This window comes from Kitasatospora sp. NPDC058032 (assembly GCF_042885845.1).
Lineage (GTDB): Bacteria > Actinomycetota > Actinomycetes > Streptomycetales > Streptomycetaceae > Kitasatospora.
This window is the reverse complement of sequence record NZ_JBHVRK010000016.1, coordinates 12171-67826: the sequence shown is the minus strand read 5'-3', so window position 1 is coordinate 67826 and position 55656 is coordinate 12171. Positions and strand designations below refer to the sequence as shown.

At 75.2% G+C, this 55656-nt stretch carries 51 protein-coding genes, 1 pseudogene and 2 riboswitches (1 of these 54 cut by a window edge); of the genes and pseudogenes, 27 read left to right on the top strand and 25 right to left on the bottom strand.

The features are described 5' to 3' along the window. The 9 genes and pseudogenes from ACFVUH_RS24485 to ACFVUH_RS24445 all read left to right on the top strand — a co-directional run. A pseudogene (locus ACFVUH_RS24485) lies at positions 1-587 on the top strand (AMP-binding protein); its annotated part reaches 1012 nt to the left of the window's first position; the annotation flags it as partial. A 60-nt stretch (positions 588-647) separates the two neighbouring features. Continuing rightward, positions 648-1049, top strand: coding sequence for an acyl-CoA thioesterase (locus tag ACFVUH_RS24480; protein ID WP_376085104.1), 402 nt, complete (start codon positions 648-650; stop codon positions 1047-1049). Then, the gene (locus ACFVUH_RS24475; protein ID WP_387915350.1) at positions 1046-3472 is read left to right on the top strand and encodes an FAD-dependent monooxygenase; all 2427 of its coding nucleotides are present in this window, start codon (positions 1046-1048) and stop codon (positions 3470-3472) included. Before ACFVUH_RS24480 ends, ACFVUH_RS24475 begins: the two co-directional genes overlap by 4 nt. Then, complete coding sequence (locus tag ACFVUH_RS24470; protein WP_387915349.1) at positions 3469-4473, top strand: carbon-nitrogen hydrolase family protein; 1005 nt, start codon at positions 3469-3471, stop codon at positions 4471-4473. Before ACFVUH_RS24475 ends, ACFVUH_RS24470 begins: the two co-directional genes overlap by 4 nt. After that, positions 4470-5594, top strand: coding sequence for a cupin domain-containing protein (locus ACFVUH_RS24465; protein WP_387915348.1), 1125 nt, complete (start codon positions 4470-4472; stop codon positions 5592-5594). Before ACFVUH_RS24470 ends, ACFVUH_RS24465 begins: the two co-directional genes overlap by 4 nt. 16 nt (positions 5595-5610) lie before the next feature. Further along, positions 5611-6516: a fumarylacetoacetate hydrolase family protein gene (locus ACFVUH_RS24460; protein ID WP_387915347.1), complete on the top strand. Its 906-nt coding sequence runs from the start codon at positions 5611-5613 to the stop codon at positions 6514-6516. Between the two features lie 51 nt (positions 6517-6567). Beyond that, positions 6568-7344, top strand: coding sequence for an Asp/Glu racemase (locus ACFVUH_RS24455; RefSeq protein WP_355367249.1), 777 nt, complete (start codon positions 6568-6570; stop codon positions 7342-7344). A 63-nt stretch (positions 7345-7407) separates the two neighbouring features. After that, a complete protein-coding gene (locus tag ACFVUH_RS24450) occupies positions 7408-8286 on the top strand; it encodes a PaaX family transcriptional regulator C-terminal domain-containing protein (protein ID WP_387915346.1) in 879 nt (292 codons plus the stop codon). 5 nt (positions 8287-8291) lie between these two features. Then, entirely contained in the window at positions 8292-9908 is a 1617-nt protein-coding gene (locus tag ACFVUH_RS24445; RefSeq protein ID WP_387915345.1) for an amidohydrolase, read from the top strand. Positions 9909-9934: 26 nt separating this feature from the next. On the opposite strand, the gene ACFVUH_RS24440 is transcribed toward ACFVUH_RS24445, so the two are convergent. After that, on the bottom strand, positions 9935-10453 hold the full coding sequence (locus tag ACFVUH_RS24440; RefSeq protein WP_387915445.1) for a hypothetical protein: 519 nt from the start codon (positions 10451-10453) through the stop codon (positions 9935-9937). Positions 10454-10690: 237 nt separating this feature from the next. Between ACFVUH_RS24440 and ACFVUH_RS24435 the strand changes: the two genes are divergently transcribed. Together ACFVUH_RS24435 and prpB are read left to right on the top strand one after the other, a co-directional pair. Then, complete coding sequence (locus ACFVUH_RS24435) at positions 10691-12202, top strand: MmgE/PrpD family protein (protein WP_387915344.1); 1512 nt, start codon at positions 10691-10693, stop codon at positions 12200-12202. Beyond that, positions 12202-13107 carry a methylisocitrate lyase gene (gene prpB / locus ACFVUH_RS24430; protein ID WP_387915343.1) on the top strand — a complete coding sequence of 302 codons (906 nt, stop codon included), beginning with the start codon at positions 12202-12204 and terminating at the stop codon, positions 13105-13107. The genes ACFVUH_RS24435 and prpB overlap by 1 nt, the downstream gene beginning before the upstream one ends. A gap of 113 nt (positions 13108-13220) precedes the next feature. Here prpB and metE read toward each other — a convergent pair whose 3' ends face one another. After that, complete coding sequence (gene metE, locus ACFVUH_RS24425) at positions 13221-15536, bottom strand: 5-methyltetrahydropteroyltriglutamate--homocysteine S-methyltransferase (RefSeq protein WP_387915342.1); 2316 nt, start codon at positions 15534-15536, stop codon at positions 13221-13223. Between the two features lie 154 nt (positions 15537-15690). Next, positions 15691-15929: riboswitch (cobalamin riboswitch) on the bottom strand. A 103-nt stretch (positions 15930-16032) separates the two neighbouring features. On the opposite strand from metE, the gene ACFVUH_RS24420 reads away from it, so the two are divergent. Further along, positions 16033-16734 (top strand): TetR/AcrR family transcriptional regulator, encoded by a 702-nt coding sequence (locus ACFVUH_RS24420; RefSeq protein ID WP_355367268.1) that lies wholly within the window; start codon positions 16033-16035, stop codon positions 16732-16734. 70 nt (positions 16735-16804) lie between these two features. Here the strand turns inward: ACFVUH_RS24420 and ACFVUH_RS24415 are convergent, their stop codons facing one another. Further along, positions 16805-18442, bottom strand: a complete 1638-nt coding sequence (locus ACFVUH_RS24415; protein ID WP_387915341.1) for an amidohydrolase — start codon at positions 18440-18442, stop codon at positions 16805-16807. A 100-nt stretch (positions 18443-18542) separates the two neighbouring features. Beyond that, the gene (locus ACFVUH_RS24410; RefSeq protein WP_355367438.1) at positions 18543-19961 is read right to left on the bottom strand and encodes an APC family permease; all 1419 of its coding nucleotides are present in this window, start codon (positions 19959-19961) and stop codon (positions 18543-18545) included. A 281-nt stretch (positions 19962-20242) separates the two neighbouring features. On the opposite strand from ACFVUH_RS24410, the gene ACFVUH_RS24405 reads away from it, so the two are divergent. Further along, complete coding sequence (locus tag ACFVUH_RS24405; protein ID WP_355367273.1) at positions 20243-21484, top strand: cytochrome P450; 1242 nt, start codon at positions 20243-20245, stop codon at positions 21482-21484. 53 nt (positions 21485-21537) lie between these two features. After that, positions 21538-21720 carry a hypothetical protein gene (locus tag ACFVUH_RS24400; protein WP_387915340.1) on the top strand — a complete coding sequence of 61 codons (183 nt, stop codon included), beginning with the start codon at positions 21538-21540 and terminating at the stop codon, positions 21718-21720. Positions 21721-21799: 79 nt separating this feature from the next. Here ACFVUH_RS24400 and ACFVUH_RS24395 read toward each other — a convergent pair whose 3' ends face one another. The 4 genes from ACFVUH_RS24395 to ACFVUH_RS24380 all read right to left on the bottom strand — a co-directional run bounded on the left by ACFVUH_RS24395 (position 21800) and on the right by ACFVUH_RS24380 (position 24866). Further along, positions 21800-22543: a choice-of-anchor P family protein gene (locus tag ACFVUH_RS24395; protein WP_355367279.1), complete on the bottom strand. Its 744-nt coding sequence runs from the start codon at positions 22541-22543 to the stop codon at positions 21800-21802. Between the two features lie 111 nt (positions 22544-22654). After that, positions 22655-24079 (bottom strand): glycosyltransferase, encoded by a 1425-nt coding sequence (locus ACFVUH_RS24390; protein ID WP_387915339.1) that lies wholly within the window; start codon positions 24077-24079, stop codon positions 22655-22657. After that, on the bottom strand, positions 24076-24681 hold the full coding sequence (locus ACFVUH_RS24385; protein ID WP_387915338.1) for an archaeosortase/exosortase family protein: 606 nt from the start codon (positions 24679-24681) through the stop codon (positions 24076-24078). The genes ACFVUH_RS24390 and ACFVUH_RS24385 overlap by 4 nt, the downstream gene beginning before the upstream one ends. 8 nt (positions 24682-24689) lie before the next feature. Then, complete coding sequence (locus ACFVUH_RS24380; protein WP_355367288.1) at positions 24690-24866, bottom strand: hypothetical protein; 177 nt, start codon at positions 24864-24866, stop codon at positions 24690-24692. 421 nt (positions 24867-25287) lie between these two features. On the opposite strand from ACFVUH_RS24380, the gene wecB reads away from it, so the two are divergent. Next, on the top strand, positions 25288-26412 hold the full coding sequence (wecB, locus tag ACFVUH_RS24375; RefSeq protein WP_355367291.1) for a non-hydrolyzing UDP-N-acetylglucosamine 2-epimerase: 1125 nt from the start codon (positions 25288-25290) through the stop codon (positions 26410-26412). A 12-nt stretch (positions 26413-26424) separates the two neighbouring features. On the opposite strand, the gene ACFVUH_RS24370 is transcribed toward wecB, so the two are convergent. Then, positions 26425-27030: a histidine phosphatase family protein gene (locus ACFVUH_RS24370; protein ID WP_387915337.1), complete on the bottom strand. Its 606-nt coding sequence runs from the start codon at positions 27028-27030 to the stop codon at positions 26425-26427. Between the two features lie 175 nt (positions 27031-27205). Next, a riboswitch (cobalamin riboswitch) is annotated at positions 27206-27292 on the top strand. Positions 27293-27353: 61 nt separating this feature from the next. Here ACFVUH_RS24370 and ACFVUH_RS24365 point away from each other — a divergent pair. The 3 genes from ACFVUH_RS24365 (at position 27354) to ACFVUH_RS24355 (ending at position 29859) form a co-directional block, all read left to right on the top strand. Beyond that, the gene (locus tag ACFVUH_RS24365) at positions 27354-27578 is read left to right on the top strand and encodes a CbtB-domain containing protein (protein WP_355367297.1); all 225 of its coding nucleotides are present in this window, start codon (positions 27354-27356) and stop codon (positions 27576-27578) included. A 35-nt stretch (positions 27579-27613) separates the two neighbouring features. Continuing rightward, complete coding sequence (locus ACFVUH_RS24360) at positions 27614-28468, top strand: CbtA family protein (protein ID WP_387915444.1); 855 nt, start codon at positions 27614-27616, stop codon at positions 28466-28468. 236 nt (positions 28469-28704) lie between these two features. Beyond that, positions 28705-29859, top strand: coding sequence for an AI-2E family transporter (locus ACFVUH_RS24355; RefSeq protein ID WP_387915336.1), 1155 nt, complete (start codon positions 28705-28707; stop codon positions 29857-29859). 80 nt (positions 29860-29939) lie between these two features. Here the strand turns inward: ACFVUH_RS24355 and ACFVUH_RS24350 are convergent, their stop codons facing one another. The 3 genes from ACFVUH_RS24350 to ACFVUH_RS24340 form a co-directional block, all read right to left on the bottom strand. Then, positions 29940-30731: an ABC transporter permease gene (locus ACFVUH_RS24350; protein WP_355367303.1), complete on the bottom strand. Its 792-nt coding sequence runs from the start codon at positions 30729-30731 to the stop codon at positions 29940-29942. After that, positions 30728-31729 (bottom strand): ATP-binding cassette domain-containing protein, encoded by a 1002-nt coding sequence (locus tag ACFVUH_RS24345; RefSeq protein ID WP_387915335.1) that lies wholly within the window; start codon positions 31727-31729, stop codon positions 30728-30730. Before ACFVUH_RS24345 ends, ACFVUH_RS24350 begins: the two co-directional genes overlap by 4 nt. A 196-nt stretch (positions 31730-31925) precedes the next feature. Beyond that, positions 31926-32771, bottom strand: a complete 846-nt coding sequence (locus ACFVUH_RS24340) for a DUF4097 domain-containing protein (protein WP_387915334.1) — start codon at positions 32769-32771, stop codon at positions 31926-31928. A gap of 479 nt (positions 32772-33250) precedes the next feature. On the opposite strand from ACFVUH_RS24340, the gene ACFVUH_RS24335 reads away from it, so the two are divergent. Beyond that, positions 33251-33871 (top strand): L-threonylcarbamoyladenylate synthase, encoded by a 621-nt coding sequence (locus tag ACFVUH_RS24335; RefSeq protein WP_355367312.1) that lies wholly within the window; start codon positions 33251-33253, stop codon positions 33869-33871. A 70-nt stretch (positions 33872-33941) separates the two neighbouring features. On the opposite strand, the gene ACFVUH_RS24330 is transcribed toward ACFVUH_RS24335, so the two are convergent. Beyond that, complete coding sequence (locus ACFVUH_RS24330) at positions 33942-34472, bottom strand: universal stress protein (protein WP_355367316.1); 531 nt, start codon at positions 34470-34472, stop codon at positions 33942-33944. Between the two features lie 277 nt (positions 34473-34749). On the opposite strand from ACFVUH_RS24330, the gene ACFVUH_RS24325 reads away from it, so the two are divergent. The 3 genes from ACFVUH_RS24325 (at position 34750) to ACFVUH_RS24315 (ending at position 35965) form a co-directional block, all read left to right on the top strand. Continuing rightward, positions 34750-34893: a hypothetical protein gene (locus tag ACFVUH_RS24325; protein WP_387915333.1), complete on the top strand. Its 144-nt coding sequence runs from the start codon at positions 34750-34752 to the stop codon at positions 34891-34893. 110 nt (positions 34894-35003) lie between these two features. Then, on the top strand, positions 35004-35291 hold the full coding sequence (locus tag ACFVUH_RS24320) for a hypothetical protein (protein ID WP_355367444.1): 288 nt from the start codon (positions 35004-35006) through the stop codon (positions 35289-35291). Positions 35292-35299: 8 nt separating this feature from the next. Continuing rightward, positions 35300-35965 (top strand): rhomboid-like protein, encoded by a 666-nt coding sequence (locus ACFVUH_RS24315; protein WP_387915332.1) that lies wholly within the window; start codon positions 35300-35302, stop codon positions 35963-35965. Between the two features lie 19 nt (positions 35966-35984). Here ACFVUH_RS24315 and ACFVUH_RS24310 read toward each other — a convergent pair whose 3' ends face one another. The 7 genes from ACFVUH_RS24310 to ACFVUH_RS24280 all read right to left on the bottom strand — a co-directional run bounded on the left by ACFVUH_RS24310 (position 35985) and on the right by ACFVUH_RS24280 (position 46981). Then, complete coding sequence (locus ACFVUH_RS24310) at positions 35985-36635, bottom strand: response regulator transcription factor (RefSeq protein WP_355367325.1); 651 nt, start codon at positions 36633-36635, stop codon at positions 35985-35987. After that, complete coding sequence (locus ACFVUH_RS24305; protein ID WP_387915331.1) at positions 36599-37963, bottom strand: histidine kinase; 1365 nt, start codon at positions 37961-37963, stop codon at positions 36599-36601. The genes ACFVUH_RS24310 and ACFVUH_RS24305 overlap by 37 nt, the downstream gene beginning before the upstream one ends. Before the next feature lie 70 nt (positions 37964-38033). Continuing rightward, positions 38034-40007: a hypothetical protein gene (locus ACFVUH_RS24300; protein ID WP_387915330.1), complete on the bottom strand. Its 1974-nt coding sequence runs from the start codon at positions 40005-40007 to the stop codon at positions 38034-38036. After that, on the bottom strand, positions 39992-40759 hold the full coding sequence (locus ACFVUH_RS24295; protein ID WP_387915329.1) for an ABC transporter ATP-binding protein: 768 nt from the start codon (positions 40757-40759) through the stop codon (positions 39992-39994). Before ACFVUH_RS24295 ends, ACFVUH_RS24300 begins: the two co-directional genes overlap by 16 nt. 324 nt (positions 40760-41083) lie before the next feature. Further along, positions 41084-43819: a DUF6493 family protein gene (locus ACFVUH_RS24290; RefSeq protein ID WP_387915328.1), complete on the bottom strand. Its 2736-nt coding sequence runs from the start codon at positions 43817-43819 to the stop codon at positions 41084-41086. Positions 43820-44051: 232 nt separating this feature from the next. Further along, entirely contained in the window at positions 44052-45464 is a 1413-nt protein-coding gene (locus ACFVUH_RS24285; protein ID WP_355367340.1) for an amino acid permease, read from the bottom strand. Between the two features lie 245 nt (positions 45465-45709). After that, a complete protein-coding gene (locus tag ACFVUH_RS24280) occupies positions 45710-46981 on the bottom strand; it encodes a pyroglutamyl peptidase (protein WP_387915327.1) in 1272 nt (423 codons plus the stop codon). 184 nt (positions 46982-47165) lie between these two features. Here ACFVUH_RS24280 and ACFVUH_RS24275 point away from each other — a divergent pair, with 184 nt between their 5' ends. Then, positions 47166-47777 carry a TIGR03086 family metal-binding protein gene (locus ACFVUH_RS24275; RefSeq protein ID WP_387915326.1) on the top strand — a complete coding sequence of 204 codons (612 nt, stop codon included), beginning with the start codon at positions 47166-47168 and terminating at the stop codon, positions 47775-47777. 37 nt (positions 47778-47814) lie between these two features. Here the strand turns inward: ACFVUH_RS24275 and ACFVUH_RS24270 are convergent, their stop codons facing one another. Then, positions 47815-48306 carry a carboxymuconolactone decarboxylase family protein gene (locus ACFVUH_RS24270; protein ID WP_355367349.1) on the bottom strand — a complete coding sequence of 164 codons (492 nt, stop codon included), beginning with the start codon at positions 48304-48306 and terminating at the stop codon, positions 47815-47817. A gap of 149 nt (positions 48307-48455) precedes the next feature. On the opposite strand from ACFVUH_RS24270, the gene ACFVUH_RS24265 reads away from it, so the two are divergent. Continuing rightward, a complete protein-coding gene (locus tag ACFVUH_RS24265; protein ID WP_387915325.1) occupies positions 48456-49445 on the top strand; it encodes an RNA polymerase sigma-70 factor in 990 nt (329 codons plus the stop codon). Between the two features lie 42 nt (positions 49446-49487). Here the strand turns inward: ACFVUH_RS24265 and ACFVUH_RS24260 are convergent, their stop codons facing one another. Genes ACFVUH_RS24260 through ACFVUH_RS24250 form a run of 3 tightly spaced genes read right to left on the bottom strand, consistent with a single transcriptional unit; the run spans position 49488 to position 51707 of the window. After that, positions 49488-50360 carry an ABC transporter permease gene (locus ACFVUH_RS24260; RefSeq protein ID WP_355367355.1) on the bottom strand — a complete coding sequence of 291 codons (873 nt, stop codon included), beginning with the start codon at positions 50358-50360 and terminating at the stop codon, positions 49488-49490. Continuing rightward, the gene (locus ACFVUH_RS24255; protein ID WP_355367358.1) at positions 50320-51198 is read right to left on the bottom strand and encodes an ATP-binding cassette domain-containing protein; all 879 of its coding nucleotides are present in this window, start codon (positions 51196-51198) and stop codon (positions 50320-50322) included. Before ACFVUH_RS24255 ends, ACFVUH_RS24260 begins: the two co-directional genes overlap by 41 nt. Continuing rightward, on the bottom strand, positions 51195-51707 hold the full coding sequence (locus ACFVUH_RS24250; RefSeq protein ID WP_387915324.1) for a MarR family winged helix-turn-helix transcriptional regulator: 513 nt from the start codon (positions 51705-51707) through the stop codon (positions 51195-51197). The genes ACFVUH_RS24255 and ACFVUH_RS24250 overlap by 4 nt, the downstream gene beginning before the upstream one ends. A gap of 150 nt (positions 51708-51857) precedes the next feature. Here ACFVUH_RS24250 and ACFVUH_RS24245 point away from each other — a divergent pair, with 150 nt between their 5' ends. Next, entirely contained in the window at positions 51858-53066 is a 1209-nt protein-coding gene (locus ACFVUH_RS24245; RefSeq protein WP_387915323.1) for an MFS transporter, read from the top strand. On the opposite strand, the gene ACFVUH_RS24240 is transcribed toward ACFVUH_RS24245, so the two are convergent. Then, positions 53050-53385, bottom strand: a complete 336-nt coding sequence (locus ACFVUH_RS24240) for a hypothetical protein (protein WP_387915322.1) — start codon at positions 53383-53385, stop codon at positions 53050-53052. The two genes, ACFVUH_RS24245 and ACFVUH_RS24240, sit on opposite strands and share 17 nt — an antisense overlap. Positions 53386-53557: 172 nt before the next feature. Here ACFVUH_RS24240 and ACFVUH_RS24235 point away from each other — a divergent pair, with 172 nt between their 5' ends. Together ACFVUH_RS24235 and ACFVUH_RS24230 are read left to right on the top strand one after the other, a co-directional pair. Then, on the top strand, positions 53558-54253 hold the full coding sequence (locus tag ACFVUH_RS24235) for a hypothetical protein (RefSeq protein WP_387915321.1): 696 nt from the start codon (positions 53558-53560) through the stop codon (positions 54251-54253). Next, positions 54250-55656, top strand: a 1407-nt coding sequence (locus tag ACFVUH_RS24230) for a nucleotidyl transferase AbiEii/AbiGii toxin family protein (RefSeq protein WP_387915320.1), incomplete at its 3' end; no start/stop codon positions are given. The genes ACFVUH_RS24235 and ACFVUH_RS24230, both read left to right, overlap by 4 nt.

Genomic DNA, 55656 nt, shown 5'->3' with positions numbered 1-55656 from the left:
AGCTGCTGCACGTCTTCATCTCCGCCGCCGACGCCGACATCCGCCCCGGCGCGACCGGACGGCCGGTGCCGGGCTACCGGGCGGCGATACTGGACGACCGGGGCCGGCCGGTGCCCGACGGGCAGCCCGGGCGGCTCGCCGTCAAGGGCCCGACCGGCTGCCGCTACCTGCACGACCGGCGCCAGCGCGACTACGTCCGGGGCGGCTGGAACCTCACCGGCGACACCTATGTGCGCGACGCCGACGGCTACTTCTGGTACCAGGCGCGCGATGACGACATGATCGTCTCGGCCGGCTACAACATCGCCGGACCCGAGGTCGAGCAGGTGCTCGCCGAGCACCCGGACGTCGCCGACTGCGCGGTGGTCGGGGTGCCCGACGAGCGGCGCGGCAGCGTCGTCAAGGCGTACGTGGTGCTGCGCGCGGGGGCGGCGACGGCGGGCCCGGGAACGGTCCGCGCGCTCCAGGAGCACGTCAAGCGCGCCATCGCGCCGTACAAGTACCCGCGCGTGGTGGAGTTCGTCGACGCGCTGCCGCGCACCGCGACCGGGAAGCTGGCCCGTGCCGAGCTGCGCCGCCGGGCGGCGGCACCCACCCCCGCCCCGGTACCCACCCCCGCTCCGGCGCCGGCCCTGGCTCCGGCCAGCGTGAGCACCGAACGGCGGGTCGAGTGGTCGGACACCGACGCGGCCGGGCACTACCACTTCTCGGCCGTCCAGCGCTGGGCCGAGGCGGCCGAGGCGACGCTGCTGCGCCGGCTCGGCCTGGACGGGCTGTTCGGGCGGATCCCCCGGGTGCACTTCGAGGCGGACTACCGCGAGCGGCTCTGGTTCGGCGACGTGGTCCGCACCGAGCTGCGGGTCGAGCGGGTCGGCGGCTCCTCGCTGCACTACGCCTTCGAGGTGCACGGGCCGCACGGCCTGGCCGCCAGCGGGCGGATGTCGGTGGTGCACGCCGCGCCGCACGCCAAGGGCGCCGAACCGTGGCCGGAGCAGGTCCGCCGCACGCTGGCCGCCGCCGGGCGCCAGGAGCCGGAGGTGATCCGGTGACGGCCGGCGCCGGCCGGATCGCGGTGATCGGCGCCGGACCGGGCGGACTCTACTTCGCCGCGCTGGCCCGGCAGTCGGCGCCCGAACGGGAGATCACCGTCTTCGAACGGGACGGCCGCGACGACGAGTTCGGCTTCGGGGTGGTGTTCTCCGACGAGACGCTCGACGGCATCGCGCAGGCCGACCCCCGGGTGTTCGCCGCGCTGAGCGCCGAGTTCGCCCGCTGGAGCGACATCGACGTCCGCTACGCCGGCCGGGTCCGCACCTGCGGCGGCCACGGCTTCGCCGCGCTGGACCGCAACCGGCTGCGCGCGATCCTGCAACGCCGCTGCGCCGAACTGGCGGTGGACGTGCGCTACCGCACGCCGGCCCCGCCCGTCGAGCGGCTCGCCGCGGAGTACGACCTGGTGGTCGCCGCCGACGGCGTCAACTCCGGCACCAGGGCCGCGTACGCCGAGGCCTTCCGGCCCGAGCCGGACGAGCGCGGCGCCCGCTACATGTGGCTCGCCACCGACCGGGTCTTCGACGCCTTCACCTTCATCGTCGAACGCTTCGACTTCGGCGTGCTGCAGGTGCACGCCTACCCGTACAGCGCCGAGCGGTCGACGTTCGTCGTGGAGCTGGCCGAGGAGCCCTGGCGGCGGGCGGGCTTCGAGGCCCTGGCCGCACGGGAGTTCGCGCGCGGCGAGAGCGACGCGGCGAGCGTGCGGCGCATCGCGGAACTGCTCGCCGGGCACCTGGAGGGACACCGGCTGATCCCCAACGCCTCCCGCTGGATCCGGTTCACCACGGTGCGCAACGCCACCTGGCGGCACCGCAACGTGGTGCTGCTCGGCGACGCGGCGCACTCGGCGCACTTCTCGATCGGCTCGGGCACCAAACTGGCCCTGGAGGACGCCCTGGCGCTCGCCGCCGGCCTGAACGAACAGCCCACGCTGGAGGGCGCGCTGGCGGCGTACGAGGCGGAGCGTCGGCCGGTCGTGGAGTCCACCCAGCGGGCCGCGCAGGCGAGTCTGGAGTGGTTCGAGACGATCGGACGGCGGACCGGGCAGGGCCCGGACCAGTTCGCGTTCAACCTGCTCACTCGCAGCCGCCGGGTCACCTACGGGAACCTGCGGGCACGCGATCCCGGGTTCGTCGCGGCGGTCGACCGGGCGTTCGCGGGCGCGGACGAGACACCGGGCCTCCCGCCGATGTTCCGGCCGCTGAAGCTGGGCGCGCTGGAGCTGCGCAACCGGGTGGTGGTGCCGCCGCTGGCCACCTTCACGGCCGTCGACGCGCTGCCGAGCGCGTTCGACCGGGCGCAGCTGACCGTGCACGCGCTCGGCGGCGCGGGGCTGGTGCTCGCCGGGATGACGGCCGTCGCCCCGGAGGGCCGGGTCGTCGACTGCCCGGGCCTGTGGAACGACCGGCAGGAGGCGGCCTGGCGCGAACTCGTCGACGCCGTCCGGGCGGTGAGCGACACGCCGCTCGGGATCCAGCTGACCCACGCCGGCCGCCGGGCCGCGACCGCCGGGCCGGCCGAGAGCGGCCTGCCGCTGCTGGCCGCCTCGCCGCTGCCGCGGCAGCCCGGTGGCCCGCTGCCGCACGAGCCGAACACCATCCAACTCGCCGCCGTCACCGCCGACTTCGCGGCGTCGGCGGAGCGCGCGGCGCGGGCCGGGTTCGATGCGCTGGAGCTGCAGTTCGGCCACGGCCATCTGGTCTCCGGCTTCCTGTCGCCGCTCACCAACCGGCGCACCGACCGGTACGGCGGCCCGCTCGCCCACCGGCTGCGGCTGCCGCTGGAGGTGCTGGCGGCGGTGCGCGCGGTGTGGCCGGCCGGACGGCCGCTGCTGGTGCGGATCTCGGCGAGCGACTGGGCGCCGGGCGGCACCAGCGAGGCGGAGGCCGTCGCGATCTGCCGCGCGCTCGCGGACGGCGGCGCGGACGCGGTGGACGTCTCCACCGGCGAGGTGGTGGCCGGGGAGCGGCCGCCGTTCGGGCGCGGCTACCAGACGCCGTTCGCCGAACTGGTGCGCCTGGCCACCGGTCTGCCGACCGTCGCGGTCGGCGCGATCTCCCACCACGACGACGTCAACTCGGTGCTGCTGGCCGGGCGGGCGGACCTGGTGGCGGTCGGCCGGGCCCAGCTGTACGACCCGCTGTGGACGCTGCACGCCGCCGCCGAGCAGGGCTACGCGGGCCCCGGCGCCCGCTGGCCCGAGCCGTGGGCGCCGGGCAGCCGCCGCCCGCCGACGCCGGGGGCCGACCGGGTGGCGCCGCGACTGCGGCTGGTGCGCGAGCCGGCCCCGCCGGTGCACCGCCGCTGGCGCCCCGGCACCGGCGACCGTCCCGGACCGACCGAGCACCACGAGCACCACGAGCATCCCGGACACCCCGCACGTCCTGAACGTCCCGCACGTCCCGGGGAGGAGCGATGACCGGGCCCGTGTCCGCCGCGCTGCGGCTGCCCCGCTTCACCGCGGCCGCCGTCCAGGCCGCGCCCGTCTTCCTGGACACCGCCGCCACCGTCGACAAGGCGGTCGCGCTGATCCACGAGGCGGCCGGCCACGGCGCCTCCCTCGTCGTCCTCCCCGAGGCGTTCGTCCCCGGTTATCCCTACTGGAACTGGACGATGACCCCGGTGCAGGGCTCGCCCTGGTACGAGCGGCTCTACCGCGCCGCGGTGGACGTGCCCGGGCCGCACGTGGACACGCTGCGCGCCGCCGCCCGCCGGGCCGGCGTGGTGCTGGTGATCGGTGTCAACGAGCGCGGCCCGCACAGCCTCGGGGTGCTCCACAACACCCTGCTGGTCATCGACGCCGACGGCGAACTCCTGAACGTGCACCGCAAGTTGGTGCCGACCTGGGCCGAAAAGCTGACCTGGACGCCCGGCGACGGCAGCACCCTGCGCGTCCACCGCACGGCCGTCGGCCCGCTCGGCGCGCTCGCCTGCGGCGAGAACACCAACCCGCTCGCCCGCTTCACCCTCCTCGCGCAGGGCGAACTCGTCCACGCCGCGAGCTACATCGCGCTTCCGGTCGCCCCCGAGGACTACGACATGGCGGAGGCGATCGCGCTGCGGGCCGCCGCGCACTGCTTCGAGGGCAAGGTGTTCACCGTGGTCTCGTGCTCCACCCTCTCACCGGAGATCACCGCTGCGGTGGCCGGCGAGGACCACGAGCTGCGCGGGCGACTCTCGCGCCCGCACAGCGCGCTGTCCGGCGTCTTCGGCCCGGACGGACGCCCGGTGACCGAACCGCTGGTCGACGAGGAGGGCATCGTCTACGCCGAGATCGACCTCGGCCGCTGCGTGCAGCCGAAGCAGATGCACGACATCGTCGGCCACTACAACCGCTTCGACGTCTTCCGGCTGCACGTCGACAACCGCCCGCTGCGGCCGCTCACGCTCGACCAGCCCCCTCCGAAGGAGGAGCCATGACCGAGAACCCCGCCCACGACGACAACCGGATCGGCCGCTCCCGGGTCACCGAAAGCCACGAACTCACCGAATACTACGAGGAGTTGGCCAAGGTCGACGCAGGCGCGCTGTGGACCGTGGCCAATGAGATCGAACCCTGGTACCCCCAGCCGAGGTCGGTGCCGGTGCTCTGGCGCTACGCCGACCTGCGCCCGCTGGTCCGCAAGGCGCTCCCGCTCGTCACGGCGGACGACGCCGGGCGCCGGGTGGTCATGCTGGTCAACCCCGGCCGCCGCGAACTCAGCGCGGCCGTCGGACTGTTGTACACCGGCCTGCAGATCATGGGCCCCGGCGAGTCGATGACCGCGCACCGCCACCAGGCCTCCGCACTGCGCTTCGTCCACGAGGGCACCGGCGCCTGGACGATCGTCGACGGCCAGAAGCTCAGGGTCGGCCCGCGCGACTTCGCCATCACCCCCAACAGCACCTGGCACGAGCACGGCAACGAGTCCGACGAGGCCCCGGTGATCTGGCAGGACGGCCTGGACATCCCGCTGGTCAACATGCTCGACGCCAACTTCTACGAGGTGCACCCCGAGCTGTACCAGCGGCCCGGCGAGGTGGTGAACTCCTCGCTGCTGACCTACGGCGGCAACCTGCTGCCGTACGGCGTCGAGCAGTGGAGCCGCCCGTACTCCCCGCTGCTCGGCTGGCCCTGGGAGCCCAGCTACCACGCGCTCTCGCAACTCGCCCGCGCCGCCGAGGGATCGCCCTACGACGGGGTGATCATGGAGTACACCAACCCGGTCACCGGCGGATCGGTGATGCCCACCCTGGGCGCCCACCTCCAGCTGCTGCGTCCGGGCCAGGCCACCCGCGCCCACCGGCACACCGGCTCCGTGGTCTACACGGCGGCCAAGGGACGCGGCGTCTCGGTGATCGCCGGGCGGAGCTTCGCCTGGCAGCAGGGCGACATCTTCGTCGTGCCCTCCTGGGCCTGGCACGAGCACGCGAACCTCGACCCCGGCGAGGACGCCTGCCTGTTCTCCTTCAACGACTTCCCGGTGATGCACTCGCTCGGCCTGTACCGCGAGGAGGCCTACCCGGAGCACGACGGGCACCAGCCCACCGCCACCCCGTGACCAGGAGCCCGCAGCCATGCGCCTGTTGACCTTCCGCACCCCCGGCACCGACGACCCGCGCCTCGGCGCCCTGCTCGCCGGGGACCGCGTCGCCGACCTGTCCGCGCTCGCCGCGGCCACCGGCGCGGACCTGCCCGGTGACCTGCTGGGGCTGATCCGCGCCGGGGAGCGGGCCCTCGCCACCGCCCGCGCGCTGGCCGACGACGCGGCCCGGGACCCGTCGGCCCTGCCCACCCTCGCGGAGGTGACGCTCAGCGCACCGCTGCGCCCCGGAAAGATCGTCGGCGTCGGCCTCAACTACGTCGAGCACGTCGCCGAATCGCACCGCACCCTGGACACCGACCGCGAACTGCCGGACCGCCCGGTGCTGTTCAGCAAGCCCTCGACCGCCGTCACCGGCCCCGGCCAGCCGATCCGGCACAACGCCGACCTCACCGAGCAGCTCGACTGGGAGTGCGAACTCGCCGTCGTCATCGGCGCACCGGCCTTCCGGGTGGCCGAGGCCGACGCCCGGCGGCACGTCTTCGGCTACAGCATCGTCAACGATGTCAGCGCCCGCGACCAGCGCCGCTCCGGCCAGTGGTTCTTCTCCAAGGGCCAGGACAGCTACGCGCCGTTCGGCCCGGTCGTGGTGACCGCCGACGAGATCCCCGACCCGCAGCGGCTGGACCTCTCGCTGCGCGTCAACGGCGAGCTGCGGCAGGACTCCAACACCCGCCACATGCTGTTCGGCATCGCCCGGCTGATCGCCGACATCTCCTCCGGTGTCACCCTGGAGCCCGGCGACGTCATCGCCACCGGCTCGCCGTCCGGCGTCGGCGCCGGGATGGTGCCCCCGCGGTTCCTCCGGCCCGGCGACCTCGTCGAGGCGACCATCGAGGGCATCGGCACCCTCGCCAACCCGGTGATCGACGCCCGCTGACCGGCCGCCCCGCCCCGCGGAGTCGCCCGTCCCGCAGAGGAGCCCACCTCGATGACCAGCCCGAACGCCACCACCACCTACCGGATCGGCCAGATCGTCCCGAGCTCCAACGTCACCATGGAGACCGAGGTCCCGGCCCTGCTGCGGGCCCGCGAGCGGGTCGCGCCGGAGCGGTTCACCTTCCACTCCAGCCGGATGCGGATGACCAGGGTCACCCCCGAGCAACTGCGCGCCATGGACGCCGAGTCCGACCGGTGCGCCGCCGAACTCTCCGACGCCCGGGTCGACGTGCTCGGCTACGCCTGCCTGGTCGCCGTGATGGCCACCGGCCCCGGCTACCACCGGGAGGCCGAACAGCGGCTGCACCGGCGCACCGCCGAGAACGGCGCCGCCGCGCCCGTGGTCACCAGCGCCGGCGCGCTGGTGACCGGCCTGCACACGATCGGCGCCGCGAAGGTCGCCGTCGTCACCCCCTACCTGCGGCCGCTGGCCCGCACCGTCGTCGACTACCTCGGGCACGAGGGCATCGAGGTGGTCGACTTCGCGGCCCTGGAGATCGCCGACAACCTCGACGTCGCCGCCCACGACCCGGCGAAGCTCCCGGCGATCGCCGCCGGGCTCGCGCACAGCCGGGCCGACGCGGTGGTGCTGTCCGCCTGCGTGCAGATGCCCTCGCTGCCGGTGATCGAGGAGGCCGAGCGGCGGCTCGGCAAACCGGTCGTCTCCGCCTCGATCTGCACCACCCACCAACTGCTGCGGGCCCTCGGCCTGCCGGCCTTCGCCCCCGGCGCGGGGCACCTGCTCTCCGGCGCCTTCGCGGAGTCCTGACCGCCTCCCGCCGGCTCGGGCACCACCACTATGATCACCACCAGCCGACGGGAGGAGATCCGGATGACCGAGAACACCTCCCGGCCGAGTTCGCTGATCCACACCGTCTACGGCGAGTTCGTCCGCCGCCTCGGCGGCTGGATATCCATCGCCGACCTGATCGGCCTGCTGGCCGAGCTGGACGTCGACGCACCCGCCGTCCGCTCGGCCATCTCGCGCATGAAGAAGGCCGGCACCCTCCTCCAGGAACGCCGCGCCGGTGACCGGAGCGGCACCGGCTACCGGCTCTCCCCCGCGATGGACCCGGTGTTCGACGAGGGCGACCGCCGGATCTTCCGCAGCCTGGAGCCCGCCGGACTCGCCGACGGCTGGGTGGTGGCCGTCTTCTCCGTCCCCGAGTCCGAGCGCGCCCACCGCCACACCCTGCGCTCCCGGCTCAGCTGGCTCGGCTTCGGCAACGCGGCCCCCGGCGTCTGGCTGGCCCCCGCCCGGGTGCTGCCCGACGCCCGGCGGCTGCTCGAACGCCTCGGCCTGGACGCCTACGTGCACCTCTTCCTGTCCGCCGAGTACGCGGGCTTCACCGACCTGCGCACGGCGGTCGCCGACTGGTGGGACTTCCCCGCCATCGAGGCCCAGTACGCGGCCTTCACCGACGCCTGGCGGCCCGCCGTCACCACCCTGCGCGAACGGACCGACCTCGACCCGGCCGAGGCGTTCCGCGCCTACGTCCCGATGCTCGACCAGTGGCGCCGCCTGCCCTACCTGGACCCGGGCCTGCCCGAGCCGCTGCTGCCCGCCGACTGGAACGCCGTCGCGGCGCGGGCCGTCTTCACCGAACTGCACACCCGGCTCGCCGGACCCGGCCTGGAGTACGTCGAGAAGGTCACCGGCCTGTCGGCCGCCACCCGCCACCAGGAACCGTTCCACCACCAGGAGCCGTGACGACGATGACCCGTCCGCCCGCCGACCTGCTGGTGCGCGCCGGCCGCGTGCACACCCTCGTCCCCGGCGAGCCGCCGCGGCGCGCGCTCGCCGTCACCGGCGGCCGGATCACCGCGCTCGCCACCGACCCGCACGGCCTGGACGCGCTGGCCGGACCGGCCACCGAGGTGGTCGACGCCCCGCACGCCACCGTGCTGCCCGCCTTCGACGACACCCACACCCATCTGGTCCTGGCCGGCCACAGCGTGCACGGCGTGCCCGTCCACCGGGCCGCCGACCTGCCCGGGTTCCTCGCCCTGATCCGCGAGCGCGCCGCCCGCACCCCCGCCGGGGAGTGGATCCGCACCACCGTCAACTGGCAGGAGGTGAACCTCGCCGAGCAGCGGCTGCCCACCACCGGGGAACTGGACGGCGCCACCGCCGACCACCCGGTACTGGTCCGCCGCGGCGCCTACAACATGGTGCTCAACTCGGCGGCGCTGCGGCTCGCCGGGATCACCGCCGCCACCCCCGACCCGCCCGGCGGCGTGATCGAACGCGACGCGGACGGCCGGCTCACCGGCCGGCTGATCGACAAGGCGACCGAACTCGCCGACCGGGTGCTGCCCCGGCCCGGGCTCGCCGAGCGGATCGACGGCCTGCGCGCCGCCTCCGCCGGGTACGCCGCCACCGGGATCGGCACCGTCCGCGACTGCCTGGTCCCGGTCGAGGACCTCGAGGTGCTGCGGGCCGCCCGCGACGAGGGCGCGCTCGCCGTCCGGGTCCGGGCCCTGGTCTCCGGCTTCGCCGTCCGCACGCCGGAGCAGGTGGACGCGCTGCTGGACCGGGTCCTCGCCTGGCGCGCCGCCGGCCACGAGGACGACCGGCTCTCCGTCTGGGGCGTCAAGTTCGGCATCGACGGCGGCTTCGAGGCGGGCGCGCTGGAGGAGCCCTACCAGGGGCGGCCCTGTTACCACGGACGGCTGCTCTGGGAGCCGAAGGAGCTGGCCGACGCCGTCGAGCGGGTCGTCGGACGCGGCCTGCGGGTCGGCGTGCACGCCTGGGGCGACCGCGGGCTGCGCACCCTGCTGGACGTCTACGAGGACGTGCTCGCCCGCTGCCCCGGCCTGCCGCCCGGCACGCTGGTCGTCGAGCACGGCGGCCTCGCCCGGGCGGACCAGCGGGCCCGGGCGATCACGCTCGGCATCCCGGTGACCGTCCAGCACCCGCTGCTGCACGACGGCGCGCCCGCCCAGCGGCGCGCCTGGGGCGAGGAACGCACCGGCGCGCTGTTCCCGCTGCGCGAGTGGCTCGACGAGGGGGCGCAGCTCTCCGCCGGCTCGGACTTCCCGGTCGGCCCGTACGGCGCGATGCTCTCGGTGTGGGGCATGACCACCCGCGCCACGGTCGCCGGGGTGCTCGGCGCCGAGCACGCGATCGAGCGCGCCGAGGCGATCGCCCTGCACACCGTGGCCGCGGCCCGGCTGACCGGCGAGAGCGCCGAGCGCGGCTCGCTGCGCCCGGGCACGCTCGCCGATCTGACGCTGTGGCCCGCCGACCCACTGAGCTGCCCGGTCGACGAGCTGCGCGCGCTGCTGCCGGAACGCACCGTGGTCGGCGGACGCACGGTGCACCGCCACTGAGACACCCCCCTGGGACGCCCGCCCGCTCAGGCGGGGCGCACCTCCTGGAGCAGCCCCCAGGTGAAGTCCGCCGTGCAGGCCCGGGGTCGGCCCTCGGCGTCCGGGGCGGTGAAGTCCAGCCGGAACCTGGTCGGCGCGCTGCCCTCCCGCGGCACGGCGGGCGGGAAGGCGGCGCCGACGTCGGCCACCACGCAGCTCCACGGCGTCAGCTCCTCGAGCGTGCGCGGCACCGGCGCCGGGGTGCCGGGCGCCCGCACCAGCCAGGCGTTGAGCTCCGCCCCGCCCGGGCCGACCAGCACCTCGAAGCGCAGCCCGGGCCAGAGCGGCAGCGCCCACTGCCGCGCGGTGCAGGCGAGGTCCCCGATCCGCCGCGCCGGCTCCGCCTCCGGCGGGCCGAGCACGGCCGCATAGCGCCGCGCGCCGGACGGGAACCCCGGCGCGCGTTGCATCGCCTGCCACCGCTTGTTCGCCTCGCGCATCCCGGCCCGGCTCGCCCCCAGCCGGCGCACGGCGTCCTCGACCAGCTCCGGCCGGAAGTCCGCCATCCGCCGCAGCAGCACCAGCTGGAACTCCGTCACCCCGAATCCATGGACCACCCGGGCAGGCTACCCGCCCGGACGACGGGTGTGGCCTGCTCGCCACGGGCGCCGTCGTCGGGAAGGCTCGTCGTGCAGTCGCCGTGCAGTCGCCGCTGCGCAGTCGCCGCTGCGCGCGTGACGCGTCGTCGCCACGCGTGCGACGGCGGTTGCGACCGTTCCGCCGAAGCCCCCGCGAGGAGCCCCGTGATCGAGTACCGCGTCCGCGTCCACCCCAGTGCCGACCGCCTGCCGCGCGAGGAGCAGCTCGCCTGGCGGCTCGCCGCCGTGGCCACCGCCACCGAGGAGCTGGAGCCCGACAGCGCCGGGATGGCCGTCAACCGGGTGATCGACAACGCCGCGGTGGCCGTCGCCGCGCTGCTGCACCGGCCGGTCGCGGTCGCCCGCGCCCAGGCGCACGCCCAGGCCCACCACGCCGCGCCCGGCGCCCGGGTGTTCGGCAGCCTCACCCGGGTCTCCCCCGAGTGGGCGGCCTGGGCCAACGCCACGGCGGTGCGCGAGCTGGACTTCCACGACACCTACCTCGCCGCCGACTACGCCCACCCCGGCGACAACATCCCGCCGCTGCTGGCCGCCGCCCAGCACACCGGCCGCACCGGCGCCGACCTGCTGCGCGCCGTCGTCGCCGCCTACGAGGTGCACGTCGCCCTGGTGAAGAGCATGTCCCTGCACACCCACCGGATCGACCACGTCGCCCATCTGGGCGCGGCCACCGCCTGCGGCATCGGCGCGCTGCTGCGGCTGCCGACGGAGACGGTGTACCAGGCCGTCCAGCAGACGGTGCACACCACCACCGCCACCCGGCAGTCCCGCAAGGGCGGGATCTCCAGCTGGAAGGCGTTCGCCCCGGCCTTCGCCGGCAAGGCGGCGATCGAGGCGGTGGACCGGGCGATGCGCGGCGAGAAGTCCCCCTCCCCGATCTACGAGGGCGAGGACGGCTTCCTGGCCTGGATGCTGGACGGCCCGCGGTCGGACTACCGGGTCCCGCTGCCGGAGGACGGCGAGCCGCGCCGGGCGATCCTGGACACCTACACCAAGGAGCACGCCGCCGAGTACCAGGCCCAGGCGGTCATCGACCTGGCCCGGCGGCTGCGCGAGCGGACCGGGCCGCCGGCCGCCGTGCGCTCGATCGTGCTGCACACCAGCCACCACACCCACCACGTCATCGGCTCCGGCTCGGGCGACCCGCAGAAGTACGACCCGAAGGCCGGCCGGGAGACCCTCGACCACTCGGCCCCGTACGTCCTCGCCGTCGCCCTGGAGGACGGCACCTGGCACCACGAGCGCTCCTACGCCCCGGAACGGGCCACCCGCCCGGAGACCGTGGCGCTCTGGCGGAGGATCAGCACCGTCGAGGACCCGGAGTGGACCCGCCGCTACCACGACCCCGACCCGGAGCGGCGGGCCTTCGGCGGCCGGGCGGTCGTCACCCTGGAGGACGGCACCGTGATCGAGGAGGAGCTCGCGGTCGCCGACGCCCACCCGGCCGGCGCCCGCCCCTTCGACCGGCCCGCCTACGGGCGCAAGTTCCGCACCCTCACCGAGGGCCTCGTCACCCCCGCCGCCCAGGACCGCTTCCTGGACGCCGCCGACAACCTCGCCGAACTGCGCGCCACCGACCTCGACGAGCTGTTCCCCGCCGTCGACACCCCGGCCGTGCGCGAGTACGACGAGACCCTGCCGAAGGGCCTGTTCTGATGCTGCACACCCGCACCACGCCCGCCCAGCGCCGCCGCGCCCTGCGTGAACGGCTCTCCACCGGACGGCTGCTGACCGTGCCGGGCGCGCTCAACCCGCTCACCGCCCGGCTGGTCCAGGACCTCGGCTTCGAGGCCGCCTACCTCTCCGGCGCCGTGCTCGCCGCCGACCTCGGCCTGCCCGACATCGGCCTGACCACCGCCACCGAGGTCGCCGCCCGCGCCCAGCAGACCACCCGGGTCACCGACCTGCCCGTGCTCGTCGACGCCGACACCGGCTTCGGCGGACCGCTGAACGCCGCCCGCACCGTCCAGCTGATGGAGGACGCGGGCCTGGCCGGGCTGCACCTGGAGGACCAGGTCGCCCCCAAGCGCTGCGGCCACCTCGACGGCAAGACGGTCGTACCGCGCGAGGAGATGGCCCGCCGGCTGCGGGCCGCCGTCGACGCCCGGCGCGACCCCGGCTTCCTGCTGATGGCCCGCACCGACGCCCGCGCGGTCGAGGGCCTGGCCGCGGCGATCGACCGGGCCAAGGCCTACGTGGACGCCGGGGCCGACGCGGTCTTCCCCGAAGCCCTCGCCGGTGAGGCCGAGTTCGAGGCGTTCCGCAAGGCCGTGGACGTCCCGCTGCTCGCCAACATGACCGAGTTCGGCAAGGGCCCGCTGCTGGACGCCCGCACCCTGCAGGACCTCGGCTACGACATCGCGCTCTACCCCGTCACCCTGCTGCGCCTGGCCATGGGCGCCATGGAGGACGGACTGCGCACCCTCGCCGCCGACGGCACCCAGGCCGCCCTGCTCCCCCGGATGCAGACCCGCTCCCGGCCCTACGAACTCCTCGGCTACGCCGACTACACGGCCTTCGACACGGCCGTCCTCGACGCCACCCTGCCACCGGGCTCCTGACGGGCGGCAGCACCCCCGAGCGCACCTCGACGTCACCGGCACCGGTACGGGCGACCCGGACCACGACGGCCGGGAGGGCGGGCACGCCGGGCGCCCGCCCTCCCGGCGGTGCGTCAGCCGGCGAGTTCCTCGCGCAGGCGGCGGGCCGCGGTGACCAGGCTCTCCAGGGAGGCGCGGGTCTCGGTCCAGCCGCGGGTCTTCAGGCCGCAGTCGGGGTTGACCCAGAGCCGTTCGGCGGGGATCGCCGCCAGCCCGGCACGCAGCAGCCGCTCGGCCTCCTCCGTGCTCGGCACGCGCGGGGAGTGGATGTCCCAGACGCCGGGGCCGACCTCGCGCGGGTAGCCGGCGGCGGCCAGCTCTCCGGCCACCTCCATGTGGGAGCGGGTGGCCTCCAGGGAGATGACGTCGGCGTCGAGGTCGTCGATCGCGGTCATGATCGCGCCGAACTCGGCGTAGCACATGTGGGTGTGGATCTGGGTGTCGGCGCGCACGCCCGAGGTGGCGAGCCGGAAGGCCTCGGTGGCCCACGCCAGGTAGGCCGGGCGGTCGGCGGTGCGCAGCGGCAGGGTCTCGCGCAGCGCGGGTTCGTCGACCTGGACGACGGCGGCGCCGGCGGCCTCCAGGTCGGTCACCTCGTCGCGCAGGGCCAGCGCCACCTGGCGGGCGGTGTCGGCGAGCGGCTGGTCGTCGCGGACGAAGGACCAGGCGAGCATGGTGACCGGGCCGGTGAGCATGCCCTTGACCGGGCGGTCGGTGAGGTCCTGGGCGTAGCGGTACCAGTCGACGGTCATCGGGTGCGGGCGGGAGATGTCGCCGGCGAGGACCGGGGGCCGCACGTAGCGGGTTCCGTAGGACTGCACCCAGCCGTGCCGGGTGGCGAGGTAGCCGGTGAGCTGTTCGGCGAAGTACTGGACCATGTCGTTGCGCTCGGGCTCGCCGTGCACGAGGACGTCCAGGCCCGCCTTCTCCTGGTAGGCGATCACCTCGCGCACCTCGGCCTCGATGCGCTCGCGGTAGGCGGCGGCCTCGATCCGCCCGGCGGTGAGGTCGGCGCGGGCGGCGCGCAGCTCGGCGGTCTGCGGGAAGGAGCCGATGGTGGTGGTGGGCAGCAGCGGCAGGCCGAGGCGGGCGTGCTGGGCCTCGGCGCGCCGCGGGTAGGCCTGGGTGCGGCGGGCGTCGGCCCCGGTGACGGCGGCGGTGCGGGCGCGCACGGCGGGGTCGCGGGTGATCGGTGAGGTGGCGCGGGAGGCCAGGTCGGCGCGGTTGGCGGCGAGTTCGGCGGTGATCGCGCCGGTGCCCTCGCGCAGGCCGCGGGCGAGCAGGGCGACCTCCTCGGCCTTCTGCCGGGCGAAGGCGAGCCAGCGGGCGATCTGCGGGTCGAGGTCGCGCTCGGCGGTCGCGTCGATCGGCACGTGCAGCAGGGAGCAGGACGGCGCCACGTCCACGTGGCCGGCCAGGCCGAGCAGGGTGGCCAGGGTGGCCAGCGACCGCTCCAGGTCGTTGATCCAGATGTTGCGGCCGTCGACGACACCGGCGACCAGACGCTTGCCGGGCAGTCCGCCGACGGCCGCGAGCTCGTCCAGGTTGGCGGCGGCCGGTCCGGTGAAGTCCAGGGCCAGGCCCTCGACGGGGGCCTTGGCGAGCACCGGCAGGGCCTCGCCCAGGCGGTCGAAGTAGCTCGCGACCAGCAGCTTGGGCCGGTCGGTGAGGGCGCCGAGGTCGCGGTAGGCCCGGGCGGCGGCGTTCAGCTCGGCCGGGGTGCGGTCCTGGACGAGCGCCGGCTCGTCGAGCTGGACCCACTCGGCGCCGGCCGCGAACAGGTCCGCCAGCAGCTCGGCGTAGACCGGGAGCAGCCGGTCCAGCAGGGTGAGCGGCTGGAAGTCCCCGGCCACGCCGGGGGCGGGCTTGGCCAGCAGCAGGTAGCTGACCGGGCCGACCAGCACCGGGCGGGCCCGGTGGCCCGCCGCCAGGGCCTCGGCCAGTTCGGCGACCGGCTTGCCGGAGTTCGCGGTGAAGGCGGTGCCGGGGCCGAGTTCGGGCACCAGGTAGTGGTAGTTGGTGTCGAACCACTTGGTCATCTCCAGCGGCGCGGCCTCCTGGGTGCCGCGCGCCATGGCGAAGTAGCCGTCGAGCGGGTCGGCCTCGACGGCGGCCCGGTGGCGGGCGGGGATCGCGCCGACGGCGACGGTGGTGTCGAGCACGTGGTCGTAGAGCGAGAAGTCGCCGGTGGGGACCTCGTGGACGCCGGCCTCGGCGAGCCTGCGCCAGCTCTCCCGGCGCAGTCCGGCGGCGGCGGTGTGGAGGGCGTCGGCGGTGACCGTGCCCTTCCAGTAGCCCTCGATCGCCTTCTTGAGTTCCCGGTTACGGCCCTGCCTGGGGTAGCCGTGGACGGTGGCCGTGGTCGCCGCGGCCGCGGACTTCGTGGTCAAGGGACTCTCCTTCGCGAGCCTGTCTCCTGGACCCGGCGACGACACGGGGGCACGAAGGGGTGACGGACCGGACGGGCACCCGCGCCTGCGCACGGCTCCGCCTGGTCTGCACGCCGACCCGCCCACGAGGTCACCGGGATGGCCGCGCGCGATCGGTCGCGCACGGGCAGCGGGCAGGTCTTCGGACTCGCGGGCACGCCCGCCCTCGTCGAGGGCGGACACCTACTGGCCGTCGCTTCCCAGACCCGTCCCGGGTCCAGTGCGTATGACGGCGTTCGTTCCCACTCACCGCTGCGGGGCAGTCCCGGACTGGCCAGTCGAAAGGCGTCACCGGGTTCCCTCTTACGACGTCCTGTCTGGCGGACAGGACGAACCAGCTGCCCGGCCAGCCTAGAGGCTGGGCGGCCGCCCCGTCACCCGGATATCCCCGAACGTCCGTCCAGCGGTACCGTCGCGCCCCTGTGCTACGTCAAGCATGTTGTCGTAGCCTGCCGGGATGAGCGAACGCGTAGTGCCCGAACCCCAGCGGCGGCGCCGACGGCCCACCAAGCAGGGGGTGGTGCTCTCCCACGAGCTGATCGTCGGCACGGCCCTGCGGCTGATCGGGCAGCACGGAGCGGAGGCGCTGACCGTACGCCGGCTCGGCACCGCGCTGGGGGCCGATCCCAGCGCCGTCTACCGCTACTTCCACAGCGCCGACGACCTGCTGCTCGCCGTCGCGGACGAGCTGATCGGCCGCGCCCAGGAGGGCTGGCGGGCCACCGGGGACTGGCGGGCGGACCTGCGGGCGATCGGTCTGCGCATCCACGCCAGCTACCAGGCCCACCCGCAGGCCGCCCTGCTCGCCGCCCACCGCACCACCGGGCGCACCCACGAGATCGCCGCCGTCGAGGCGATCCTCGGCGTGCTGCGCACCGCGGGCTTCCCCGACCCGGAGGCCGTGCGGATCTACCACGCGTTCGTCGACCAGAGCCTCGGCTTCGCCGCGCTGGACGCCGCCGCGCTCGCCCTGCCCGCCGCCGCGCAGACGGCGGACCTGCGGGTCTGGCAGGCCTCGTACGCGCGGGTCGACCCCGCGGCCAACCCGCACATCGCCGCCACCGCGCACCTGCTCGCCGCCGACATGCGGCGCAGCGGCTACCCGTTCGCACTGGACCTGCTGCTGGACGCCGTCGAGGCCCGGCTGGCGGCGCGCTGAGCGCGACCGCCGGCCGGGCGGGCGGGTGATACGGACCGCTGACGCTCGGGCGACGGGCGGCCGGGCCCGGTCAGTCGGCCGTGTGGACCAACTCGCCGCCGACGTAGGTCCGCAGGACCCGGGCCCCGGCGATCCCGTCGGCCGGGCCGGTGAGGATGTCGCGGTCCAGCACGACCAGGTCGGCCCACCGGCCCGGGGCGAGCACCCCGGCGTCGTCGACGCCGTTCACATGCGCGGAGCCGGCCGTGTAGGCGGCGATCGCGGAGGCGAGGTCGAGCCGCTGCTCGGGCAGGAACACCCGGTCGTCGGTGGCGTCCGGCTCCCTCCGGTTGACGGCCACGTGCAGTCCGGCCAGCGGGTCCGGGCTGCTCACCGGCCAGTCGCTGCCCGCCGCCAGGGTGGCGCCCGCCCGCTGGAGCGCGCCGAACGGGTACTGCCACGCGGCGCGCTCCGGGCCGAGGAAGGGAATGGTCAGCTCGTCCATCTGCGGCTCGTGCGCCGCCCACAGCGGCTGGATGTTGGCGACGGCGCCGAGCCGGGCGAAGCGCGGCACGTCGTCCGGGTGGACCACCTGGAGGTGCGCCAGGTGGTGCCGGGTGCCGCGCCGGCCGTTGGCGGAGCGGGCGGCCTCGACCGCGTCCAGCGCCTCGCGCACCGCCCGGTCGCCCAGCGCGTGGAAGTGCACCTGGAAGTCCAGTGCGTCCAGGTCGGTGACGTACCCGCGCAGGGCGAGCGGATCGACGAAGCTGAGGCCGGAGTTGGCGGTCGCGCAGCCGCAGCCGTCGAGGTAGGGGCTGGTCATGGCGGCGGTGAAGTTCTCCGCGATGCCGTCCTGCATGATCTTCACCGAGCCGGCCCGGAACCGTCCGTGCGCCAACGCGGCGCGCCGCTCGACGAGTTCGGGGATCTGCTCGGCGCCCCGGTCGCGGTCCCACCAGAGCGCTCCGGTCACCCGGGCGGTCAGCGCGCCCGAGCGCGCGGCGGCCAGGTAGGCGTCGGACGGGTCGGGCTGGCCGTTGAACTCCCCGAGCAGGGCGTCCTGCCAGCCGGTGACGCCGAGCGAGTGCAGCAGCCGCTGCGCGCGCAGCAGCCCGTCCAGCCGGTCGGCGGCGGTGGCCGGCGGCAGCAGCCGGGCCACCAGGGCGGTGGCGCCTTCCTGGAGGGTGCCGCTCGGGGTGCCGTCGGGCTCCCGCTCGATCCGTCCGTCGGCCGGGTCGGGGGTGTCGCGGTCCAGGCCGGCCAGCTCCAGGGCCCGGGTGTTGGCCCAGGCGCCGTGGTGGTCGCGGTTGGTCAGGTAGACCGGGCGGTCCGCGACGACGCTGTCGAGCAGTTGGCGGGACGGCAGTCCGCCGTCGAAGCTCTCCATCGACCAGCCGCTGCCGGTGATCCACTCCTGCTCGGGGTGGGCCTCGGCGTAGTCGCGGATCCGCGTCAGGTAGTCGGTGACGCCGACCGTGCCGGTGAGGTCGCAGGCGGCCAGCTCGGCGCCGCCGAAGACCGCGTGGACGTGCGCGTCCTGGAAGCCGGGAAGCAGCAACTTTCCGGCAAGGTCGACGACTTCGGTCCCGGGACCGATCAGCTCGCGGACCTCGTCGTGGCCCACGGCGGTGATCCGTCCACCGGTCACGGCCAGGCTGGTCGCCCGGGTCCGGGCGGCGTCGCCGGTGTGCACGGGGCCGCGGGTGAAGACCAGATCGGCCTTGGTCATGGGTGGTGCTCCGTTCTCGGGTGGTACGGGGTCGTGCGGGGTCGTGCGCGGTGGTACGGAGTCCTGCGGGGTGGTGCGAGGCGGTTCAGGTGGTACGAGGTCAGCGGGTGCCGCCGAGGAAGTACGGCGAGCGCCGCCGCCAGCGGGCCCAGGCCGCCGCGGGCAGGCCGCTGACGATCATCAGTACCACCACCGAGAGCTCGAACCAGCCGTTGTCGGCGGAGAGTTCGAAATGGTCGGTGGAGTCGTAGAAGGTCCAGGCCAGATAGCCGCCGACGACGAGCAGTGTCGCCGCGCCGAGCAGCGGGCCGACGACCGCCCGCAGGCCCTCCAGCAGGTCGGTGCGCAGCAGGTGGCGGAAGCGGACGGCGGCCGCGACGGCGGTGAGCGCGTAGTAGAGGGCGACGATGATGCCGATCGCGTTGACGGCCGCCGCGATGAGGTCGTTGACGGTCGGGACGGCGACCGAGCAGAGCGCCAGCAGCACCGCGACCCCGGTGATCAGCAGGGTGCCGGTGGCGGGCGTCGAGTGCCGGGGGTGCAGCCGGGTCCACACCGGGCCGAGCACGCCGTCGCGCCCCATCGCGTAGAGCCCGCGGGCGGTCGGGATCACCGAGGACTGCAGCGAGGCCACCGCGGAGAGCATCAGCGCGATCAACGGCAGCGCGGCCAGCGGCTGGTCGGCCAGCCGGGCTCCGAAGTACGCCAGACCGTGCGCGCCGTTGTCCGCCAACTCGCCGAGCGGGAGCACCCGCTGGAAGGCCGTTCCGGCGAGCAGGAAGAGCAGCAGCATCACCACCAGGGCGAGCGTGCCGCCCCGGGAGGCGTCCCGCGGGTCGCGGACCTCCTCCCCCACGCTGAACACCGACTCGAATCCCCAGTAGCAGAACACCGCCAGCACCATGCCCTGCGCCAGGGCCTCGAAGGACGGGATCGCGAAGGGGTTGAACCACTGGAGCGAGAACGGCTGGTCGCCGGCGAACAGCCCGTACCCGCAGAAGCCGAGCAGCACCGCGTACTCGAAGACCAGCAGCGCCTTCTGCAGCCGGGCGGCCAGGTCGAGCCCGCGCACCGCGACCAGCGCGGCGCCGATCAGGACGACCAGGCCGATCAGGGTGCACTGGACGGTCGAGTCCGCGTCGAGCCGCAGGCCCGCGATGCTGCGCAGGTGGGCCAGGTCGAGGAGCTGGACGATCGAGGAGCCGGTGACGGTCGTGGTGTAGGCCATGAACACCACGGTGCCGACGGTGTTCACCCAGCCGGTGAGGAAGCCGAGCCAGGGGTTGAGCGTGCGGCCCACCCAGCGGTAGCTGCTGCCGGCGTCCGGCTCCGAGGCGTTCAGCCGTCCGTAGCCGCCCGCGATGGCGAGGACCGGGAGGAAGGCCAGCAGCATGATCGCGGGGAGGTGCAGCCCGACGACCCCGGCCATCAGGCCCAGGCCGATGCCGATGCTGCTGGTCGCGGCGGTGCTGGAGGCGGCGATGGCCGCCCCGTCGAGGAGGCCGAGCGAGCGGCGCATGGAGAGGTGGGAGCTGTCGGCGCCCGTTCTCGGACCGCCGCCCGTGGCCTTCACCGTCGATGCCAAGGGATCACCGCCTTGAGGGTGGGGTGGGGGTGGGGGAAGTGCGAGCCATGAAACCGGGGGCGCCGGGACACGTCAATGCTGTTGTCATAAGGGAGGGGGCGCCGCCCCCCGGCGCGCGGAACAATGGTGAGCGCCCTTACGCCACCGCCCCGGCCGGTCGTACGGTCGCCATCGGCCGACCGTTTCCGACCGCCGCTCCCGGTCCAGGAGGGCCCATGGAACCCCGCTGCCCCATCACCCACGTGCTCGACACCCTCGGCACCGACCTGCACGCCGAAGCCGCCCATCTGCGCACCCACGGCCCGGCCGTCCGGGTCGAACTCCCCGGCCGGGTACTGGCCTGGTCGGTGACCCGCGCCGACGTCGCCAAGCGCCTCCTCACCGACCCCCGGCTCGCCAAGAACGCCCGCCGCCACTGGCCCGACTGGATCGACGGCCGGGTCGGCCCGGACTGGCCGCTGGCCAGCTGGGTCGCGGTGGAGTCGATGTTCACCAGCGACGGCGAGGACCACCACCGGCTGCGCACGCTCACCTCGCCCTCGTTCGGCCCGCGCCGGGTGGAGGCGCTGCGGCCCCGGGTGCGGGCGATCACCGCCGCCCTGGTCGACGGGCTGCGCACGGCGGCGCCCGGCGAGCGCGTCGACCTGCACACCCGGCTGTCCTATCCGCTGCCGACCACGCTGATCTGCGACCTGTTCGGAGTCCCGGAGGAGCAGCGGCCCGAGGTGCGGCGGGTGGTGGACGGCGCCCTGGAGACCGACGCCGCCCCCGAGCACGCCAAGGCCCTGCTCGACGACCTGTTCGCCGCGATGGCCCGGCTGGCCGCCACCAAACGGGCGACGCCGGGCGACGACATGACCAGCGACCTGATCGCCACCCGCGACGCCCAGGGGTCCCGGCTGAGCGAGCCGGAGCTGGTCTCCACCCTGATCCTGATGATCGGCGCCGGGTCGGAGACCACCGTCAACCTCATCGACCACGCGGTGGCGCTGCTGCTCGCCCACCCCGGGCAGCTGGCGCTGATCCGCTCCGGCGAGGCGACCTGGCGCGACGCCATCGAGGAGACGCTGCGCCTGGAGGCACCGGTGATGCACCTGCCGATGTACTTCGCGGCCGAGGACGTCGACCTCGGCGAGGGCGTGCTGATCCGCGCCGGCGAGCCGATCCTGTTCGCCTTCGGCGCGCCCGGGCGCGACCCGGCGCTGCACCCCGACCGGCCGGAGGAGTTCGACCTCACCCGGCCCGACAAGACCCACCTGGCCTTCGGCCACGGCCGCCACTACTGCCTGGGCGCGCTGCTCGGCACGATGGAGGCCGAGGAGGCGCTGAGTGCCCTGTTCGGCGCCTTCCCAGACGTCGAACTCGCGGTTCCGGTGGAGGAGTTGCTCCCGCAGGAGTCCTTCATCGTGAACGCCCTGCAGGCCCTGCCGGTCCGGCTCACGCCCACCACCGGGTGACCGCCGCGCGGACGCCGGCACCGACTGTCGGTGGCACCGCCTACCGTACGCCCATGGACGATCGTCCCACCGTGGTGCGCCTGGAGCCCTGGTCCGAGCAGGAGGTGGACAACCCCGCGTCCAACGCGGTGTGCCGGGGCGCGGGCTTCGAGCTGCTGGGCGCCCGGGACTTCGCGTATCCGCCGGGCCGCCCGATGCGCTGCAACGACTGGCGCTTCGACCTCCGGCGGCCGTGACGCCGGGGAGACCCGGCCGCCCCGGGCCCGGTGAACGGGCCCGGGGCGAGCCGGCGGGGCGGGGTCGGACAGGGCGGGATCAGGCGGCGCTGTTGCGGCGGCGCAGCAGGAAGACGCCGGCGGCGGTGGCGAGGGCCGCCGCTCCGCCGACGGCCGCGACCTGGGGGTTGATCATCGGCACGGCCTCGGCGGGCGCGGCGCCGCCGCACTCGGCGTGGCCGATGGTCAGGTTCGCGCCGTTGAGGATCGGCAGCAGGGCGATCCGGACGGCGTTGACGGTGAGCACGCCGTTGGCGTCGGTGGTCTGCTCGTTGAGGACGATGGTGGCGACCCCGGGCACGTTGACCTGGGTGTTGGGGGCCGCACCGGCCTGCAGGGTGATCGCCGGGAGCAGCGGGACGCGGACGGTACCGCCAGCTATGAGGCCGGAGCCGGTGGCGCCGGTCGGGGTGGCGGTGCAGGTCGAGTTGACGCCGGTGAGCGAGACGGTCGCGAGGGTCAGGTCGACGCCGAGCGAGTCGACCGTGGCGGAGGCCCCCGAGGTGCCGGCCTGCGGGTCGCCGGAGGTGGTGGCGGTGAGCACCGAGTCGGTGGCGAACGGCCCGAGGTGGACGCCGGCCAGGGTGTTGGTCCCGCCCGAGGGGTAGGTGGAGGACGGCATCGGGGAGACGGAGACCAGGCTGCCGACGGCGTCCGCGGCCACCACGTAGGCCTTGGCCTGGGGCGCGGCGAGCGCGGCCCAGGCCGGTGCGGCGGTGCAGACCAGCGTGGCGGTCAGAGCGGCACCGGCGAGCAGGCGGGTGCGGTTACGACGAGAGGTCATGGTGGTGGTGCCTTTCGTGGGGACGGGAGGAGGACGACGGTCGGTGACGGTCGGGGGGACGGCGGGACCGCGCGCGGCCGTCGGGCGGGGCGCGGGCCGGGGCGCGGGCGCTCATCGCACCGGCTCGCCGAGGACGGCCGCGGGCGGCGGGGCGCTCGCGACGGTGGCAGGTGCGATGAGCGCGGGGGCGACGGGCGCGGGGGCGACGGCGACCCGGGCGGTCTTGTGCCAGGAACTGCGCCGGCACAGCATCCGCCAGGCCGCCCGGACGGCGACCAGGTAGGTCGTGGCGGCGTACAGGGCCAGCGCGAGCCCGTACCCGAGCGCGGCCCGCCGCCCGGTGCCCGGCTCGCAGCGCCGCCGGTAGAGCGGACCCCAGATCGCGAACTCGCCGACCCCCAGCAGCAGGTAGAGCGTCAGCAGCAGCGCGCCGCCCTGCCGCAGGAAGGCGAGCACGAACTCCGGGTAGACCACGAGGTTGTAGCCGAACGCCGCGATCGGCACGGTGTACACCAGCAGGCCGACGAGTTGGAGCCACGGCTGGCTCATGAAGTAGAGCACCTCCAGGAAGCCGGCCGTGCCGAACGCCCGCGAGCCCCAGATCTCCCGCAGGTAGCGGGTGCACTGCATCGAGCCCTGCGCCCAGCGCACCCGCTGGGTGATCAGCTGCCGCACGCTCCACAGCGCCTCCTGGTCGACCCAGGCGTCGGTGGTGTAGCCGTTGCGCCAGCCGGCCAGCATCAGGCGCAGGCCCAGCTCGTAGTCCTCCAGCAGGGCCTTGCCCCACGGCCGCCCGCCGCCGCGGTCCACCGAGCGCAGCGCCGAGAGCCGGGTGAACTGGCCGTTGCCGCCGACGTTGACGGTGCCGGTGCGGCGGCGGGTGATCTGCATGGCGGAGATCGGCCCGCGGAACTCGATGTCCTGGAGGCGGGCGAGCAGCCGGGCCCGCCGGTTGGCGAGCGCGCCGCGGCCGGGCAGCGGCCGGGGCACGTCGCGGTTGGACATCCGCACCTCGACCTGCACGGCCCCGATCCCGGGATCGCCGAAGAGGGCCGGTCCGGCGCACACGGCGAGCGCTCCGGGAGAGGGGCGGCCGTCGGCGTCGAGCACGCAGAGCACCACCCGTTCGGGGTCGGTGCCGGCGGGCAGCGCGGCCTCCACGGCCCGGTAGCCGGCGTTCAGCGCGTCGCCCTTGCCGGTCCGGGCCTCGGGCAGCCGCCGGGACACCAGGTGCACGGTGAGGCGGTCGCAGGTGGCGGGCCAGGTGCGGACGAGTTCGGCCGTCCGGTCCGCGGAGGCGTCGTCGACGACCCAGACGGTGGCGCCGGCGAAGTGCTCGGCGAGGTAGTCCAGGGTCGTGGCGATGACGGCCTCCTCGTCCCGGCAGGGGATCAGGAAGTGCCAGCCGAAGCCGTCCGGGTCGCCGGGCGGGGCGGGCCGGTCCCGCAGGTAGCCGCGCACGATCACCACGACGTAGGCGAGGAAGCCGATGCCCAGGACGAAGGAGAGCGAGACGGAGGTGTCCAGCAGGGTCACGGTCCGTCCTCCCCGTTCGTGCGGAGGGGTGCGGCGGCGGTGCCGCCGCTGGGCAGCAGCCATAGGTAGAGCAGGGCGGCGGCGAGGGCGGCGGCCATCATCAGCACCGAGCCGAACAGGACGTGCGTCCAGCCGAAGCCCTCGGCGCCGTACCGGTGTTGCATCACCAGCACGAGGGTCAGCCGGGCCAGGTTGGTGGCCACGACCAGTGCGGCGGCGAGCGCGAAGGCCAGCAGGACGCGGCCGGGCCGGCGGTTGCCGAAGAGCAGCAGCAGGGCGGTCACCAGGGCGAGCGGGGCGATCAGCAGCGCGCTGCTGCAGCCGGTGCTCAGGGCCACTCCGCGGTCCAGGCCGGTGTGGTCGCCCGCGTACAGCACGGGGGCGCTCGGACCTTCGAGCAGCAGGGTGCGCATGCCCAGGAGGTGCTCGACGAGCCACGCCGTGCCGCGGCTCTCCTGGGAGCGGTAGGCGCGTTCGCCGGCCACCAGGGAGCCGCACACGCCGAGCAGCGCGGCGCCGCAGAGCATCCCGACCGGGGAGCGCCCGGTGCGGGTCGCCGCGCGCGGGCGGGGTGCGAGCGGGTGCGGCAGGGATTCGGTCATGGCGCGGCTCAGTCCTCGCCCGGGCCCTCGCCGCGGCGCAGTCGGCTGCGGCGGAGCAGTCCGAGCCCGAGCAGCACCATGGCCACCGCGGCCGTCGCCGTGACGCCGAGGCCCACCGATCCGGTCGCCGCCAGGGCGCCGCCGCCGGCTGCCGGCGGCAGTCCGCCGGCCACAGGTCCGTACATGGGGGAATTCCTCTCGTCGGAGAACCGGGGTCATACGAGGGGGGTTGCCGCGCAGCGGAAGGGATGCGGGCGAATTCGGTGAGCACCCGGACACAGGGGGGGCAGCACCGGGCACATCGGAACGGCCCAGGCGGGGAGGAACGTTACCGCGATGCCACCGCGGATCGAACTCCCTTTCTGGTGGCACATCATGGAACGAAAATCAGACTTCTGATGGTCCGTATTCGCACGATGCTTCCCGCGAAAGAGCCGAACGGCGTGTCGACGGCATGTCAACGGAGTGTCGCGGCGACCCGCCGTACCGCCATTCGGGGGACATTGATCACCAACGGTTGCCGCGGCTCAGCGCCGATGGCCATGTTGTGACACGTAGTCCGAGCACTCCGAGCGTTCGATCGGATGCACCGTCAAGGGAGCCCGAATGCCCTCAGCCGACATAGCCGTGGTCCTCGGCACCCGACCGGAAATCGTCAAACTCGCCGGTGTGGTGCGGCTCCTGGAGGACGCCGCCCGCATCGTGTGGACCGGTCAGCACTGGGATCCCGGCCTCACCACCGCCTTCTTCCGGCAGTACGCGCTCCCCCGCCCGCACATCACGCTCAGCGGCGTCGCCGGCGAGGCCCGGGGCCGACAGATCGGCCGGATGGTCAGCGCGCTCAGCGACCACTTCACCGAGCACCCGCCCGCCGCCGTCGTCGTCCAGGGCGACACCAACTCCGCCGCCGCCGGCGCACTGGCCGCCCACTGCGCGGGCGTGCCCGTCGTCCACGTCGAGGCCGGACTGCGCTCCTTCGACCCCGACATGCCCGAGGAGGCCAACCGCCGGCTCATCGCCCCGCTCGCCGACCTGCACTGCGCCCCGACCGCGACCGCCGCCGCCCACCTGCTGCGCGAGGGCATCGAGGCGGAGCAGGTGGTGGTCACCGGCAACACCGTCGTCGAGGCCACCCTGGAATCACTGCCCGGACCGGTCGAGGCCCGCGCCGTCCTGGACGGATTCGGGCTGCGCCCCAACCGCTATCTGCTGGCCACCCTGCACCGGCCGGAGAACACCGACGACCCCGCCCGGCTCGGCCGGATCCTCGGCCAACTCGCCGCGCTGGACCTGCCGGTGGTGCTGCCGCTGCATCCGCGCACCCGGGCGGCGATCGAACGGTTCGGGCTCTCCGGCGCGCTCGCCGGGCTGCGCCCGGTGCCCCCGGTCGACCACCGCACCTTCCTCGCCCTGGCCGCCGGCTGCCGGCTGCTGGTCTCGGACTCCGGCGGGGTCCAGGAGGAGTGCACGGTCCTCAAGCGGCCGCTGATCGTGGTCCGCAACTCCACCGAACGGCCCGAGGCGGTCCGCTCCGGCTTCGCCCGGCTGGTCCGGCCCGGTGCCGAACTCGACGTCGCGCTCCGGGAGTTGCTCGCCGATCCGGAGGCCGTCGGGGCGCTCGCCGGGCGGCCCTCCCCGTACGGCAACGGCACCGCCAGCGCGGAGATCGTCGCCGCCGTCCGCTCCCGCTACCTCGCCGAGGACCGCGCGCGGCTGCTCTGCGCCGGGTGAGCCGGTTCGCCTCTAGGGCCGACCGCTGCCGGACCCGGGCCCGCCGAGGCGAAGGTTCCAGCGGCCCACCCACCCGGTCAGTTCGACGCCGGCCAGCGGGGGCACGTCGAGCCGCCGGAAGGCCTGGTCCGTGACGCCGAGGGCGTGCACCGCGGCGGCCCGCACCACGTCCGGCTCGGCGACCACCAGCACCCGGCCGCCCAGCACCGCCGCCGTGCCGTCCAGCCAGCCGCCCACCCGGGCGCACAGCTCCCGCACCGATTCGCCGCCGTGCGGCGCCGCCGCCGGGTCGGACAGCCACGCCCGCACCACCTGCGGCTCCTCGGCCACCACCTCGTCGAGGGTCCGCCCGCTCCAGCGGCCCGTCGCACAGCCGCGCAGCTCGGGCTCGTCCACGGCGTCGGACAGCCCCAGCTCCTCGGCGGTGCGGCGGCAGCGGGCGGAGGGCGAGACGAACCGCAGGGCCGCCGCCGGCAGGCCCGGCCCGGCGGCGCGGGCGGCGCGCACCCCGGCGGCGTCGAGCGGATCGCCCCCGTCCACGGACCCTTCGCCGCCGAACCGGGCCTGCCGCAGCTCCGGCCCGATCGCCGGAGCGACGAAGATCACCCGTACCGTCATGCCCTTCCCCCTTCGTACACCTGTGACCCTTGGCAGTCCCCCGGACCAGCGGCTTCCGGGCCCTGCGGCGGACGATTGCGCAGCTCGCGGCGCGGCAACGATTCGGCGTACGCCCTTGGCTCCGCCGTCACCGGGCGCTACGGTCTCACCCGACAACTGAAGACGACGGCGAGACGGAAGCCCGGTGGAAATCCGGCACGGTCGCGCCACTGTAAGCCGGAACCGGCCGCCTCACGCAACGGCGGGGTCCGGCGAGTCAGACCCGACCGCCGTCGTCAGAGCTCCACCGAACGGGACGCGTGTTTCCCCCAGGAGGTCCTGCCATGGCCCAGTCCGTCCTCTCCCCCAGCCTGCCCGCGGGCGGTTCCGCCCCGGCCACGCTGCCGATCCGCGCCATCCTTCCCTGGGCGCTGTTCCTCGGCACCCTGATGCTGGTCCTGCTCTACTTCGTCGGTGCCGAACAGGGCGCCACCTCCGTGTTCTCCGGGGCCACCGTGCACGAGTGGGTGCACGACGGCCGCCACCTGCTCGGCTTCCCGTGCCACTGAGCGGAGACCACGCACCGATGAACGACTCCGCATCCATGCCCTCGGGCACCGTCGGAAAGCTGCTGCTGCGCGGTCTGCTGGCCGGCCTGGTCGCCGGGCTGGTGGCCTTCGTCTTCGCCTACACCGTCGGCGAGGGCCCCGTCTCGGACGCCATCGCCCAGGAGCAGTCGCAGTCCGCCCCGGCCGGGCACCACCACGACCACGGCGGCGGGGCCGGTTCCGCCGCCGGCCCGGCGGACTCCCACGAGGCCGCCGACGCCGCCCCGGCCAAGTCCACCGGCGAGGAGGAGGAACTGGTCAGCCGGGACCTCCAGTCCACCGCCGGCCTCGCCACCGGCGTGCTCGTCTACGGCGTCGCCGTCGGCGGCATCGCGGCGCTGGCGTTCTGCTTCGCCCTCGGCCGGGTCGGCCGGTTCGGCCCCCGGGCCACCGCCGCACTCGTCGCGGGCGCCGCGTTCACCACCGTCTACCTGGTGCCGTTCCTCAAGTACCCGGCGATGCCGCCGGCGGTCGGCAATCCGGACACCATCGGGAAGCGCACCGCGCTGTTCTTCCTGATGATCGCGCTCAGCGTGCTGATCGGCACGGCCGCGGTGATCACCGGCCGGCGGCTGGCACCGCGCCTGGGCACCTGGAACGCCGTCCTCGCGGCCGGCCTCGGCTACGTCGCGGTGATGGCCGTGCTCTCCTTCGTGCTGCCGGACAACGACGACGCCATCCCGGACGGCTTCCCGGCCGGGCTGCTGTGGGACTTCCGGCTCGCCTCGATCGGCCTGCAGGCCGTGCTGTGGACCGGTTTCGCCCTGGTCTTCGGCGCCCTGGCGCAGCGGATGCTCGCCCCGGCGGCACCCGCCGCGGAAAAGACAGCCGTCCCCGCTCCGGCGGTCTGACCCACTCCCCCGGTCCCCACTCCCCGTCCCTCCTCCCCAGCACACGACTCGACCCTGCCGATGGCGCGCCGGCGGGGTCGAGTCGCACGTGCGCCCCCCGTGCGGGTTTGGCAGCATCGGACTCGGACGGACGCCGGGCTCCGGGGCGTCCCCGAGCGGAGGAGGGAACGGCCGATGCGCGGCAGGAACGGCCCGACCTCGGGCCATGGCGCCGGTCCGGCCCGGCGCGCCCCGCCATGACCGCAGGACGCGGGCGCTCGCGGCGCCCCGGCAGGCCCGGGACCGCCCTTCGCACCGGGCCGGACCGGGCCGCCCGCCGCGCGGCCACCCGCAACGCCGACCGAACGGGCGAACGAGTGCCGCCCGGACTGCGGACCGCCGCCGGCTACGCCTGGCGGCTGGTCGCCCTCGGTGTTTCCGCCTACCTGGCCGTCACCGTCCTCAGCCGGCTCCAACTGCCGGTGATCGCGGTGTTCCTCGCCCTGGTCATCACCTCGGTCCTGCGCCCGCCGGTCGATCTGCTGGCCCGGGCGCTGCCCCGTTCGCTGGCCGTGCTTTTCACCCTGGTGGGCTCCGCCGTGCTGGTGGGCGGGATCCTCGCCCTGGTCGGCACGACCGTCGCCGTGGAGTGGGGCCGGCTCGGCGACGAGTTGCACGGCGGGTTCGGCCGGATCGACCGCTGGCTCAGCGGGGCCCCCTTCCATCTGCGCCCCGGCGCGGCCGGCGACCTCAGGTCCCGGATCGGCGACTACCTCTCCGCCCACCGTTCCGCGCTGCTCAGCACCGCGCTCAGCGGCGCCGGGCGGGCCGTCGAGCTGCTCACCGGGCTGGCGCTCGCGGTGTTCTGCGCGATCTTCTTCCTGCACTCCGGCGACCGGATGTGGAGCTGGGGAGTGCACCAGCTCCCCACCCGCACCCGCCCGGTGTGGCAGCGGGCGGGCCAGGCCGCGTGGCACACCTTCGCCGGTTACACCCGCGGCGTGCTGATCGTCGCGGCGACCAACGCCGTCCTGGTCGGCATCGCGCTCGCCGTCCTCCGGGTGCCGCTGGTACTGCCCCTGGTGGTCCTGGAGTTCGTCGCCACCCTCATCCCGCTGATCGGCTCCCCGATCGCACTGGCGATCGCCGCCCTGGTCGCCCTGGCCGCCCGCGGCCCGGTGGTGGCCCTGCTGGTCCTCGGCCTGATCGTGGTGATCGGCCAGATCGAGGGCCACCTCCTCCACCCCCTGGTCCTCGGCTGGTCGGTGCGCATCCACCCGGTCGCCATCGCCCTGTCCGTCGCCGGCGGCGCCGTCCTCGGCGGGGTCCTGGGCGCCCTGGTGGCCGTCCCGGTGGTGTCCGTCGCCTGGGCGGTGACCGGCGCCCTGCGCCACGACTCCCCCGACGGCTGAGCAACGCACCGGCCACCAGGGACCGTCCTCGGTCACCCGGTGGCCGGTGCGTTCGGGCGTACCGGTCACTTGCGGCAAGGTCACTTGGCGGCCCGGTCGAACACCGCCTTCGACCAGCGGTAGCCGAGTACGGCCAGCCCCAGGCACCAGGCCACGGCGATCCACCCGCTGTTGCCGATGCCGGTGCCGAGCAGCAGCCCGCGCAGGGTCTCGATGGCCGGGGTGAACGGCTGGTACTGGGCGATCGGCTGGAACCACCCCGGCATCGCGTCCACCGGGACGAAGGCGCTGGAGACCAGCGGCAGGAAGATCAGCGGCAGGGCGTTGTTGCTCGCCGCCTCGGCGTTCGGGCTGACCATGCCCATCCCGACCGCGATCCAGGTGAGCGCCAGGGCGAACAGCGTGAGCAGCCCGAAGGCGGCGAGCCATTCCAGCACCGTCGCGTCGGTGGAACGGAAGCCGATGGCCACGCCGACGGCGCCGACGACGACCGCGCTGGCGACCGCCTGCAGCACACTGCCGACCACGTGACCGATCAGCACGGACCCCCGGTGGATCGCCATCGTGCGGAACCGGTCGATGATGCCCTCGGTCATGTCGTTCGCGATGGAGACCGCCGCGCCGACCGTGGTGCCGCTGATGGTCATCAGCACGATGCCCGGAACGAGGTACGCGATGTACTCGGCGCGGTCGGCGCCACCGCCGCCGATGCCCGCGCTCATCACGTCGCCGAAGATGTAGACGAACAGCAGCAGCAGGACGACCGGCGTCAGCAGCAGGTTGAGGGTCAGCGAGGGGTAGCGGCGGGCGTGCAGCAGATTGCGCCGCAGCATCGTCGCCGAGTCGCGCAGAGCGAGCGGGACGGAGCTCATCGGACAGCCTCCTCGGGCTGGTTCGGAGGGGTGGACCCGCCGGTCAGGGCGAAGAACACGTCGTCGAGGTCGGGTGTGTGCACGGTGAGTTCGTCGGCCTCGATGCCGGCGGCGTCCAGGCGGTCGAGGATCGCGCGCAGTTCGCGCTGACTGCCGTCGTTGGGGATCCGCAGCGCGAGCGCCTCGTCGTCCCGGACGGCGTCGGCCAGCACGGCGGCGGCCGAGCGATGGGCCGCCGCGTCGGAGAAGCGGAGCCGGACGTATCCGCCGGGGATCGGCCGCTTTAGCTCGTCGGCGGTGCCGTCGGCCACGATCCTGCCGCCGTGGAGCACCGCGATGCGGTCGGCGAGTTCGTCGGCCTCCTCCAGGTACTGGGTGGTGAGGAGGACGGTGACGCCGCCGGCGACCAGTTCCCGGACGACCTGCCACATGGCGTGCCGGGAACGCGGGTCGAGGCCGGTGGTCGGCTCGTCGAGGAAGATGATCCGCGGGTTGCCGACCAGGGTCATGGCGATGTCGAGCCGCCGCCTCATGCCGCCCGAGTAGGTGGAGGCGGGCTTCCCGGCGGCCTCGGCGAGGTCGAACCGCTCCAGCAGCTCGGCCGTGACCCGCCGTCCCTCCTGCCTGGACAGGTGGTGCAGGTCCGCCATCAGGCGCATGTTCTCCTCGCCGGTGATCAGGCCGTCCACGGCGGAGAACTGCCCGGTGACGCCGATCGCGGCGCGCACGCCGTCCGGGGCGGCGGCGATGTCGTGGCCCGCGACCCGGGCCTGCCCGCCGTCGGGCTTGATCAGGGTGGAGAGGATCTTCACGACGGTGGTCTTTCCGGCGCCGTTGGGTCCGAGCAGCGCGAACACGGTGCCGGCCGGGATGCTCAGATCGACGCCGTCGAGGACGATCTTGTCGCCGTAGGACTTGCGCAGGCCGACGGCGGTGACCGCGGCGGGCGCCTGCGGGCCGGGCGACCGCCTCGGCGCGGGCATGGCAGAAGACGGCATGGGGTCCTCCCGTTCGAGGGCTGGCTGGCGGAGAGCGCGGGCGAGTCGGGACGCTACGGGATCGACGGGCGATGTGCGGCCCGAAGGCGCCACGAGGCCTGAAGGTGCCAAAGGGTCTGAGGGTGCCGGCGGGCCTGAGGCTGCGGCGGGATCGGGGGCACCACGGGACCGGGGGCGCCCCGGGGCTGAACGGCGGTCAGGCCTTGGCGCGGACGATGTCGATGTTGCCGTAGCGGGTGCGGGCGTGGAGCTTGACGGCGTCCTCGGTCTCCGCCGGGGCGTCGGAGGCGGCGAGCAGGTTGCGGACCTGCCCGGACACCGAGCTGACGTCGAGCCAGGCGGCCGTGCCCTCGCGGATGCCGACCTCGATGGCGCCGTAGGAGGTCTCCAGCTGGACGGTGCCGCGGGCGACCTCCCCGACCCGCAGGGTGCCGTGGGCCGTGGTGGCGGTGACCGAGGCCTCGGCGCGCCGGATCTCGATGTCGCCGTTGGCGCCGCTCACCCGCAGGTCGCCGGTCGCGGCGCCGACGGTCGTGGTGCCGTGCGAGTTCTTCAGCACGGCCGGGCCGTCGGCGAGGCCGACGCGCAGGCTGCCGGAACTGGTGGTGATCTCGGCCCGGCCCTCGACGCGGTCCACGGTGATCGACCCGTGCGAGGCCGTCAGCGTGAGCGGACCGGTCGCATCGAGGCGGACGTCACCGGCGGAGGTCTTCACCCGGACCTCGCCGAGCCGCCCCTCGCCCAGTACCTGGGCCCAGGCGCCGGTCAGGTCGACGCGCGAACCCGCCGGCAGCTCCACCGTCACGTCGACGGTACCGGTGCGCCCGACGAGGTAGCGCGGCCTGGGCGTCCTGACGGTCAGCGCCCCGTTGGCGTACCCGACCTCGGTCTGCTCGGCGGCCCGCACGTCCAGGTCCTTCTTCGGGTCGCGCGGCCGCACCTCCACGGCGGTGTCGGTGCGGTCCTCCGCGACGAAGCGGATCGAACCGGCCTCCACGTGCGCGGTCACCGAGATCGGTTCCGGGGTGTCGAAAGAAGGCATGGTGTGCCCCGTTCTCCGGGCGTTCGGCCCAGGTTGCTCTGATGCTCTGGCTGACCTCCGGAACGAGGTCCATGACGCTATGGTGGCATCACTTTGGCACCATCGCAAGCCATTCTGGCTGCGGGATGGCGGCAAGAGCTCCCGAGGCGTGGATCCGAAGGCGCCGCCGGCGCCGCAATCGGCGGGGACCGCCCACGGATCCGGCTCACTCAGCACCCACCGTGGCGCCCTTCGACGCCTGGCGACGCCACCGTGGCGTCACTGCGATGCCGTCGAGCTGTCCGCCGGACCTACCGGCGGCGGAGCACCTGGGCCCTCAGCCCGTTCCGGAAGTCGGAGACCAGCCGCCACGGCGGAGCCTCCGGCACGAGTTCGAGGCCGGGGAGCTCCGCGAGACGATGCGCTCGCGCAGGGGGCGGTGGTGCGGCGGGCGGACGCGGCTGCGCCCGACGGCCGCCGGGATCCCGTAGGGTCGGCCAATGGCGAAGTACTTCGATGTGCATCCAGAGTCCCCCCAGCCGCGCACCATCGGCACCGTGGCCGACACTCTCAGGTCCGGGGGTCTTGTCGCCTACCCGACCGACTCCTGCTTCGCCCTGGGCTGTCAGCTGGACAACCGCGACGGCCTGGAGCGGATCCGATCGATCCGGCGCCTCGACGAGCGCCACCACTTCACCCTGATGTGCGTGGACTTCGCACAGCTGGGGCAGTTCGTCCAGCTCGACAACAACGTCTTCCGCGCCGTCAAGGCGGCCACCCCGGGCAGCTACACCTTCATCCTCCCCGCCACCAAGGAGGTCCCCCGCCGTCTGATGCACCCGAAGAAGAAGACGGTCGGCGTCCGGATCCCCGACCACGCCGTCACCCGGGCCCTGCTCGCCGAACTCGGCGAGCCGCTGGTCTCCAGCACCCTGCTCCTCCCCGGCGACGACGAGCCGATGACCCAGGGGTGGGAGATCAAGGAGCGCCTCGACCACGTGCTGGACGCCGTGGTGGACTCGGGCGACTGCGGCACGGTGCCGACGACGGTGGTCGACTTCTCCGGTGGCGGGCCGGAGATCGTCCGGCGGGGAGCCGGCGACGTCACCCGCTTCGAGTGACGGGCCGCGTGAGTCGCCCGGGCACCCGGGCGGCTCACGCGAGTCGGGCGGCACGGGCGGCTCGGGCGGCTCAGGCCGCGACGAGGTCCGTGAGCTCGCGCAGGTCGACGCCGCGGCGCAGGGCGCGCAGGTCGTCCTGGAGGTCGGACGGCGGGACGGCGAGCACGGTGCAGCGGGCGTGGGTGAGGCAGTAGCGGCTCACCGATCCGCCCTGGAACAGGCGGCGCACCGTGGTGCGCAGGGTGCCGTGCCGGCCCGCGCCGACCACCAGCAGGTCGTCCGGCCGGTCGGCCAGCGAGGTCAGCACCGGGCCGACCTCGCCGCGCACCACCTGGGGCTCCACCCGGACCCCGGCCGGGAGCCCGCCGAACGCCTCGTCCAGGGCCTGCTCCAGGCGCGCGTCGGCCATGCCCTGCCAGGCGCGGAGCAGCGGCGGGCAGGGGCGCAGCCGGTAGTTGTACTCGCCGCCGGCCGGCGTCCAGGCCAGCACCGGCACCAGGACGGCGCCCCGGTCGCGCGCCTCGTCCGCTGCCCGGTGCAGGGCGGTGAGGCTGTGCAACGATCCGCTGACTCCGACGATGACGCGCGCGCCGTCCGACATGATCCTTCGCTTTCCGGTGTTCGATCCGCTGAATGCTTATGGATTATGGTTCCATAGGGCGCAAGGGCCTGCAAATCGAAGGCTTTCACTGTATATGACCTTGCATCGCGCCGACTCGTCCGGCCGCCGGGCCGAATTCGGTGGCGCCGCCCGGCCGAGCGGTCCACGCTGGCGGCGTGACAGCACCGAACAGCACTGCTCCAGAGCCTGCGGACCGGGTGGACCGGGTGGCCCCTGTGGAGCCGAAGCGCCGGATCCGCGCCCTCCACACCGGACGGTGCCCGTCACCGACGTCACGCCGCTCGTGCGGCGGGTCCACGGCCATCTGCGCCACGGCGAGCCGGAGGCCGCACGGCTGCTGCTGCCCGACGAGCGGCCGTACCCGGTGGCGGACGGCCTGCCGGCCCACGTCGGCGGGTGACCGGCAGCGGGGCGGCATACGATCAGGGCGTGTCCAAGTCTCGTGATTGCTCGTCAACGACCGCCACGGCCGCCTGCGCGCCCGGGTGGGCGGCGTGTTCCAAGGACTCCCTGCTGTCCATCGGGTCGGTGGGATCGGTCCTGTCGATCGGGTCGGTCGGGTCGGTGCTCTCGATCGGATCGGCCGGCAGCTTCCTGTCCATCGGCTCGGCCGGATCGGCGGCCTCCGTGCTGTCGGCCGGATCATGGCTGAGCGTCGGCTCGCTGCTCTCCGCGAACTCGCGCTGGTCGGTGCTGTCCTGGCGCTCCCGGGGCGGGGTGCTGGCCGCCGGTGCGGTGGCGCTCACCGTGGGCGCGGTGCTCACCCGCGGGGCGCGGACGCCGCGCCGCGGCCGGTAGGACCCGGCGTGGGTGCGCGGCTGCTGCGCAATCCGGCGTTCTGGTACGTGAGCGCGCTGGCCGCGATGTGGCCGGTGCTGCGGCTGCTGCCGGCCGAGCGGGTGCTGGCGCTGCGCGAGTGGGCGTCGACCGACCTGGACAATCTGCGCCCCTGGCCGGACGGCCACCCGGTCGGCTCGCTGACGGTGTCGGCGTTCGTCCCGCAGGACACCGTCTGGATCTGGCCGGTGTTCGCGCTGTCCGTCTTCGCGGTGGTCGGGGCGCTCGGCGGCCGGCGGGCGGTGGCGGTACTGGCCCTGGTGCACGTGGTGGCGACCGCGCTGACCGAGGGTCTGGTCCGGTGGCGGATCGACCACGGCGCGCTGCCGCCCGAGGCGGCGCACGCCCTGGACACCGGCCCTTCCTACGTGGTGGTCGCGGCACTGGCGGTGGCGGCCTGCCGGGCCCGCCCGGTGTGGTCGCGGGTGCTCTGGCTGCTCATGCTCGCGGTCGCGGCGCCCACCCTGCTCGGCGGCGTCACGGACGGCGAGGTCGCCGCCGTGGGACACCTGGTCTCGCTGCTCGCGGGGCTCGCCGTCGCGGTCGCGCACCGACTGGGCCTGCGCCCGGTGGCCCGCCGGAGCGCCACCCCGTCGGCGCCGCGCCAGGCCTCGGACCGCGTGCCGTCGAACTGAGGGCGCGAGCCGGCGCGTGCTACCGCGTGCCGTCGAGGTAGGCGAGGACGGCGAGCACCCTGCGGTTGTCGTCGTCGGAGGCGCCGAGGCCGAGCTTCGCGAAGATGCTGGAGGTGTGCTTGCTGACCGCGCCCTCGCTGAAGTGCAGCCGCTGGGCGATGGCGGCGTTCGAGCGCCCCTCGGCCATCATCGCCAGCACCTCCCGCTCGCGCGGGGTGAGCAGCGCCAGCGGCCGGTCGTCGGCGTTGCGGGCGAGCAGCCGGGTGATCACCTGCGGGTCCATCACGGTGCCGCCGGAGGCGACGGTGCGCAGCGCGTCCATGAACTGCGCGGCGTTGGCGACCCGGTCCTTGAGCAGGTAGCCGACCGCCCCGGCGCCGTCGGCGATCAGTTCCCGCGCGTACAGCTGCTCGACGTGCTGGGAGAGCACCAGGACCGGCAGGCCCGGCCGGGCGCGGCGGGCGGCCAGGGCGACCTGGAGGCCCTCGTCGGTGAAGGTGGGCGGCAGCCGGACGTCGACCACCGCGACGTCCGGGCGGTGCTCGGCCAGCGCGGCGGCGAGCTCGGGGCCGCTGCCCACCGCCGCGACGATCTCGTGCCCGTGGGCGGTGAGCAGGAGGGACAGACCGTCCCTCAGGAGGTAGAGGTCCTCGGCGAGGACAACGCGCACGGTAGCTCCATGGTCAGCCGGGTCGGCCCGCCCGGGGGGCTGATCAGCGTGAGCGTACCGTCGAACGCGGCGAGCCTGCGCTGGATGCCCCGCAGGCCGGAGCCCCGGCCCGGGTCGGCGCCGCCCCGGCCGTCGTCGGTGACCTCGGCGCGCAGCAGGCCGCCCACGTGGACCAGCTCCACCGCGGCGTGCCGCGCGCGGGCGTGCTTGACCGCGTTGGTCAGGGCCTCGCTGACCGCGTAGTAGACCGCGGACTCGACCGGGGACTCGGCCCGGCCGGGCAGCTCGGCCCGCACCTCGACGCGCAGCGGCACGTCCAGGGCCAGGGCGCGCAGCCCCTCGGCGAGGCCGCGCTCGGCGAGTACCGGCGGGTGGATGCCGCGGACCAGGTCGCGCAGTTCCTGGAGGGCCTGGGTGACGTTCTCCTGTGCCTCCGTCACCACCGTCTTCGCCTGCGCCGGGTCGCGGTCGATCAGCGCGGCGACCGCGCCCAGCCGCAGGCTCACCGCGACCAGCCGGGCCTGGGCGCCGTCGTGCAGGTCGCGCTCGATCCGGCGCAGCTCGGCGGCCTGCGCCTCGGTGGCGTCCAGCCGGGTCTCGGTCAGCTGCTCGACCCGCAGGGCGAGGCGGGAGCGCTCGGTGGGGCCGAGCAGCGCGTGCGTCCAGCGGCCGTGCAGGCGCAGCGCCGGCCGGGCCAGCGCCGGGCCCGCGGCGGTACTCGCGAGGCCGAGGGCGAGGGTGAGCGCGGGGGTGAGGGCGGGGGCGGGCCGGCCGCCGAGCAGGGCCCGGAGCGGGCCGAGGTCCGGGCCGGGCAGCGGCAGGACGGTGCCCGCGAGGGCGTACAGGCCGACGCCGAGCAGCAGCGGCGGGGTGGCGGCGAGCACCCCGCCGACCAGCGGGTTCAGCACCACCCAGAGCACGTCGCGCCAGGTCGCCGGGTCCTTCCAGAGCCAGCGGATGTTGCGGGCGACGCTCGCGAACCAGCGGTTCTTGTGGTAGTCGTGGCCGGTCCAGAACCAGCCGTGCAGGGTGCGTTCGAGCCCCGGGCGCGGCAGGTACGGCGGTGGCACCGGCACCCCCGACCAGCGGCCGGCGTAGGCCCGGGCGAGGCCGGCGGCCGCGCGGGCGAGCCGGGTGGTGGAGGGGAACAGGACGAAGATCCCGAGGCCGAACCAGAGCACGAAGCTGCCGATGACGACCACCAGCAGCACCAGTTCGGCGGGGACGACCGCCGTCAGCACCAGCAGCCGGCCGAGGGCGGCGACGCGGCCGGGCCGGTCGGAGTGGCCGGGCCGGTCGGCGCGGGCGGCGGGTAGCGGGCGGTTCACCGGGCCTCCGGTCGCTGGTCGATCGTCCTGTGCGGGAGCGGCCCCGCCCGGGTGGCGGTCCGTCGCCCCGTCATGATCCCAGCTCCGTCGACGGGGCCCGGCGGTCGGGGCGGTCGGGGCCGTCCGGCTGCTCGGGCTGGTTCAGCCGGTGCGCCGTCCGCAGGCAGAACGCGCCGAGCAGGACGAACGCCACCGCCACCGGTATCCCGAGCGCCCGGGGCAGGTAGAGCACCAGGAACCAGCTGCGCACGGAGGGCGTGAACAGCGACAGGGCGAGCGCCACCAGTCCCTGCGGCGCGATCAGCAGGATGCCGCCGGTGGTGAGCAGGCCGACCGCCGCCGAACGTCCGTGCGAGAGTCCGGCCGCCGCCGCCGGAGCAGCATCCCCCGTGTCCGCCGACCTGGCAGGCTTCGCGGACTCCGGGGTGCGGCGCAGTCCCTTGCGCAGCACGTCCAGCAGCTCCGGTCCGCGCGCCTCCAGCCGACGCCCGGCCGCGCGGCCCAGCCCCCACGTGTACAGCGCGCCGGTGAGCAGGCCCGCCGGCACCCCGGCCCAGCGCAGCGGGGCGCTGGACAGCAGGGTGCCGGCCAGCACCACGCCGGCCGCGGGCAGCGCCGCGAGCAGTTGCAGCCAGAATGCCGCCAGGCCCTGGGCCCGGACGTGTTCGGCGCTCTCGTCGGCGAGGTCGTCCAGCGGGCCGCCGCCGGGGCGGTCGGGCGACGGGGCGGCGCCGAGCACCGCCATCAGCGGGATCAGCCCGGCCGCCGCGCCGAGCACGGCCGGCAGCACCGCGAACACCCACGGCCGGACGGCACCCGGGGCGACCGGGAGCGCGGCAAGCGTCAGCAGCAGCGCCACCGGGGTGGTGACCAGCAGCCAGGCGGCCTGCCGGGCCCGGACGTCGGCCCGTTCCGCGCCCGGCACCACCAGCGTCAGCCAGAGCGCGCCCGCGTCCAGACCGTACAGGTTGACGCAGAACGCGCCGGCGAACACCGCGGCGACCACCCCCGTCCATGGCAGCAGCTGGCCGAAGCCGTCGAGCAGCGGGAGCAGACCGGTGAACACGCCCGTCCAGAGCGCGGTCCGCAGGAACCGGGCCCGGCGCGGGTCGCGCCGCCAGAGCAGCAGTTCCTTGGCCAGGACCGCCCCCGCCGGGGTGTCGGGGAGCAGCCGGTTCCGCGCCCGGGGGCGGGCGGCGGCCCGGTGGGGGCGGGCGGTGCCGCCGCGCACCAGCTGCCGGGAGAGCAGCGCCGCCCAGGCCGCCAGCAGCAGCCCGCACACGGCGGCCAGGGCGCCGAGCGCGGCGAGGGCCGTCGGCCAGTCCGAGCGGCGGGCCGCGTCCACCGCGACCACCGCCCAGCCCGAGGGCAGCACCCGCACCGCGGTCTGCGCGCCGGCCGCCCAGTCACCGGTCCCGAGCCGGACCAGGAAGCCGATCGCGAACCAGCCGGAGTTCAGACAGGCCATCACCAGGCCGACCAGCAGCGCGGACAGCTCCCAGCCGAGGCGGAAGCGCAGCACGCCGCCCAGCACCTGCGGGGTGAACTTCGCCAGCACCACCACGAAGAGCAGCTGGAGCAGTACGGCGGGCACCGCGACCACCGCCGCCGCCGGCCCCTGGCGGACGCCGTAGGCGAGCAGCCCGCCGAAGGCGACCAGCGCGAGCACCGGGGTGACGCCGACGAAGGCGGCACCGAGCAGCCCGACGGCCAGGCTGCGCGGGCGCATCGGCACCATCGCGAACCAGGCCGGCCGCAGGGTGGAGTCGCCGCCGGTGACCAGCGGCCCGAGCGCCCACCCCAGGCTCCACAGCAGCTGGGCCAGCGCCAGGACGCCGAACCCGGCCTCCGGGGTCGCGTAGTCCGCGAAGCCGAGCAGCGCGGTGCCGACCGCGCCCGCCCCGCCGCACACCGTGCCGACGACCAGCCCGGCGGCACGCGGGCCGGACATCGACCGCCGAAGGACGGTCGCCTTCATGCCGGTGAGCACGGTGATCGCCACACGGCCGCCCGCTGCCGGCGGAACCGTCAGGAGGCCAGCCATTCCAGCCCCTCCGTTCCCCCGGTCCGGGCGCCGACCAACTCGACGAACACGTCCTCCAGAGCCCGCCCGCCCCGCACCTCGGCCACCGGCCCGGCGGCCGCCACCCGGCCCCGGGCGATCACCGCGACGTGGTCGCAGAGGCTCTCGACCAGGGCCATCACATGGCTGGAGAGCACCACCGAACCGCCGGCCGCGACGAACCGCTGCAGGATCGTGCGGACCGTCGCCGCCGACACCGGGTCGACCGCCTCGAAGGGCTCGTCCAGGACCAGCAGCCACGGTGCGTGCAGCAGGGCGGTGGCCAGGCCGATCTTCTTGCGCATCCCGGTGGAGTAGTCGATCACCGCCGTCCGGGCCGCGTCCGCCAGCTCCAGCACGACCAGCAGCTCCTCCGTCCGGTTGTCCACCGTCCGCCCGTCCAGACCGCGCAACCGGCCCAGGTACCGCAGCAGCTCCCGGCCGGTCAGCCGCTCCGGCAGCGCCAGGCCGTCGGGCAGCACGCCGACCAGCGCCTTGGCCCGCAGCGGATCGGCCCACACGTCGACGCCGAACACCTCCGCCCGGCCCGCGTCCGGCCGCAGCAGCCCCACCGCCATCGACAGCGACGTCGTCTTGCCCGCGCCGTTCGGCCCGACCAGCCCGTAGAACGAGCCGCTCGGCACGGTCAACTCCACCCCGTCCACCGCCCGGTGGGACCCGAACCGCTTGCTCAGCCCCGCCAGCCGCAGGGCCGGCGCACCCTCGCCCTCCACCCGCACCGCTCCTCGCACCGCACCCTCCCACCCGCACCCGGCCCACCCCCTCCGGGCGACCCAAGGCAACGCTAGGACGGACACGATCGAGGCGGAATCCACCCCGCCTCACTCTTCGGGGTGGGGCTGGACCCACCCCTGCCCTGCACCTGGCATCCGGCCCCCGACCTGCGCCACCGCACCCCGCCGCCGGCCATACCCACGGCCCGCTCGGCCCGGAGGGGACGGGCAGCGGTCACGGGCAGCGGCCTGCCCAACACACCACCAACACACCCACCGGCAATCCGAACCGCGACGAATCCCGGGCGGCCCCGCCCGGCGCGGTCAGCGGGCGAGGACCCTGGCCAGCCGAGCCGCCTCCGCCCGGACCCGGCGGGGCGCCGTGGGGGCGGTCAGGGCATCGAGGGCGGGGACGGTGGTGCGGATGCCCTCGGCGGCTGCGCAGTCGGCGGCGAGGGTGAGGACGGCCGGCAGTCCGCGGCGCGCGGGGTCGGGGGCGAGTTCGGTGAGCATCGCGGTGAGCACGGCGAACACCTGCCGGCTCGCGCCGCCGCGGGCGGCGTCGGCGAGCACGGGCATGATCCGGTTCGGCTTGACGACGGACAGCCGCCACAGCGCCGCGAGCCACTCGCCGAGCGCCTCCGCCCGCAGCCGGCCGCGGGCGACAAGCATCAGCAGGGCGTCCAGGGCCGCAGTGCGGTGCTCGGCCCGGGCGGCGGTCATCCCGTAGGCGAGCAGGAGATGGCTCACCGGACCCGGCTCGCCCGGGAGTTCCGCGAGCCGGGGCAGCAGGGGGTTGGGTTCGCGGGGGCCGGGTTCGGACACCTGGAGCGCCAGAGTGGGCAGGCCGTGCGCGGCGACGGTCTCCGGGTCCCAGGGCGCCAGCCAGGGCAGCTGGGCGAGCTGGCCGGCCGACGTCCGGAACACGGCCGCGAACCATCCGGTCCGGGTGGGGTCGGGCAGTGCGTGGAGCAGCCCGATCACCCCCTCCGACACGGCCGGGGCGGGGGCGAGCGGGGCGATGCGCGGGGCCGTCGGTGGGGTCCAGTCGTTCGGGTCGACCCGCTCGGGCCGGTCCGGGGGTTGGACGTGGAAGCCCTCGGGTGCGGGCGGCGGTGTGTCGGGCGGCAGGTCGCAGCCGAGTCCGGCCGCCGCCGCACGGACCGCCGACAGCGCGGACGGCGGCACCCGGAGAAGCGCCTGGGCCAGATCGGCGGGCCAGGGGCGGGCACCGGCCGCCCGGTGGGCCGCGAGCCGTTCGGTCAGCACCGACGGATCGAGGGTGCCGTCCGCTGCGGTGGGGGTGGCGAGGAGCACCGGTACCGGCGCGTCGGCGACGCCGCAGGCCACTTCGAAGACGCGGAGCGCGGGGATCAGGGCGGGGCCGCGGAGCGGGTCCCGGAGGGCGAGCAGTTCGGCGCCGAGCGCGGCGGACCGGTGCTCGCGGCCGGTCAGGGCGTCGAGCAGGCAGCCCAGCGCTCCCCCGACGCTGCCGATGCCCGCGAGGAGGACCGGATCCTCGCCGCGGCCCCGGACGAGCGGAGCGAGCGCGTCGGCGAGGGCGGCCCGGTCGCGGTGGTGCTCGGCGACCAGGGCCGCCAGCACCACCTCGAACTCCCCGGGGTCGGGCGTCCGGTCGGCCAGCACCGCGGACAGCCGCTCGGCGAGCTCGAACGGCCCGCCCGGCGCGGGCGGAAGGGCGGCGGGCCGCCCGGGCCCCACCACCGCGGAGCGTTCGGCCGGCGCGGGCGGGGCGGCCAGCAGCTCGTACGCGTCCGACCGCAGGGCGGGGCCGAGGGCGGTGGCGGCGGTGCGCACGGCCTCCGCCGTCGCCGGATCGGCGGTGTCGGGCAGGTGGCGGGCGACGAGGCGCAGGGCGCGTTCCTGGACCGCGGGCGCCGGGTGGGCGAAGGCCACGGCGAGGGCGGGCAGCAGCTCGTCGGCCCCGGCCGGGTCGCGGCGCAGCGCCGCGTCGGCCCAGCTCAGCTGGACGGTGGCGAGCGTCTTCTCCGGCCGGGCCAGGATCCCGGCCGTCAGCTCGGTGAACAGCTCGGCGGCGAGCCGGGTGCCCACCGACCGCAGCGCCGCCTGGGCGGCCTTGGCGGCGGTCGGCGCGCCGTCGACGGCCAGCCGGATGTGGTCGCGGGCCCGCGCGGCGACCTCCTCCGGGTCGGGAGCCAGCTCCGCGTACAGCCGGAGGAAGCCGCGCAGGTTGCCGGGCCGGTCGCCGCGCAGCAGGCTGCCGAGGCAGCGGTCGATCAGCTCGGCGCGGTCGAGCACCCCCTCGCCCGCCAGGGCCGCGAGCACCTTGGGCCACTCGTTGTCCGGCCCGAAGCGGGCGGCGTAGGGATCGGTGAACTCGGCGCCGACGTCCGGGAACTCGAACAGTCGGCGGACGAACTCGGGGAGCCTGGGCTGGGCGCGCAGCCAGGAGAGCAGCGTGTCGTGGTGCGGCGCCGGCGGGCGCAGGCCCTGATCGGCGAACCACTCGCCGATCTCCTGGTGGTCGTAGCGCATCAGGGTGCCTTCGCGCACCCAGCCGATCAGATAGCCGTCGGTGGCGGGGACCTCGGCGCCGGACCAGACGGCGAGTCCGTGGGTGATCAGCCAGCGGAAGGCGTCGCCGCCCGCGGGCAGCCACTCGGCGAGCCGGACCGCGAGTTCACGCTGGAACGCCGCGTCGCGGTGCGGCAGCAGCAGGACCGACAGGAGGTCCCGGGCGTCGGTGTTGGCGGAGCCGCCGCCGGGCAGCGGCCGGGTGAGGGAGAGCAGCCGGCGCGCGGTGAGCCAGTCCAGGGCCTCCGCCGGGGTGGCGGCGGAGAGCACCCCGGCGAACTGCAGGGCGGCGAGCTCGTCGTACGCGGCGGAGTAGCGCCGCGGGTCGCCCGAGGACAGCTCGCGCAGCAGCTCGGTGCGGAGCCGGCGCAGCGGGGCGCGCAGATGGTGCAGCTCGCGGGCGGGCACGGGCGACAGCCGGTCGACCACCGCCTCCGGCAGCCGGGCGGCGATGAGCGCGCGCACCTCGTCCCACGCGATCGTCCCGCTCGTGCGACCGGTCATGACACCCTCCTCCGCCCGCTCCGGTTGGTGATCGCGAAGCTAGCGGATGCCACTGACATTGATGCGGCCCCGCCGAGGCGGTCGCGCCCGGCCGCGAGACGCCGGCCGGGAGACGCCGGCCGGCGCGGGGGCGCTCGCCGCGGCCCCGGACGCCCCCCGCCCGACGCGCGCCCCGGGAATGCCGCCGAGGCCCGCACCGGACGGTGCGGGCCTCGGCGGCGTGCCGTTGTCGTCAGGCCCGGCGGCGGCGGGCGGTGCGGACGGTGTGAACGAGGACGCCGACGAGCAGGAAGAGGACGCCCTGGTAGACGGCCTGGTAGCCGGCGCCGGCGACGAGCCAGGCGGAGAAGGCGAAGGCGCCGAGGGCGAGGGTGAGGTCGCGGGCCAGGCGGGTCGGGGCGACCCGGTCGCGGTCGCCGGCCAGCAGCCAGCGGAGCTGGGCGGCGCTCGAGAGCAGGTAGGGGACGGTCGCGGTGAAGGTGGTGACCAGCACCAGGGTGTCGAAGGCGGCCTTGGCGCCGGAGGCGAAGTCGAGGACGGTGAGCAGCGAGGCGAGGGTGACGCCGGTCAGCACGCCGACGACCGGCACGCCGCGGCGCTCCTTGGCGAAGACGGCGGGGAACAGGCCGTCCTTGGCGGCGGCGTACGGGGCCTGGGCCGAGAGCAGGGTCCAGCCGTTGAGCGCGCCGGTCATCGAGACCAGGGCGGCGACGGCGACGGCCGTTCCGCCCCAGGAGCCGCCGAAGACGGCGTTCACGGAGTCGGAGAACGGAGCGGTGGAGTGGATCAGCCGCTCGTGGGCGACGGTGCCGAACACGGCGAGCGTGCCGAGCAGGTAGACGACGGCGGCGCCCGCGGTGCCGAGCACGCTGGCCCGGCCGACGTTGCGCTCCGGGTCGCGGACCTGGCCCGCGCTCATCGCGGCCGACTCCACGCCGAGGTAGCTGAAGAGCAGGAGCCCGGCGGAGGCCGTCGTCCCGCCGAGCCAGCCTTCGCCGGTCGCGTCGAAGGGGCCGAGGTTCGCCGGATCGAAGGAGCAGAGGCCGGCCACCGCGACGATCGCCAGCGGGATGAACTTGAGGACGGTGGCGACGAGCTGGACGGCGCCCACGTACCGGGTGCCGGCCAGGTTGGCGAGCGCGGGCAGCCACTGGACGGCCAGCGCGCAGCCGAGGGCGAGCGCGGTGGAGTGGCCGACGGCCGGCCACAGCACGGCGAGGTAGCCGACGGCCGCGACGGCGAGCGCGGCGTTGCTGACCCAGGTGGTGATCCAGTAGGACCAGGCGGCCACGAAACCGGCGAAGTCGCCGAAGGCCTCCCGCGCGTAGACGTAGGGACCGCCGGTGCGCGGGTCGCGGCGCGCCAGCCGTCCGAAGACCAGGGCCAGCGTGATGGCGCCGACGGTGAGCACGGCGAAGGCGAGCAGACTGACCGTCCCGTACGGGGCGACCGCGGCGGGGATCATGAAGATACCGCCGCCGATGATGTTGCCCATCACCAGGGCGGTCGCGGTCGGCAGACCGAAGCGGCGGACGGCGGACCGGGGTGACGGCGCCGGGGGCGGGGACGACGGCCCGGGGGACGGCTGCGCAGGGGATGGCTGCGCCGTGGGTGCCTGCCGGGTCACGGCCGGGCTGGTCTGCATGAGGGTGTGGTGCCTTTCTGGTCCTGCTCGCTCGGTGGAGCGCAGGCCCATGCTCACGCAGTGGACACCTTGTACCAAATCGGTGGTATTTGTCCTCCCGGTTGCCCCGCGGACCGAAAAACCTCCGGTCGCGCGACGGCCGGGCGGGCACTCGTCCGGCACCCGTCAGCGGGGAACACCGGGGATGCCGGGGATGGCGGGGTGGCGCCGGGGCGCGAACCCTCGCCCCCCGCCTCACCCCCTCCTCAGCGCACCGAGTGCCGCAGGATCTCCAGGACCTCGCCGCCGATGGCGGCCTCGTTCTGCTCGAAGACCGGCCCGGTGAGCTCGTCCGTCCGCTCCGGCAGGCCGGTCAGCACGGGGGTGTGCAGATGGCCGCCGGGCAGTTGCGGGGCGAGCTCCAGGCGCAGCCGGTTGCTGCGGTAGGCGACCTCGTTGGAGAGGTAGCCCCCGCCGCCGCCCGCGACCGCGCGGGAGCCGGGGGTCGGGCCGTCCGCCCGGTCGACGGGAGCGGTCGCCCCGGCGGGGATCTCGGTGACGGTGGTGTTCAGCTTGACCGGGAACGGCTGCTGAACGGCCGTCATCGGCCCGGCGGGCAGGCTGGTGGCGATGAACTCCGCGCCGGGGCCGAGCCCGGGGGCCGTGACGGGGTGTTCGCGGGTGCCGCCGGAGAGCACGCCGGCGTTGTCGGGGTAGGGGTCGGCGGAGCGGGCACGGCCGGCCCAGGCCTCCAGGGTGAAGAGTCCGGGGTAGCCCTGGCTGATGGTGGTGATCTGGTCGGCCGAGCGGTGGCCGGGGGCGAGCCGGGGGCCGAAGGCGCGCTCGACGATGCCCCGGTCGAAGTCGCCGTAGCGGACCGGGAACACCACCGCCTGGATCTCGGCGGGGGTGCCGTCGGCGAGCGTGATCCGCCGTCCGTCGAGCTGCAGGACCGCCGAGCCCGAGGGGTTGGCACGGCGCGGCTCGGCGTCCAGGCCGAAGGGGTCGAAGCCGCTCACGAGGATCCGGCGCACCCCGGGGCGGGCGCTGAAGCCGCTGTCGGCCAGGCCGCGCGAGGCGTCCTCGAAGCGCTGCCGCAGGGCCGCCGCGTCAACCGCGAAGTCCGGCTGCCAGCGGGCGAGTTGGATGGTCATGGCAACCCTGGCCCAGTACAGCGGGCGGTCGTCGGCGGCCGGCAGGTCGCCGCCGGGTCGGCGGCCCTGGGCGCGGTCGGCACCGGCCCGCCAGAGCGCCTCGCCCCAGGCGTCGACGATCCGACCGGCCCCCGCGGCGCCGCGCGCGCCGCAGAGCGCGGCGGGGAAGCGGCGGACGAAGTCGCCGAGGCCCCCGCGCTCGGTGAGGGCGGCGGTCCGCGGGTCCGCGGTGCGCGCCTGCTCCCGGTCGAGCGGCGCGGAGTCGACGGTCCGACAGGACGGGCGGGCCGGCTGCGCGCTGGCGGCGGTGGCGGGGAGGACGGTGGCGGCGAGAGCGCCGATGAGGGTCGCGGCGAGGGCGACCCGGCGCCGGGCGGTCGTCATGGCGTGGACACTACAGTCGTGCCCCCGCGCTTCACCAGAGCGCCTCGTCGACGCCACGTTCGGTGACGGCGGGCGGCGCCGACGGACGGAGATCCCCAGCGGAACGGGCTCCCCCTCCCCCTGGCGGGTCACGCGCCGTAGCGGTTTACTGGGAGTGAGCAGGGCAGGAGACGGAGGCCCGGCGATGGAATGTCCCCACCCACCCGGATTCCACGCTGAGGTCCGCGCACAGTACGCGGCCGCCGGAGCCGAAACGGCCCGGCTGCTGCGCTCGGTGTCCGAGGACCTCTGGACAGCGCCCACCCCGTGCCGCGACTGGGACGTGCGCACGCTGGTCAACCATCTGGCGGCCCAGCGCCTGCGGGTGTGCCAGGCGGTCGCCGGCTACACCCCGGAGCAGCTCGGCCACCGCTTCGAGGGCGATGTGCTCGGCCGCAACCCGCTGGGCGTGTGGACGATGGCCGTGCAGAGCGCCCTGCGCGCGCTCAACCGCCCCGGCGCGCCCGACTTCCTGGTGCGCCTGCCGTACGGCCTGCGGGACGCCGGCGGGTACGCCCGGGAGCTGACCGCCGAGACCGTCGTGCACGGCTGGGACCTCTCCCGGGCGCTGGGCGAGCGCGGGCGGATGCCGCCCGGCGCCGCCCGGTACGCGCTCGCCGAGTTCCGCGGCTACCGCGACCTGGCCGGCTCGGGCCGGTTCGACCCGCCGCGCGCCGCACCCCCGGGCGCCGACGCGGAGGACCTGCTGCTGGCCCTCACCGGCCGCGACCCGGCCTGGTCGGCCGACCGGATCTGATCCGCCGGACCCGGTCGCCGACCGCGTTTCCCGCCGGTCAGCCCGCCTGCTGCTGCGCCATCGCGGCGAGCGCGCCGGGCTCGTAGGAGCCGCCCGCCCGGTGGACGATGACGTTCATCCGGGTCGCCGCGTTGATCAGCGCGATCAGGCAGACGAGCGCGCCGAGCCGGTCGTCGTCGAAGTGCTCGCGCGCCTCGGCCCAGGTCGTGTCGGTCACGCCGTGCCGGTCCAGCACGGTGGCCTCCTCGGCGAGCGCCAGCGCGGCCCGTTCGGCCTCGGTGAACACGGTGCTGTGCCGCCAGACGGCGACCAGGTTGAGCCGCAGCGCGCTCTCCCCGGCCGCCGCGGCCTCCTTGGTGTGGATGTCGACGCAGAGGCCGCAGCCGTTGAGCTGGCCGACCCGCAACTGCACCAGCTCGCGCAGGGTCTTCGGCAGCGTCGACTGCTCCAGGACCAGCGCCGTGTTGAAGAAGCGCTTGGCCAGCTTCGCGGCGGTCGGGCTGTCGAACAGGTCGAAACGGGGTTCCATGGTGGGGTCCTCACTCGTGGGAGGTCGTGTGCTCGCGCACCGGACGAGCACAAGATGCCGCCGGGCCGCGTGCTGTGACGGCCCGTCGGTGTGAGCTGGAACACCGCGCCCGGATGTCACAGAACGGCGCCCCGCGACGTCCCGTGACCATGGGCAAGCAAACACCGGACCGCCGGCGCTTCCAGGACCGTCGAGACCCCCAGGGCCGTCAGGGCCACCAGGGCAGTCAGGGCCACCAGGGCCTTCGGGAGACCGACCCCACCGGCCTCGCCACCGAGGCCTTCCTCACCCACCGCAACCTGCTCTTCACCGTCGCCTACGAGATGCTCGGCTCGGCCGCCGACGCCGAGGACGTCCTCCAGGAGACCTGGCTGCGCTGGACCGGCGTCGACCAGGACACCGTGCGCGACCGGCGCGCGTACCTGGTCCGCATCACCACCCGGCAGGCACTGAGCCACCTGCGCACGCTCGGCCGGCGCCGCGAGTCGTACGTCGGCCCGTGGCTGCCCGAGCCGCTGCTGACCGCACCGGACGTCGCGGAGGACGTCGAGCTGGCCGACAGCGTCTCGACGGCGATGCTGCTGGTACTGGAGACCCTCGCCCCGACCGAGCGGGCGGTGTTCGTGCTGCGCGAGGTCTTCCGCCTGGAGTACGGCGAGATCGCCGTGGCCGTCGGCAAGACCCTGACGGCCGTGCGCCAGATCGCCCACCGCGCCCGCGGCCGGGTCGGCGAGCGCCGGCCGCGCGGGGCGGTGTCGGCCGCCGAGAACCGCCGTGCGATCGAGGCGTTCCGCCGGGCCGTGGAGACCGGCGAACTGCAGGGCCTGCTCGACCTGCTCGCCCCCGACGTCGTCCTGCTCGGCGACGGCGGCGGCGTGCGCCGGGCCGTCCCGCACCCCGTCGTCGGCGCCGAGCGGGTGGCCCGGCTGCTCACCGAGGGGCTGCCCCGCCTCGCCGGCACCGCAGCCGTGCGGCCCGCCCTGGTCAACGGCGGCCCGGCCCTGCTGGTCGGCCTGCCCGGGGAGACCGACAGCGTCGTCACCCTGCGCCTGGACGACGGGCTCATCACCGCCCTCTACGTCGTGCGCAACCCCGAGAAGCTCTCCCGCCTCACCCGCGCGACCCCGATCACCCGCTGACCCACGGCGGCCACCCGGTGACCCGCGACGGTCACCCGGTGGTCACCGCGCGAGGCGGCCGAGCAGCGCGGAGGAGGCCGCGATGCCGAGGACCGTCGCCAGGACGAGCACGCCGAAGTCCAGCAGCAGGTGCGAGGGCGTGCCGATCAGCAGCCCGCGCAGCGCGTCCACCTGGTAGCTCAGCGGGTTGGCCCGGCTGACCGCCTGCAGCCAGCCGGGCATCAGGTCCACCGGGTAGAGGGCGTTGGAGGCGAAGAACAACGGCATGGTGATCGCCTGACCGATACCCATCAGCCGGTCGCGGGTCAGCACGATGCCGGCGATGGTCATCGACAGGCAGGAGAAGAAGGCCGAGCCGAGCACCACCACCGCCACCACACCGAGCAGCCGCAGCGGGTTCCAGGTCATCGCGACCCCCAGCAGCGCCGCGAGCACCACCACCACGGCGGCCTGCAGCACCGCCTTCACCCCGGCGGCGAACGCCTTGCCGGTCACCAGCGCGGCCCGCGGGGTCGGGGTGACCAGCAGTTTGGTGAGCACGCCGGAGTCGCGCTCCCAGATGATCATGATGCCGTAGAAGATCGCGACGAACATCGCGGACTGGGCGATGATCCCGGGGGCCAGGTAGTCCAGGTACGGGATGCCCCCGGTCGGGATCGCCTTCAGCCGGGTGAAGGTCTGGCCGAAGATCAGCAGCCAGAGCGCGGGCTGGACCGCCCGGGTGTACACCTCGGTGCGGTCGTGGCGCAGCTTCTGCAGCTCCACCGCGCACATCGCCGCGACCCGGGCCGGCACCTGCCGCCAGCCGGTGCGGGCGGGCGGGGGCACCAGCAGCAGGCCGAGGTCGGGCGGGGCGGGCGCCGCCCCGGGCCCGTCAGCCGACGCGGTTGGCCGTGCGGCGGGTTCGGCGGACATCGTTGAAGTCTCCTTCCCCACCCTCCCCCGGGCCGCCGCGGGAGAGCCCGCGGCCCGAGAAGTGGCGGAACACGTCGTCCAGCGAGGGGTCGGGCAGTCGCGGGTCCTGCTCGCGGACCCGGGCCTTCAGCTCCCCGGGCGTGCCGAGCGCGCGGATCCGGCCGCGGTCCATCAGGGCGACCCGGTCGCAGTGGCGGTCGGCCTCGTCCATGTAGTGGGTGGTCACCAGCACCGTCATGCCGGTGGCCCGGCGGACGGCGTCGATCCGCTCCCAGACGCCGGCCCGGGCGATCGGGTCCAGGCCGATGGTGGGCTCGTCGAGCACCAGCAGCCGCGGTGCGCTGACCAGCGCCTGGGCCAGCTCCAGCCGGCGCACCATGCCGCCGGAGTAGGTGCCGGCCAGCCGGTCGGCGGCCTCCGTGAGGTCGACGGCGGCCAGCGCCTGGGCCACCCGGGCGGCCCGCTCGGCGCGCGGCACGTCGAAGACCCGGGCGAACAGGGCGACGTTCTCCCGCCCGGTCAGCCCGGCCTCGGCGGACAGTTGCTGCGGCACGTAGCCGAGCAGCCGACGGACCTCCGCCCGCCGCCGGGCCGCGTCGTGGCCGAAGACCCGGACCATGCCGGAGGCGGTGGGCAGCAGGGTGGTGATCGCCCGGATCGTGGTGGTCTTGCCGGCGCCGTTGGGGCCGAGCAGGCCGAACACCTCGCCGGCCCGCACCGTCAGGTCGACGCCGTCGACGGCCTTGGTGCCGCCGCCTTTCCGCCGCCCGCGGTGGAAGGTGTACTCCAGGCCGCGGCAGACCACCGCCGCCGGCGCCTCGTCCGCTCCGTCGGTCATCGCCCGGCCCTCCCTCCGGCCGTCGCCACCCATCCCGGCTCGGCCGCCCGCCCGCGCAGGCCCGCCGCGACGCCGCGCAGCGCGGGCAACGCGGCGGCCAGCGCCGCCCGGTCGTCCGCCGACAGCCCCGCCACCACCTCGCCGACCAGCACCTCGCGCCGGGCCCGCCAGGCCGCCAGCCGTTCGACGGCCTCGTCGGTGGCGTACAGCAGCGCCGCCCGGCGGTCAACCGGGTCCACCTCGCGGCGCAGCAGACCCAGCGCGACCAGCTGGTTGACCAGGGTGGACACCGAATTGCCGGCCAGGCACAGCTCCTCGGCGGCGTCCGAGACCCGCAGCCCGGGGAAGTCCGCGACCAGGCGCAGCAGTTCGACCTGCGCGCCGCGCAGCCTCGGTTCGCTCAGACCCTCACGCAGCCGGCGCCGCACCAGGCGCTGGATGCCGACGAGGAGGGTGGAGAACTCCTCGCCCAGCGCGGTGTCGGGCGTGTCCGGGGCAGCCGCACTCATAGTCCGATTTTACCTCTCAGTGAGAGCTATCCGTCCAGAGCGAGCCGGCCTCCGGAACGGTTGACGTCCGATTCGCGCCAGCCCAACCCCCCGTCCGCTTGGTGGACTTCGGGAACCGATCACCCGCCGCGCCCGGACAGGAACGCCGCCATGCCCCTCACCACCGCCGCCACCTCGCGACCCCTGCCGGGGTCCCGGTCCCGGACCGGCGGGTGGCCCGCCGTCCTCGCCGTCACCGCGGGCGTCTTCGCCATCGTCACCACCGAGATCCTGCCCGTCGGCCTGCTCACCCCGATGGGCGCCACCTTCCGGATCTCCGACGGCACCGCCGGGTTGACCATGACCCTGCCCGGGCTGGTCGCCGCGGTGGCCGCGCCGGCGGTCACCGTGGCGACCCGTCGCGCCGACCGCCGCACCGTACTCCGCGCCCTCCTGCTGCTCCTCGCCCTCGCCGACCTGCTGAACGCCTTCGCCCCCGCCTACGCGGCGGTGCTGGTGGCCCGGGTCGCGCTCGGCCTGGTCATCGGCGCCTTCTGGTCGATCGGCTCGGGACTCGCCCCGCGTCTGGTGCCGCCGGACCGGCAGGCCCGCGCCAACACGGTGATCTTCACCGCCGTCCCGCTCGGCTCCGTCCTCGGCGTCCCGGCCGGCGTCCTGCTCGGCTCGCTCGCCGGCTGGCGCGCGGCCTTCGCCGCGATGGGCGTGCTCACCCTGCTGGTCCTGGCCGCCCTGTCGCTCTGCCTGCCCCCGCTGGCCCCGCCGGACACCACCACCGGCCTCGGTGTCCTGCGCGGACTGCTCACCGACCGGGGAACCCGCACCGGCCTGCTGGTGACGTTCCTGATCGTCCTCGCCCACTTCGGCGGCTACACCTACGTCACGCCGTTCCTGGCCGAGGTCACCCACGCCGGACCGGCGGTGATCAGCGGTCTGCTGCTCGCCTACGGCGCCGCCGGGCTGCTCGGCAACCTGCTCGCCGGCCACCGCGCCGCCCGCGCCCTGCGACCCGCCTTCACCACCGCCGCCGCCCTGCTCGCCGCCGCCACCCTGCTGCTGCCCGTCCTCGGCACCACCGGCCCCGGCGCCACCGTCCTGCTGCTGCTCTGGGGAGTCGCCTACGGCGCCGTCCCGGTCTGCTCCCTCAGCTGGTTCCTCGCCGCCGCCCCGCACGCCCCCGAGGCCGCCGGTGTCCTCTTCACCTCCTCCTTCCAGGCCACCATCGGCATCGCCGCCCTGCTCGGCGGCGCCGTCGTCGACCGCACCACCCCCTCCACCGTCCTCCTCCTGGCCGGCGCCACCGCCCTGCTCGCGGCCGTCACCGCCCTGCTGACCGCTCCCGCCGCTACGACATCCCGATGAGCACGCCCGTGGGCAGCAGGGTCAGTCCGGCGCTCACCGGCCAGTACACCCACCCGCCCACGGGCCGCCCGGACCGTCCGGCCCGCCGCCGGACACCCTCGTTCGCCAGCCACCACAGCGCCGCGGACGCCAGCACCACCGGCCCGCCGAGCACCAGCCACGGCAGCGGGCCGTCGTTCTCGGTCGGCTCCCCCACCGTCCATCCCAGCGCCTTCAGCGGCCAGTTGACGGCGAAGTACCACAGCAGCCAGACCGGCACCACGGCCGGCAGGCCCAGCACCAGGTTCACGACCGCGGCGGCCGGTGAGTACGTACGCATCCGGCCAGTATCCCCGGCCCCGGACGGGACACCGTCCGGGGCGTCGCGGGGCGCCGGCCGACGCCGGTCCGAGGCCGCCGAACGCCCGCGGGCGCGGCGACGGGCGGGACTCCTCGACTCCTCGACCCCACCGGCGTGCACGATTGTCGGAGGCCCCTGGCACGATGCCGTCATGCTCGCCACCCACCCCGACCGGCACCCCGACGGCGCACCGCCCCTCCCCGGTCTCCGAGGGGAGTTCGAGGTGCACCTCACCGTGCGACCGGACGCCGCCGAGGCGTTGACCGCCTGGGCCACCGGCCACGGACTGAAGTTCACCCACATCCTGCTCGACCGCGGCGCCACGCCCTCCCAGCCGATGCTCACCCTGCGCGCCGGCGGCACGCTGGAGGAGGTCGCCGCGACGGCCGACCGGACGGCGCAGCGGCTGGCCGGGGCCGGGTTCGCCGTGCTGCGCACCAAGATCGAGGCCTCTCCGTGGGCCCTCGGCGTCCCGGCCGAGGACGGCGACGCCGCCGCGCACGGCCCGGCCCGCTACTTCGAGCACCACGTCAAACTGCTGCTGCCCGGGCCCGCCCCGGCGCCCGGCCTCGCCGAACTCGCCGTCCGGCACGGCGCCCACCTCTCGCACAATCCCCGCCGGGTGCGCGAGGACGGCCACCGCGAGTGGTTCGTCACCCAGCGGTGCCGCCGGGTCGGCCTGGCCACCGCGGGCCACCGCCTGGAGGCACTGCTCACGGACCTCGCCGCCGACGGCCACCTGATCGCCTCCGTGGAACGCGAGTTCGTCGCCGTGGACAGCGACGAGGCGCTGGACGCGGGGTGGCTGACCGACCACAACCGCACCGCAGAAGGAGATCCCCGATGACCAAGGAGCAACCCCTCGCCTGGGAGGGCCTGGAGTACGGGCCGTGGCAGGGCCTGCTGCTGCCCGGACAGCCCCCGCCGGAGGACGTCCGGAAGGAGCGGGACCTGCCACGGTCCATCCGGCCGATCGACGACGAGGCGGTGCGCCAGCAGCCGGTCTTCGACCCCGCGCTCGCCGGCTACGCCCGAGCCCTGCGGCCCAGCGAACCCGTCTTCGACGACCCCCGGCTCGCCGAGCGCTGGCTCACCGCCCGCCGCGAGGCGCTGAGCACCGTCCTGTCCGCCGTCGCCGCCTCGCCGTGGGCGGAGCACCTCGTCCTGCGCGGCAGCGTCCTGCTGCGCGCCTGGTACGGCGAACAGGCCAGGGAGCCGGGCGATCTGGACTTCGTGGTGCAGCCGAGGGACTGGCTGCTGGAGGACGAGCGGACCGGCCGGATGCTCGCCGAGCTCGCCGCCGACGCCGAGGCGCGCTCCGGCACGGTGCGGCTGCACGCCGACCGGGCCGTCGACGACGACATCTGGACGTACGGCCGGGTCCCCGGGCGCCGGCTGGTGCTGCCGTGGACAGCCCCCGACCTGCCCGGCGGCACCGTCCAGCTGGACTTCGTGTTCACCGAGCACCTGCCCGCCGCGCCGCGGCCCTGCGACCTGCCCGGCGTCGACGGCCCGCTGCTCGCCGTGACGCCGGAGCTCTCGCTCGCCTGGAAGATCCTCTGGCTGTACTTCGACTCCCACCCGCAGGGCAAGGACCTCTACGACGCCGTTCTGCTCTCGCGCACCGCCGAAATGTCCTACGAGCTGCTGCGCGAGGTCTTCACCCTGTCCGATGCGGGCTACGCCCGGTGGCCGCTGCTCCCCGGGAGGATCGCCGAAATCGAAGCCGACTGGGAGGAGTTCGCCAAGGACTACCCCGACTTCACCGGACCGGTCGAGCAGTACCCGGCCGAACTGCTGGCCGGACTCGCCACCACCTTCGCGGGCCCCGGCGAGTACGCGCTGCGCGCGCTGGCTCGCACCCGTCATCGAGGGGCAACGGGAGGTCCTGGCCAGCGAGGGCATGCCCGCGGTCCAGCGCTGGCTGACCAATCACTACATGTACCCCGCCGACGCCCTGGTGCTCGTCACCGAGCTGCTGGACGGCGACCTCGCCGCCGCCCGCCGCTTCCTGGGGGACCACGCCCACCTCGACCAGTACGTGCACGGCCTGGCGGAGGCCGCCGAGCGCTTCGCCGCCGAACTGGCCGCCGGGTAGCCGTCCTGGCGCCCGTCCGGGGGGCGGGCGCCAGGACGGGCCGTGGGCCCCCCCCCCACACCCGCGGCGGGGGGCGCGGCGGGGGGCCGCCGCGGGGCCGGCCGCGGGGGGCCACAAACCCCCCCCCCCGCGGGGCGGGGCCCCGCGCTATG

Coding starts and splice junctions, on each gene's coding strand:
- ACFVUH_RS24245 (WP_387915323.1), top strand. CDS start 51,858: ATGCCCCTCACCACCGCCGCCACCTCGCGACCCCTGCCGGGGTCCCGG.
- ACFVUH_RS24330 (WP_355367316.1), bottom strand. CDS start 34,472: ATGTCGGACGGCGCGCGCGTCATCGTCGGAGTCAGCGGATCGTTGCAC.
- ACFVUH_RS24420 (WP_355367268.1), top strand. CDS start 16,033: ATGAGCGAACGCGTAGTGCCCGAACCCCAGCGGCGGCGCCGACGGCCC.
- ACFVUH_RS24300 (WP_387915330.1), bottom strand. CDS start 40,007: ATGGCTGGCCTCCTGACGGTTCCGCCGGCAGCGGGCGGCCGTGTGGCG.
- ACFVUH_RS24335 (WP_355367312.1), top strand. CDS start 33,251: ATGGCGAAGTACTTCGATGTGCATCCAGAGTCCCCCCAGCCGCGCACC.
- ACFVUH_RS24395 (WP_355367279.1), bottom strand. CDS start 22,543: ATGACCTCTCGTCGTAACCGCACCCGCCTGCTCGCCGGTGCCGCTCTG.
- ACFVUH_RS24355 (WP_387915336.1), top strand. CDS start 28,705: ATGACCGCAGGACGCGGGCGCTCGCGGCGCCCCGGCAGGCCCGGGACC.
- ACFVUH_RS24455 (WP_355367249.1), top strand. CDS start 6,568: ATGACCAGCCCGAACGCCACCACCACCTACCGGATCGGCCAGATCGTC.
- ACFVUH_RS24380 (WP_355367288.1), bottom strand. CDS start 24,866: ATGTACGGACCTGTGGCCGGCGGACTGCCGCCGGCAGCCGGCGGCGGC.
- ACFVUH_RS24275 (WP_387915326.1), top strand. CDS start 47,166: ATGGAATGTCCCCACCCACCCGGATTCCACGCTGAGGTCCGCGCACAG.
- ACFVUH_RS24280 (WP_387915327.1), bottom strand. CDS start 46,981: ATGACGACCGCCCGGCGCCGGGTCGCCCTCGCCGCGACCCTCATCGGC.
- ACFVUH_RS24235 (WP_387915321.1), top strand. CDS start 53,558: ATGCTCGCCACCCACCCCGACCGGCACCCCGACGGCGCACCGCCCCTC.
- ACFVUH_RS24265 (WP_387915325.1), top strand. CDS start 48,456: ATGGGCAAGCAAACACCGGACCGCCGGCGCTTCCAGGACCGTCGAGAC.
- ACFVUH_RS24260 (WP_355367355.1), bottom strand. CDS start 50,360: ATGTCCGCCGAACCCGCCGCACGGCCAACCGCGTCGGCTGACGGGCCC.
- ACFVUH_RS24450 (WP_387915346.1), top strand. CDS start 7,408: ATGACCGAGAACACCTCCCGGCCGAGTTCGCTGATCCACACCGTCTAC.
- ACFVUH_RS24465 (WP_387915348.1), top strand. CDS start 4,470: ATGACCGAGAACCCCGCCCACGACGACAACCGGATCGGCCGCTCCCGG.
- ACFVUH_RS24440 (WP_387915445.1), bottom strand. CDS start 10,453: ATGGCGGACTTCCGGCCGGAGCTGGTCGAGGACGCCGTGCGCCGGCTG.
- ACFVUH_RS24370 (WP_387915337.1), bottom strand. CDS start 27,030: ATGACGGTACGGGTGATCTTCGTCGCTCCGGCGATCGGGCCGGAGCTG.
- ACFVUH_RS24360 (WP_387915444.1), top strand. CDS start 27,614: ATGCCCTCGGGCACCGTCGGAAAGCTGCTGCTGCGCGGTCTGCTGGCC.
- ACFVUH_RS24255 (WP_355367358.1), bottom strand. CDS start 51,198: ATGACCGACGGAGCGGACGAGGCGCCGGCGGCGGTGGTCTGCCGCGGC.
- ACFVUH_RS24415 (WP_387915341.1), bottom strand. CDS start 18,442: ATGACCAAGGCCGATCTGGTCTTCACCCGCGGCCCCGTGCACACCGGC.
- ACFVUH_RS24240 (WP_387915322.1), bottom strand. CDS start 53,385: ATGCGTACGTACTCACCGGCCGCCGCGGTCGTGAACCTGGTGCTGGGC.
- ACFVUH_RS24350 (WP_355367303.1), bottom strand. CDS start 30,731: ATGAGCTCCGTCCCGCTCGCTCTGCGCGACTCGGCGACGATGCTGCGG.
- ACFVUH_RS24290 (WP_387915328.1), bottom strand. CDS start 43,819: ATGACCGGTCGCACGAGCGGGACGATCGCGTGGGACGAGGTGCGCGCG.
- ACFVUH_RS24400 (WP_387915340.1), top strand. CDS start 21,538: ATGGACGATCGTCCCACCGTGGTGCGCCTGGAGCCCTGGTCCGAGCAG.
- ACFVUH_RS24285 (WP_355367340.1), bottom strand. CDS start 45,464: ATGCAGACCAGCCCGGCCGTGACCCGGCAGGCACCCACGGCGCAGCCA.
- ACFVUH_RS24250 (WP_387915324.1), bottom strand. CDS start 51,707: ATGAGTGCGGCTGCCCCGGACACGCCCGACACCGCGCTGGGCGAGGAG.
- ACFVUH_RS24445 (WP_387915345.1), top strand. CDS start 8,292: ATGACCCGTCCGCCCGCCGACCTGCTGGTGCGCGCCGGCCGCGTGCAC.
- ACFVUH_RS24410 (WP_355367438.1), bottom strand. CDS start 19,961: ATGCGCCGCTCGCTCGGCCTCCTCGACGGGGCGGCCATCGCCGCCTCC.
- ACFVUH_RS24470 (WP_387915349.1), top strand. CDS start 3,469: ATGACCGGGCCCGTGTCCGCCGCGCTGCGGCTGCCCCGCTTCACCGCG.
- ACFVUH_RS24270 (WP_355367349.1), bottom strand. CDS start 48,306: ATGGAACCCCGTTTCGACCTGTTCGACAGCCCGACCGCCGCGAAGCTG.
- ACFVUH_RS24340 (WP_387915334.1), bottom strand. CDS start 32,771: ATGCCTTCTTTCGACACCCCGGAACCGATCTCGGTGACCGCGCACGTG.
- prpB (WP_387915343.1), top strand. CDS start 12,202: ATGCTGCACACCCGCACCACGCCCGCCCAGCGCCGCCGCGCCCTGCGT.
- ACFVUH_RS24385 (WP_387915338.1), bottom strand. CDS start 24,681: ATGACCGAATCCCTGCCGCACCCGCTCGCACCCCGCCCGCGCGCGGCG.
- ACFVUH_RS24365 (WP_355367297.1), top strand. CDS start 27,354: ATGGCCCAGTCCGTCCTCTCCCCCAGCCTGCCCGCGGGCGGTTCCGCC.
- wecB (WP_355367291.1), top strand. CDS start 25,288: ATGCCCTCAGCCGACATAGCCGTGGTCCTCGGCACCCGACCGGAAATC.
- ACFVUH_RS24460 (WP_387915347.1), top strand. CDS start 5,611: ATGCGCCTGTTGACCTTCCGCACCCCCGGCACCGACGACCCGCGCCTC.
- ACFVUH_RS24345 (WP_387915335.1), bottom strand. CDS start 31,729: ATGCCGTCTTCTGCCATGCCCGCGCCGAGGCGGTCGCCCGGCCCGCAG.
- ACFVUH_RS24405 (WP_355367273.1), top strand. CDS start 20,243: ATGGAACCCCGCTGCCCCATCACCCACGTGCTCGACACCCTCGGCACC.